Annotated in this window: 61 protein-coding genes and 1 tRNA gene (1 of these 62 cut by a window edge); 50 read left to right on the top strand and 12 right to left on the bottom strand. The window is 67.5% G+C overall.

From position 1 onward, the window contains the following. Positions 1 to 10 precede the first annotated feature (10 nt). Complete coding sequence (locus tag J2X58_RS09820; RefSeq protein ID WP_310047847.1) at positions 11 to 529, top strand: hypothetical protein; 519 nt, start codon at positions 11 to 13, stop codon at positions 527 to 529. Then, the gene (locus tag J2X58_RS09815) at positions 526 to 1581 is read left to right on the top strand and encodes a hypothetical protein (protein WP_310047846.1); all 1056 of its coding nucleotides are present in this window, start codon (positions 526 to 528) and stop codon (positions 1579 to 1581) included. The genes J2X58_RS09820 and J2X58_RS09815 overlap by 4 nt, the downstream gene beginning before the upstream one ends. A gap of 40 nt (positions 1582 to 1621) precedes the next feature. Here J2X58_RS09815 and J2X58_RS09810 read toward each other — a convergent pair whose 3' ends face one another. From J2X58_RS09810 to ftsY, 7 genes are all read right to left on the bottom strand, one after another. Continuing rightward, positions 1622 to 2875, bottom strand: a complete 1254-nt coding sequence (locus tag J2X58_RS09810; protein WP_310047843.1) for a DUF5677 domain-containing protein — start codon at positions 2873 to 2875, stop codon at positions 1622 to 1624. A gap of 78 nt (positions 2876 to 2953) precedes the next feature. Continuing rightward, entirely contained in the window at positions 2954 to 3592 is a 639-nt protein-coding gene (locus J2X58_RS09805; protein ID WP_310047842.1) for a hypothetical protein, read from the bottom strand. 104 nt (positions 3593 to 3696) lie between these two features. Beyond that, a tRNA-Phe gene (locus J2X58_RS09800) sits at positions 3697 to 3772 on the bottom strand. A 66-nt stretch (positions 3773 to 3838) separates the two neighbouring features. Then, positions 3839 to 4117, bottom strand: coding sequence for an oxidative damage protection protein (locus tag J2X58_RS09795; RefSeq protein WP_310047840.1), 279 nt, complete (start codon positions 4115 to 4117; stop codon positions 3839 to 3841). Continuing rightward, positions 4114 to 5160, bottom strand: a complete 1047-nt coding sequence (gene mutY / locus J2X58_RS09790) for an A/G-specific adenine glycosylase (RefSeq protein WP_310047838.1) — start codon at positions 5158 to 5160, stop codon at positions 4114 to 4116. The genes J2X58_RS09795 and mutY overlap by 4 nt, the downstream gene beginning before the upstream one ends. After that, positions 5157 to 6191, bottom strand: a complete 1035-nt coding sequence (locus J2X58_RS09785) for an AsmA family protein (protein WP_310047837.1) — start codon at positions 6189 to 6191, stop codon at positions 5157 to 5159. The genes mutY and J2X58_RS09785 overlap by 4 nt, the downstream gene beginning before the upstream one ends. 12 nt (positions 6192 to 6203) lie before the next feature. After that, entirely contained in the window at positions 6204 to 7355 is a 1152-nt protein-coding gene (gene ftsY / locus J2X58_RS09780) for a signal recognition particle-docking protein FtsY (protein ID WP_090176779.1), read from the bottom strand. Between the two features lie 64 nt (positions 7356 to 7419). Here ftsY and rsmD point away from each other — a divergent pair, with 64 nt between their 5' ends. The 8 genes from rsmD to J2X58_RS09740 all read left to right on the top strand — a co-directional run bounded on the left by rsmD (position 7420) and on the right by J2X58_RS09740 (position 13512). Next, entirely contained in the window at positions 7420 to 7992 is a 573-nt protein-coding gene (gene rsmD / locus J2X58_RS09775; RefSeq protein WP_310047836.1) for a 16S rRNA (guanine(966)-N(2))-methyltransferase RsmD, read from the top strand. Positions 7993 to 8019: 27 nt separating this feature from the next. Next, the gene (coaD, locus tag J2X58_RS09770; RefSeq protein WP_090052050.1) at positions 8020 to 8523 is read left to right on the top strand and encodes a pantetheine-phosphate adenylyltransferase; all 504 of its coding nucleotides are present in this window, start codon (positions 8020 to 8022) and stop codon (positions 8521 to 8523) included. Positions 8524 to 8540: 17 nt separating this feature from the next. Further along, the gene (locus tag J2X58_RS09765) at positions 8541 to 9044 is read left to right on the top strand and encodes a hypothetical protein (RefSeq protein ID WP_090052052.1); all 504 of its coding nucleotides are present in this window, start codon (positions 8541 to 8543) and stop codon (positions 9042 to 9044) included. A 97-nt stretch (positions 9045 to 9141) separates the two neighbouring features. Then, complete coding sequence (locus tag J2X58_RS09760; protein WP_310047835.1) at positions 9142 to 9399, top strand: YfhL family 4Fe-4S dicluster ferredoxin; 258 nt, start codon at positions 9142 to 9144, stop codon at positions 9397 to 9399. Positions 9400 to 9452: 53 nt separating this feature from the next. Continuing rightward, complete coding sequence (ggt, locus tag J2X58_RS09755) at positions 9453 to 11153, top strand: gamma-glutamyltransferase (RefSeq protein ID WP_310047834.1); 1701 nt, start codon at positions 9453 to 9455, stop codon at positions 11151 to 11153. Positions 11154 to 11163: 10 nt separating this feature from the next. Beyond that, positions 11164 to 12027 carry an MBL fold metallo-hydrolase gene (locus J2X58_RS09750; RefSeq protein WP_310047833.1) on the top strand — a complete coding sequence of 288 codons (864 nt, stop codon included), beginning with the start codon at positions 11164 to 11166 and terminating at the stop codon, positions 12025 to 12027. A 10-nt stretch (positions 12028 to 12037) separates the two neighbouring features. After that, positions 12038 to 13090, top strand: a complete 1053-nt coding sequence (locus J2X58_RS09745; protein WP_310047831.1) for a TMEM43 family protein — start codon at positions 12038 to 12040, stop codon at positions 13088 to 13090. Positions 13091 to 13101: 11 nt separating this feature from the next. Continuing rightward, positions 13102 to 13512, top strand: coding sequence for an MAPEG family protein (locus J2X58_RS09740; RefSeq protein ID WP_310047830.1), 411 nt, complete (start codon positions 13102 to 13104; stop codon positions 13510 to 13512). A gap of 4 nt (positions 13513 to 13516) precedes the next feature. Here the strand turns inward: J2X58_RS09740 and J2X58_RS09735 are convergent, their stop codons facing one another. The 5 genes from J2X58_RS09735 to J2X58_RS09715 form a co-directional block, all read right to left on the bottom strand. Continuing rightward, positions 13517 to 14791, bottom strand: a complete 1275-nt coding sequence (locus tag J2X58_RS09735) for an HDOD domain-containing protein (RefSeq protein WP_310047829.1) — start codon at positions 14789 to 14791, stop codon at positions 13517 to 13519. Positions 14792 to 14845: 54 nt separating this feature from the next. Continuing rightward, the gene (locus J2X58_RS09730) at positions 14846 to 15289 is read right to left on the bottom strand and encodes a flagellar protein FlgN (RefSeq protein ID WP_090052059.1); all 444 of its coding nucleotides are present in this window, start codon (positions 15287 to 15289) and stop codon (positions 14846 to 14848) included. Further along, positions 15286 to 15594 (bottom strand): flagellar biosynthesis anti-sigma factor FlgM, encoded by a 309-nt coding sequence (gene flgM / locus J2X58_RS09725; protein WP_090052061.1) that lies wholly within the window; start codon positions 15592 to 15594, stop codon positions 15286 to 15288. Before flgM ends, J2X58_RS09730 begins: the two co-directional genes overlap by 4 nt. A 106-nt stretch (positions 15595 to 15700) precedes the next feature. Further along, the gene (gene flgA / locus J2X58_RS09720; protein WP_310047828.1) at positions 15701 to 16393 is read right to left on the bottom strand and encodes a flagellar basal body P-ring formation chaperone FlgA; all 693 of its coding nucleotides are present in this window, start codon (positions 16391 to 16393) and stop codon (positions 15701 to 15703) included. Beyond that, a complete protein-coding gene (locus tag J2X58_RS09715) occupies positions 16390 to 17697 on the bottom strand; it encodes a methyl-accepting chemotaxis protein (protein WP_310047826.1) in 1308 nt (435 codons plus the stop codon). Before J2X58_RS09715 ends, flgA begins: the two co-directional genes overlap by 4 nt. 153 nt (positions 17698 to 17850) lie before the next feature. Between J2X58_RS09715 and J2X58_RS09710 the strand changes: the two genes are divergently transcribed. The 40 genes from J2X58_RS09710 to J2X58_RS09515 form a co-directional block, all read left to right on the top strand. Continuing rightward, a complete protein-coding gene (locus J2X58_RS09710) occupies positions 17851 to 18768 on the top strand; it encodes a chemotaxis protein (RefSeq protein ID WP_090052064.1) in 918 nt (305 codons plus the stop codon). Positions 18769 to 18952: 184 nt separating this feature from the next. Then, positions 18953 to 19372: a flagellar basal body rod protein FlgB gene (gene flgB, locus J2X58_RS09705; protein WP_310047824.1), complete on the top strand. Its 420-nt coding sequence runs from the start codon at positions 18953 to 18955 to the stop codon at positions 19370 to 19372. Next, entirely contained in the window at positions 19369 to 19782 is a 414-nt protein-coding gene (gene flgC, locus J2X58_RS09700; protein WP_090052067.1) for a flagellar basal body rod protein FlgC, read from the top strand. Before flgB ends, flgC begins: the two co-directional genes overlap by 4 nt. A 10-nt stretch (positions 19783 to 19792) precedes the next feature. Further along, complete coding sequence (locus tag J2X58_RS09695) at positions 19793 to 20437, top strand: flagellar hook capping FlgD N-terminal domain-containing protein (protein ID WP_090052069.1); 645 nt, start codon at positions 19793 to 19795, stop codon at positions 20435 to 20437. Between the two features lie 19 nt (positions 20438 to 20456). Beyond that, a complete protein-coding gene (gene flgE / locus J2X58_RS09690) occupies positions 20457 to 21683 on the top strand; it encodes a flagellar hook protein FlgE (protein ID WP_090176756.1) in 1227 nt (408 codons plus the stop codon). A 57-nt stretch (positions 21684 to 21740) separates the two neighbouring features. Continuing rightward, positions 21741 to 22481 (top strand): flagellar basal-body rod protein FlgF, encoded by a 741-nt coding sequence (gene flgF / locus J2X58_RS09685; RefSeq protein ID WP_310047822.1) that lies wholly within the window; start codon positions 21741 to 21743, stop codon positions 22479 to 22481. A 63-nt stretch (positions 22482 to 22544) separates the two neighbouring features. Then, a complete protein-coding gene (gene flgG, locus J2X58_RS09680) occupies positions 22545 to 23330 on the top strand; it encodes a flagellar basal-body rod protein FlgG (protein WP_310047821.1) in 786 nt (261 codons plus the stop codon). 8 nt (positions 23331 to 23338) lie between these two features. After that, complete coding sequence (gene flgH / locus J2X58_RS09675; protein WP_310047820.1) at positions 23339 to 24019, top strand: flagellar basal body L-ring protein FlgH; 681 nt, start codon at positions 23339 to 23341, stop codon at positions 24017 to 24019. Between the two features lie 8 nt (positions 24020 to 24027). Continuing rightward, positions 24028 to 25143 (top strand): flagellar basal body P-ring protein FlgI, encoded by a 1116-nt coding sequence (locus tag J2X58_RS09670; RefSeq protein ID WP_090055540.1) that lies wholly within the window; start codon positions 24028 to 24030, stop codon positions 25141 to 25143. Position 25144: 1 nt separating this feature from the next. Then, entirely contained in the window at positions 25145 to 26140 is a 996-nt protein-coding gene (gene flgJ, locus J2X58_RS09665) for a flagellar assembly peptidoglycan hydrolase FlgJ (RefSeq protein ID WP_310047819.1), read from the top strand. A gap of 27 nt (positions 26141 to 26167) precedes the next feature. Then, entirely contained in the window at positions 26168 to 28042 is a 1875-nt protein-coding gene (gene flgK, locus J2X58_RS09660; protein ID WP_310047817.1) for a flagellar hook-associated protein FlgK, read from the top strand. Positions 28043 to 28044: 2 nt separating this feature from the next. Continuing rightward, positions 28045 to 29241, top strand: coding sequence for a flagellar hook-associated protein FlgL (flgL, locus tag J2X58_RS09655; RefSeq protein ID WP_310047815.1), 1197 nt, complete (start codon positions 28045 to 28047; stop codon positions 29239 to 29241). Between the two features lie 342 nt (positions 29242 to 29583). After that, the gene (locus tag J2X58_RS09650; protein WP_310047813.1) at positions 29584 to 30918 is read left to right on the top strand and encodes a flagellin; all 1335 of its coding nucleotides are present in this window, start codon (positions 29584 to 29586) and stop codon (positions 30916 to 30918) included. A 142-nt stretch (positions 30919 to 31060) separates the two neighbouring features. Next, positions 31061 to 32428 carry a flagellar filament capping protein FliD gene (gene fliD, locus J2X58_RS09645; RefSeq protein WP_310047812.1) on the top strand — a complete coding sequence of 456 codons (1368 nt, stop codon included), beginning with the start codon at positions 31061 to 31063 and terminating at the stop codon, positions 32426 to 32428. 24 nt (positions 32429 to 32452) lie between these two features. Next, positions 32453 to 32869: a flagellar export chaperone FliS gene (fliS, locus tag J2X58_RS09640; RefSeq protein WP_310047810.1), complete on the top strand. Its 417-nt coding sequence runs from the start codon at positions 32453 to 32455 to the stop codon at positions 32867 to 32869. Then, a complete protein-coding gene (locus J2X58_RS09635; protein WP_090052088.1) occupies positions 32866 to 33159 on the top strand; it encodes a flagellar protein FliT in 294 nt (97 codons plus the stop codon). Before fliS ends, J2X58_RS09635 begins: the two co-directional genes overlap by 4 nt. Before the next feature lie 29 nt (positions 33160 to 33188). After that, positions 33189 to 33770 (top strand): PilZ domain-containing protein, encoded by a 582-nt coding sequence (locus J2X58_RS09630; RefSeq protein WP_310047808.1) that lies wholly within the window; start codon positions 33189 to 33191, stop codon positions 33768 to 33770. 287 nt (positions 33771 to 34057) lie between these two features. Continuing rightward, the gene (locus J2X58_RS09625) at positions 34058 to 35476 is read left to right on the top strand and encodes a sigma-54 dependent transcriptional regulator (protein WP_310047807.1); all 1419 of its coding nucleotides are present in this window, start codon (positions 34058 to 34060) and stop codon (positions 35474 to 35476) included. Positions 35477 to 35544: 68 nt separating this feature from the next. Next, complete coding sequence (fliE, locus tag J2X58_RS09620; protein WP_090176733.1) at positions 35545 to 35874, top strand: flagellar hook-basal body complex protein FliE; 330 nt, start codon at positions 35545 to 35547, stop codon at positions 35872 to 35874. 37 nt (positions 35875 to 35911) lie between these two features. Next, entirely contained in the window at positions 35912 to 37621 is a 1710-nt protein-coding gene (gene fliF / locus J2X58_RS09615) for a flagellar basal-body MS-ring/collar protein FliF (RefSeq protein WP_090052095.1), read from the top strand. A 13-nt stretch (positions 37622 to 37634) separates the two neighbouring features. Continuing rightward, positions 37635 to 38624, top strand: coding sequence for a flagellar motor switch protein FliG (gene fliG, locus J2X58_RS09610; protein WP_254779213.1), 990 nt, complete (start codon positions 37635 to 37637; stop codon positions 38622 to 38624). Beyond that, positions 38624 to 39283 (top strand): flagellar assembly protein FliH, encoded by a 660-nt coding sequence (locus J2X58_RS09605; RefSeq protein ID WP_310047805.1) that lies wholly within the window; start codon positions 38624 to 38626, stop codon positions 39281 to 39283. The genes fliG and J2X58_RS09605 overlap by 1 nt, the downstream gene beginning before the upstream one ends. Beyond that, entirely contained in the window at positions 39280 to 40641 is a 1362-nt protein-coding gene (fliI, locus tag J2X58_RS09600; protein WP_090052101.1) for a flagellar protein export ATPase FliI, read from the top strand. Before J2X58_RS09605 ends, fliI begins: the two co-directional genes overlap by 4 nt. Then, positions 40641 to 41075, top strand: a complete 435-nt coding sequence (gene fliJ / locus J2X58_RS09595) for a flagellar export protein FliJ (protein WP_090052102.1) — start codon at positions 40641 to 40643, stop codon at positions 41073 to 41075. The genes fliI and fliJ overlap by 1 nt, the downstream gene beginning before the upstream one ends. A gap of 42 nt (positions 41076 to 41117) precedes the next feature. Further along, on the top strand, positions 41118 to 42212 hold the full coding sequence (locus J2X58_RS09590; RefSeq protein ID WP_310047802.1) for a flagellar hook-length control protein FliK: 1095 nt from the start codon (positions 41118 to 41120) through the stop codon (positions 42210 to 42212). Between the two features lie 398 nt (positions 42213 to 42610). Further along, positions 42611 to 43102 (top strand): flagellar basal body-associated FliL family protein, encoded by a 492-nt coding sequence (locus J2X58_RS09585; protein WP_090052106.1) that lies wholly within the window; start codon positions 42611 to 42613, stop codon positions 43100 to 43102. A gap of 16 nt (positions 43103 to 43118) precedes the next feature. Next, complete coding sequence (gene fliM / locus J2X58_RS09580) at positions 43119 to 44135, top strand: flagellar motor switch protein FliM (RefSeq protein WP_090052108.1); 1017 nt, start codon at positions 43119 to 43121, stop codon at positions 44133 to 44135. 338 nt (positions 44136 to 44473) lie between these two features. Beyond that, positions 44474 to 44809 (top strand): flagellar motor switch protein FliN, encoded by a 336-nt coding sequence (gene fliN / locus J2X58_RS09575; protein WP_090052109.1) that lies wholly within the window; start codon positions 44474 to 44476, stop codon positions 44807 to 44809. A 5-nt stretch (positions 44810 to 44814) separates the two neighbouring features. Then, the gene (fliO, locus tag J2X58_RS09570) at positions 44815 to 45228 is read left to right on the top strand and encodes a flagellar biosynthetic protein FliO (protein ID WP_254778967.1); all 414 of its coding nucleotides are present in this window, start codon (positions 44815 to 44817) and stop codon (positions 45226 to 45228) included. Next, complete coding sequence (gene fliP / locus J2X58_RS09565; RefSeq protein WP_310047801.1) at positions 45225 to 45974, top strand: flagellar type III secretion system pore protein FliP; 750 nt, start codon at positions 45225 to 45227, stop codon at positions 45972 to 45974. The genes fliO and fliP overlap by 4 nt, the downstream gene beginning before the upstream one ends. Continuing rightward, on the top strand, positions 45971 to 46240 hold the full coding sequence (fliQ, locus tag J2X58_RS09560) for a flagellar biosynthesis protein FliQ (RefSeq protein ID WP_089974172.1): 270 nt from the start codon (positions 45971 to 45973) through the stop codon (positions 46238 to 46240). Before fliP ends, fliQ begins: the two co-directional genes overlap by 4 nt. Next, on the top strand, positions 46240 to 47016 hold the full coding sequence (gene fliR, locus J2X58_RS09555; protein ID WP_255364489.1) for a flagellar biosynthetic protein FliR: 777 nt from the start codon (positions 46240 to 46242) through the stop codon (positions 47014 to 47016). Before fliQ ends, fliR begins: the two co-directional genes overlap by 1 nt. After that, positions 47013 to 48155 (top strand): flagellar biosynthesis protein FlhB, encoded by a 1143-nt coding sequence (flhB, locus tag J2X58_RS09550; RefSeq protein ID WP_310047799.1) that lies wholly within the window; start codon positions 47013 to 47015, stop codon positions 48153 to 48155. Before fliR ends, flhB begins: the two co-directional genes overlap by 4 nt. 2 nt (positions 48156 to 48157) lie before the next feature. Continuing rightward, complete coding sequence (gene flhA, locus J2X58_RS09545; protein WP_310047796.1) at positions 48158 to 50266, top strand: flagellar biosynthesis protein FlhA; 2109 nt, start codon at positions 48158 to 48160, stop codon at positions 50264 to 50266. 94 nt (positions 50267 to 50360) lie between these two features. Then, positions 50361 to 51698 carry a flagellar biosynthesis protein FlhF gene (gene flhF / locus J2X58_RS09540; protein WP_310047794.1) on the top strand — a complete coding sequence of 446 codons (1338 nt, stop codon included), beginning with the start codon at positions 50361 to 50363 and terminating at the stop codon, positions 51696 to 51698. Between the two features lie 64 nt (positions 51699 to 51762). After that, positions 51763 to 52638 (top strand): P-loop NTPase, encoded by an 876-nt coding sequence (locus J2X58_RS09535; protein ID WP_090052117.1) that lies wholly within the window; start codon positions 51763 to 51765, stop codon positions 52636 to 52638. Further along, positions 52635 to 53366 carry an RNA polymerase sigma factor FliA gene (locus J2X58_RS09530; RefSeq protein WP_090052119.1) on the top strand — a complete coding sequence of 244 codons (732 nt, stop codon included), beginning with the start codon at positions 52635 to 52637 and terminating at the stop codon, positions 53364 to 53366. Before J2X58_RS09535 ends, J2X58_RS09530 begins: the two co-directional genes overlap by 4 nt. A 60-nt stretch (positions 53367 to 53426) precedes the next feature. After that, positions 53427 to 53828 carry a chemotaxis response regulator CheY gene (gene cheY / locus J2X58_RS09525; protein ID WP_090052120.1) on the top strand — a complete coding sequence of 134 codons (402 nt, stop codon included), beginning with the start codon at positions 53427 to 53429 and terminating at the stop codon, positions 53826 to 53828. A gap of 8 nt (positions 53829 to 53836) precedes the next feature. After that, complete coding sequence (locus J2X58_RS09520; RefSeq protein WP_255364488.1) at positions 53837 to 54478, top strand: protein phosphatase CheZ; 642 nt, start codon at positions 53837 to 53839, stop codon at positions 54476 to 54478. A gap of 8 nt (positions 54479 to 54486) precedes the next feature. Continuing rightward, on the top strand, positions 54487 to 55121 hold the start of the coding sequence (locus J2X58_RS09515; RefSeq protein ID WP_310047789.1) for a chemotaxis protein CheA. It continues 1408 nt past the right edge of the window; 635 of the gene's 2043 nt are visible here — the first part of the coding sequence; the start codon lies at positions 54487 to 54489; its stop codon lies beyond the right edge, outside the window.

Here is a 55121-nt window from a genome sequence, read left to right as displayed (position 1 = left end):
GTGCAACGGGATGACGACCATGCCTGCTGTCTTGCTCAACCGAGTCTGGCATGCGACCTCGGCCGACCGGTGGGCGGCCATCAGGCAATCCGGGGCGATTCTTCCGGACCCGCCTATCCCGGATTCCGCCCGATGGCACACCAGTGCGGGCGCTCCCGGCTTCCCGTTCGTGCGCAGCCTGGGCGCCGTCAGTCTGTTCGATCTTCGGGTCTTTGAAGCCACCAGCTACGACGCTCGCTACCCTGCCTCTCGGTGGCGCAACTTCATCCCTCCGAACGACGACGGCCGCTACGGCGTCTGGCTGGCCATCGATTGGGTCGCGTTGGGCCCTCAGTTCATCTCTGCTTCCGCGCTCTTGGAGCGCTGGTCTGCCGAGGGAGAGCAGCGCCGGCCCATCATGCCCATGCTCGAGGCCGCCCATCTTGGGCCGCTAGGAATCGAGCACATCTGCGCGGTGTGGCAGTGCCAGGCTGGGCCGGATAACCAGCCCATTTGGCATCAGGTGCCCCCATGCGAGGACAGGTCATGAAACAAATGCTGGGAAAAAGAATTCACGAGCGCCAAGTGGCAGCGCCCCTGGGGCCCATCATTGCCACGCTCCACGAGCGTCTCTTGGCTTCAGCGGTCGCTCCAGAGTTTGCCGAGGAGACGCGGCGTGCGCGGTCGGGGACACGGTGGGAGCGAGCCACGGCGACGATCAAGCTCATCGACCTGTTGCGCATGGCACGCAAGCTGAGCGCAGCGGCGCGCGTCTTTGGTGTCGCCCAGCAATGCTATGCCGTTGCGGAGGAGGTTGAAGACGAAGAGCTATCAGGCATCGCCACCGCCATGCATGCCATCGAACAGCGGGAGAAACTTGGCGAGGATGAATACTGGCCATTGGGCCAAGGTCCCGTCGACTACCAGCGCCTGGTGAAGGCCTATGACGCGTGCCAAGACCGGATCTTTGTGCGAACGTTTACTGACTTGGGTGCGCCGGACCTCGGCCGCATGTTCGAGGCGGACCACGCGCGGTTTGAGCGATTGTCTGAGCGCGGACGACGGGAGTTTTTCCATCGTGATGACACCTTCGAAGTTGTGGCCGATTGTTTGGCCCACTACCTCGGGGAAGCAGAGCGGGCGGCCAGGGCGCAAGCGTTTACCGCGGCCGTCGCGATGATGGGGGCGGCCATTGAAAGCTTGTTGCTGCTGCGTTGCCTGATGAGCCCTGACATTGCGCGTCGACATGTATCAGGTAAAACGCGTCGGTCCGACATCCTGGCTCGGCACCTGACCGATTTGAACGACGCGTGCGATAAAGCCGGGTGGCTGCGTGCTATCGATACGCCATACACCACAATCCTGCCGAGCCAGCTGGTGGCGCTGGTGCGCGATTGGCGCAATGTGCTGCACCCGGGGCGTCAAGCGCGAGACTCGCCCTGGGTCTTGATGGACCAAGAAGAATACGACTTGGCCCATGCCGTGTTTGTTGCTACGCGCGCCTTGCTGCTTTCGCCGCGCGAGGAAAAGCGTCTACGCGCAGCTTCTAGCGTCTTCGATGCACCAGACGAACGAGCGTGTGCCGATGAGGGTGACAGCTAAAGACATCACCGCCGATTCGATAGCTCAAATCAGTGGCCTTCTAGCGGTCATCACCGTCCTCGATGCGATTAAGCGCGTCTTCGTCGCGCCGTAATTGATCGCATGCTTTCAATGCAGCTTTGATCGTGCGATCGCGGAGCCGTTGCGCGATTTTCGTCACCATAATGCAGTCGAAGGTCAGCTCATTGTGGGTGAAAAACGCGATGGCCAAGGTCAGGCTCTCGGCCACCCTTGCACCGGGCAGTTCCAGTCCGGCATTGCTGGCGCCGATGAGCAGACCATCCCGTCCCATCAGGCCAAGGCGCCAGTCAAACGATCGAGCGGTAGGGTGTACGTTGTAGCTGGCAAATTTGTACTCTTCGGCCAACGCAGCCCGACCGGCCGCTGCGGCGAGATCTGCAAATCCCAGCGCATTCGTGCTCCCATCTGCCTTGGGCACCAAGCCATTGCCCCAGCCGTAAGGTTTTTTGAACGACGGGCCGTACAGGGCAATGGCTGCGTTGTAGGCATCAAGCAACTCAGCAGATTCGGCTGGACCCAAGGGCTTCGCAGCCGCATCGAGCGGATTTTGCGGAACATGCCGACTGGCGTTTTGCTCTTGCCAGGCGTCAACGGCTTGATGGGCTAAATAGCGTTCGGCAAGGGGTAATCCGAATTCGTTCATCAAGACCAGCAAAACGCTGGCCTCGTGGAGCGTGCGCCATCGCGCCAGCGCACCATCCGCGTAACCTTGGTCCAGGAGGGTGACGCATTCGGAGGCCACTTGAAGAATCCGTGCAAACAGGTGCGCACAGACATGAGTGAGGGCGGTTGGCTCGGCGTTAGCGGCCTCGGTGACCGCCTGACCATGTTCCCGTCCCACGGTGAGCAGCATGCTCAACCCGTCAAACATTTCGATCCAACGGTTCGAGAGGTTGCGCACAAACCGACGCCGATCCTTCGTTTGATGCCGTCGTTCTTGGGGCCACCGACGCCACAAGTCGTCGTAAAGGGGCTCGGCGCCCGCCTCCGCGGCATCTTGGATGATCTCGGGCAGGCCTTCGATCACCCGATTCATTTGCACTTCCATAGCGGCCATTTCGGCGTCGCTGAAGGTGAGGTCAACGGTGCGGTCTGGGCCTTCATCTTCGAAATGAAGAGGACCTGGCGTGTCCGATCGCACGTGCGCCAGAAGCGCATCGCGCAAGTCGGGACGCTCGCCCAATCCAACAGCTCGAAGTTTATGGTCAACCGCATTGGCCAAGATGCGGTGTATCGCTTCGTCGAGCAGTGAGTGCATGGTTTCTTCAAGCATGCGGGGCCGTCCTTGCTTCTATAACCTTCAAAGTAGTGGATTGTGCTGCCGCGCCGCGCTCAATTACATGTAATAGAGCTACAAGGGTGGTTGATTGGGAGGTAAGAGGCGTTCATCACCGCCAGGCGGAAAAGCGCGGCCGCTGAAGGTCTGGTCGATGCCTTCCGCAGACTGCTCTGCTTTTTCGTGGAGGAGCGCGCGACTGAACTGGTCGGCAAATGCCTCTAGGCTCAACCACATCGATGCGTTCTCGTCGGTCACGTCGAGCGTCAGGGCGCTGAGGAAGTCGATGGGCCGTCCGTAAGGGGCCTTCACCACGAACGGCCATTCATCCGCAGCCTGGGCGAGCGCGACGAAGCGGCCAAAGGTGTCAGTCGGCAGTTTCTTGCGTCGGCCGCCGCGCAAGATGGGCTCGTCGAACCCCAGTGCTTCCTCGGCCACTCGCTTGCGTTGCTCGGTAGGGGAGGAGGGCGCTTGGTCGATGGTGTGCTTGAGCCACTCGCGCAACGGCCCGACGGCGTAGCGCACCATGCGATCGCCCAATTGCACATACGGAGGCGGAGCGCCCCGTGAGCGCCGCTCTTCCAGCCAGCGGGGAGTGCACTCGAGTAGCAAACAGACCTGGGCTTGCGTGAGCAATTTGCTCGCAGGCAAGGTCTCGATCGCCATCAACAGAGGATCTTCGAGAAACGCAGCAGCCGATGAAGTCGGGGTCATGCACGCATGCTAGCGCGTCGCAACATGCGCGCGCACGCGTGGCTACGCGGCGGCTACACAAAAGAAAAAGCCCGCCTTGAGGGCGGGCTAAGTCACTGAATAAATGGTGGCTCGGGACGGAATCGAACCGCCGACACGGGGATTTTCAATCCCCTGCTCTACCAACTGAGCTACCGAGCCACGAGTGCCTGCAACGAGCGTTGCGGCGTGTGGAGCCGCGTATTAAATCGGGTGTGGGCGTCGGCGTCAAGCGTCTCGTTCGGGCGGGACGTATCCGGCCGGCTGGACGACGTCGCCGCCGAAGAAGTACTTCTCCATTTCGCCGCTCAGGAACGTGCGGGTCTTCGGGTCGAGCGGGGAGAGGCGCATCTCGTTGATGAGCATGGTCTGGTGGCTGAGCCACTGGGCCCAGGCTTCCTTCGAGACGTTCTCGTAGATGCGCTTGCCGAGGTCGCCGGGCCAGGGGGCGAAATCGAGGCCTTCGGCGTCGCGGCCGAGTTTCACGCAATGGACCGTGCGCGTCATGGGGTGATCTCCGGAAGATGGTCGAGCAAGGTGCGGACGGGCGCCGGGAGGCCGAGCGAGGCGATGTCGTCGCGGTCGCACCAGCGGCGGTCGTCGCGTCCGGCCACGGCGGCGAGCGGGGCCGCATGGTCGAACAGGATGGGCGATACGTCCAGCCGGTAGTGGCTGAACACGTGGGTGAAGGCCGGGAGGGGGTTCGCGTCGCCGACCGTGGCGAAGCCCGCCGCCACCTGCGGAGCGGCTTCCGCGTCCGCGGCTTCGGGCAGGCTCCACAGGCCGGACCAGACGCCCTGGGGTCCGCGCTTTTCGAGCAGGACGCGTCCGCTGCGATCGCGCAGCAGGAGCATCGCGAGCGCGCGCGTCGGCACCTTCTTGCCCGGCTTCGCGGTGGGCAGCACGGCGGTCAGGCCGTCGCGATGCGCGACGCACGTCGCCGCCTGCGGACAGAGCGGGCAGAGCGGCTTGCCGCGCACGCAGACGGTGGCACCGAGGTCCATGATCGCCTGCGTGTAGTCGGCGGTGCGCTCGGGCGGCGTGTGTTCGTCCGCGTGCTTCCAGAGCTGTTTCTCGATGGCGCTTTCGCCGGGAAAGCCGACGATGCCGTGATAGCGCGCGAGCACGCGCTTGACGTTGCCGTCGAGGATCGGGAAACGCAGTCCGTATGCCTGCGCCAGGATCGCGCCGGCCGTCGAGCGGCCGATACCCGGCAGCGCCATCAGTGCGTCGAGGTCGCGCGGCAGTTCGCCGCCGTGGCGCTCGACGCACAACTGCGCCGCCCGATGCAGGAAGCGTGCGCGGCGGTAATAGCCGAGGCCCGACCACAGCGCGAGCACCGTGTCTTCGTCGGCGCTCGCGAGCGAGGCCAGCGTCGGCAGCCTATCGACGAATCGCTGGAAGTAGCCGATCACGGTGACCACCTGCGTCTGCTGCAGCATGATCTCCGACAGCCACACGCGATAGGCGTCGCGCGGATGCTGCCACGGAAGATCCTTGCGCCCGTGGTGGTCGTACCAGCGCAGGAGTTCGCGCGCGAAGGGCTTCATGGCGTGGCGGTGGTGCCGGCCGGCACGGGCACGTTGGGTGTGGCGCGGATGCGCAGGCCCGTCGCCTGCACGCCGCCGACGTCGAGCGTCTTCGCTTCGACGGTACCGAGCAACGGCGGGAGCGTCGGCCGACCGCCGGCACGGATGCCGCCCCACCATTCGCCGAGCGCGAGCGGAGGAATGCGCAGGTCCGTGTGGTCGTTTTCACCGTCGAGCTTCAGCGCGATGTAGAGCGGGTCGCGCTGGTTGGCCGGTGTCACGTTGAGCACGATGTCGTAGGGCGCACCCGCTTCGCGCGTGACACGTCCGGCGAGCGATGCGCCGACATCGGCCGCTCCGCGCCAGGTCGCCTCTCCGTGCAGCGTCGCGTCGAAGTGCGATGCGCTGGCGACGTTGACCTTGGCATCGCCGAGCGTCAGCACGCCGCGGCTCAGCGTCGGCGTGGTTTCGAGGTCCAGCGAGTACGGCGTGGTATCGGCCGTATGCGCGGCGAAGGCCAGGGTGAATGGCCGGCCGTTCGCGAGGCGCCCGGCGTCGATGTCGACATCGGACAGCAGCAGCTGGTTACCGCGCGTGAGCGTGCCGCGCGATACGCGGAAGCCGGCGTCGATCGTCGGCAGGATGGCGCCGGCGGTCGACGGGCGCGGGGGCAGGGTGTCCAGGTAATCCGAAATGGCGTCGACATCGATGCGGGCGCCCTCGATCTCCAGACGGGAAATGCGGGCGTCGCCGCCGAGCAGCGTATGCCACGGCAGGACCAGCTTGCCGCGCGACGCGACGATGAGCGGCGCGCCAGCGCCATTCGCGCGCACGATCATGCCCTCGAGTTCCAGCGCGGGCTTCGGCCAGAGCGTGGGGCTGGCCGGGCTGGCCAGCGTCAGCTCGAGGCCGGCGGCACGCGCGCGTGACTGCAGCATCGCCGTGAAGCGGTCCGGCTGCAGCACGACATAGGTGGCGATGAAGGCGGCGAGCACCAGCGCGAGCACGAGGCCGCCCGCGGCGATCAGGCCGATCCGCAGCCGCCTGTTCATCGGCACGCCGGGTCAGCCGCCAAGCGTGGCCGGGAGCAGGCCGTCGACGAAGGCTTCCGCGTCGAAGACGCGCAGGTCGGTGGCGGTTTCGCCAAGGCCGACGTAGCGGATGGGCAGGCCGAACTCGCGCGCCAGCGCGAACATGACGCCGCCCTTCGCGGTGCCGTCGAGCTTGGTGACGACGAGGCCGGTCACGCCCGCCGTGTCGCGGAACTGACGCAGCTGGCTGATCGCGTTCTGGCCGGTGGTGCCGTCGATGACCATCAGCACCTCGTGCGGCGCGCTGGCGTCGAGTTTTTTCATCACCCGGCCGATCTTGCCCAGTTCGTCCATGAGGCCGCCCTGCGTGTGCAGGCGGCCGGCGGTGTCCGCGATCAGCACCTGCGCGCCGCGCGAGCGCGCCGCTTGCAGGGCGTCGAAGATCACGCTGGCCGAATCGGCGTCCTGGCCCTGCGAGACCACGGGCACCTTGTTGCGCTCGCCCCAGGTCTTCAGCTGCTCGACGGCGGCGGCGCGGAACGTGTCGCCGGCGGCGAGCATCACGCTGCGGCCCTCGTCGGAGTAGCGCCGGGCGAGCTTGCCGATGGTCGTGGTCTTGCCGACGCCGTTGATGCCCACCGTAAGGATCACGAAAGGCGAGGGCGAACTGACGTCGAGCGGGCGCTCGACGGGCTTGAGCAAGGCCACGAGGGCCTCGCGCAGGGCCTTCAGCAGCGCGCCCGCATCGGCGAACTCGCGCTTGTGCATGCGCTTGCGCAGGTCCTCGACGAGGCGCGTGCTGGCATCGACGCCGACGTCGGCCGTGATCAGCGCGGTTTCCAGTTCGTCGAGCAGGTCGTCGTCGAGCTTCGGATGACGGACGAACAGCGACGTGAGGCTCTTCGCGAACCCGCTGCCGGAGAGACGCTCGCGCCAGCTGCGCTTGACCGGCTGTTCCGGTGCGGCGACGGCCTCGCGGGCCGCGTCCACGACGGCGGATTCCTCGGCCTCGGCCTCGACCTCGGGCGCCTGCGGCTCCGGCGCGGCGGTCTCGATCAGCGATTCGGCGATGGCCGGGCCGGGTTCGGCGGAGGCCGGGTCGGCGGATCGATCGACGAGCGCCTCGGGCGCCGGCGATTCGGTCGGCGTGGGTTCCGCGGGCTTCTTCTTCCAGAACTTGAGCATTGCGCGAGGGATTCAAAGACAATGGGCGAATGCTATCACCCCCGCCCTCACTGGCCGCTGAGCGATGAGCGCTCCCGGCCGCATCCGCGTCATCGGCGGATCCCTTCGCAACTCGCGGATCGAGGTGCCCGATCTGCCGGGTCTGCGGCCCACGACGGATCGCGTCCGCGAAACCCTGTTCAACTGGCTGCTGCCCGTGGTGGAAGGGGCGCGTTGCCTCGATCTGTTCGCCGGCACGGGGGCGCTCGGCATCGAGGCGCTGTCGCGCGGCGCGGCCGGCGTCACGTTCGTGGAGCGCGAGCCGCGCCTCGTGGCGGCGCTGAAGGCCAACCTCGTCCGCCTGAAGGCGACGGGCGGCGAGGTCGCCGGCGACGATGCGGCCCGCTGGCTGCGCGGCGCCGCGCAGCCGTTCGACCTCGTCTTCCTCGATCCCCCGTTCGCGCTCGATCTGTGGGCCGATACGGCCCGGGCGCTGGAGGATGGCGGCTGGCTGTCGCCGCGCGCGTGGATCTACGTCGAAGCCCCGCGCGGCGCGGCCTTCGCCCTGCCCGACACCTGGCTGCCACACCGGCAGGGAACGGCAGGGGAGGTGGCCTACACCCTCTATCGCCGCACACCGGCCGATCCGTTAAGCTAGCCCGCGTTTTCCCTGACCCGTCCCTTCATGACCCTCTCGCCGGCCAATCCGCGACTTGCCGTCTACCCCGGCACGTTCGATCCCATCACGAACGGGCACGCCGACCTCGTGTCGCGCGCGGCGCCGCTGTTCGACCGGATCGTGGTCGCGGTGGCCGAGAGCCGCAGCAAGGGTCCGGGCTTCAGCCTCGGCGAGCGCATCGCGCTGGCGAGGCTGGCGCTGGCCGACCTGCCGAACGTGGAAGTGCGCGGTTTCGACTGCCTGCTCGCCGACTTCGTCACGGAGATCGGCGCGGGCGTGATCCTTCGCGGCCTGCGCGCCGTGTCGGATTTCGAATACGAATTCCAGCTCGCCAGCATGAACCGTCACCTGATCCCCCAGGCCGAGACGCTGTTCCTGACCCCGGCCGAGCAATACAGCTTCATCTCCTCCTCGCTCGTGCGTGAAATCGGTCGCCTGGGTGGCGATATCTCCGGCTTCGTGCATCCGGCGGTGCAGCAGGCCATGCGTCAGCGTTGGCGCAACTCTTGAAAACAAAGGTGATCATCATGCGTAAGTTCGTCCTCGCCGCGTCCGTGGCCCTGACCGCCGCCCTGGCCCTCACGGCCTGCAACAAGTCGGAAGACGCCGATCAGGCTGCCACGCAGCAGGAAGCCGCCGTCGCGAAGCCGACCAACCCGACCGACACGAAGGCCTGGAGCCAGTACTTCGGCCAGATCGTGCGCAAGAACATGCAGGGCATGACGGCCGACCGTCCGTTCCCGTATTTCGTGCCGGCCGGCGACGACCAGGCCGGTCAGGACGGCCGCGCCCGTCAGCTCGAGAACGTGCAGGGCACCGTCGCCCGCGGCGTCACCCCGGGCAACATGCTCGTGTTCGGTGGCCCGGAGTCGGCCAAGACGGCCGATCTGATCGTCGAGGCGTTCAAGGGCGCCAACGCCGGCTCGTTCAAGAACGTGATCGTGCTGTTCATCGGCGACCAGGCCGACCAGCAGCGCGTGGCCGACGCGCTGGCACCGAGCGGCGCGACGTTCCGTTTCGTCGCGATGTAATCGGGCCGGATTCACGGCCGCGAAGGAGGGCGCCGCTTGCGGCGCCCTTTTTCATGCCGGCCAGCAGGGAAGGCCGTACCGCGCTAAAATGTCGGCCATGTCCCTGATGATCCTCGACACCTGCGTCAACTGCGACGTCTGCGAGCCCGTGTGCCCGAACAAGGCCATCTCGCTGGGCGAGCAGTATTACGTGATCGATCCCAACCTCTGCACCGAGTGCGTCGGCCACTTCGACAACCCTCAGTGCGTGGAAGTCTGCCCGGTCGAGTGCATTCCGCACGATCCCGATCACGTCGAGACGAACGAGCAGCTCATGCTCAAGTACAAGCACCTGATGGCCCGCGCGGCGTCCTGAGGCGGCATGGGTTAATCTCGGGGGTTGAAGATATTTCCCGGAGATCCATCCCCATGGTTCATGCCCCGTCGTGGCGCGTCGTCGCCGCGAGCCTGTTCCTCGTCGCCGGCGCCGGACATGCCGCCGCCCAGGATGCGCCTTCCGCGGCGCGCGGTCCCGGCCATGCCGCCATCGCCAGCGCGAATTTCCTCGCGACCAATGCCGGCTTCGAAGTGCTGGCCAAGGGCGGCAACGCGTTCGATGCCGCGATCGCGGTCTCGTCGACCCTCGCGGTCGTCGAACAGCAGAGTTCCGGCATCGGCGGTGGCTTCATGGCGCTGCTGCACAGGGCGTCCGACAAGCGCGACGTCTTCATCGACGCGCGCGAGACGGCGCCGAAAGCCGTCGACATGAAGGTGTATGTCGGCAAGGACGGCAAGCCGAACCGCGACGTGTCGACCAACGGACCGCTGTCGGCCGGCATTCCCGGTGAGCCTGCCGGCCTCGCGTGGATGGCGGAGCACTACGGCAAGCTGCCGCTGTCGGTGTCGCTCGCGCCCGCGATCCGCATCGCGAAGGAAGGCTTCCAGCCCGACAAGCGTTTCCTCGGTGCGATCGACGACCGCAAGGACACGCTGGCGCGTTATCCCGCCTCCGCCGCCCTTTATCTGCCGGATGGCAAGGTGCCGGCGCAGGGCTGGACGCTGCGCCAGCCGGACCTCGCGAAGACGCTCGAGCGCATCGCCGCGAAGGGCGCGGACGGCTTCTACAAGGGCGAAACCGCGAAGCTGCTGGTGTCCGCCTCGCGCGAGGCCGGTGGCAACTGGACGGCCGCGGACCTGGAAGCCTACAAGGTGAAGGAGCGCGAGCCGCTCACGGTCGACTACAAGGGCTACCGCATCGTCACCGCGCCGCCGCCGTCGTCGGGTGGCGTCGCCATCGCGGAAATCCTCAACATCCTCTCGGGTTTCGACCTCACGAAGATGGACCTCGCGCATTCGACGCACCTCACCATCGAAGCGATGCGGCGCGCGTTCCGCGATCACAACGAATACCTGGGCGACCCGGACTTCGTGAAGATGCCGCTCGACATGCTGCTGTCGCGTCATTACGCCGACGGGCTGCGCGCCACCATCTCGCCGGACAAGGCCACGCCGTCCGACCTGCTGCCGACGTCCATGGCGCCGGAGCCGGGCATGCACACCACCCATTTCTCGGTGATCGATGCCGACGGCAACATGGTCGCGTCGACGCTGACCGTGAACCTCGAGTTCGGTTCGGCGTTCGTGGCGAAGGGCACGGGCGTGGTGCTGAACGACGAGATGGACGACTTCGCGCTCGTGCCGGGCCAGCCGAACGCGTTCGGTCTGCGTGGCGCGCTCGCGAACGCGCCCGAGCCGGGCAAGCGGATGCTGTCGTCGATGTCCCCGAGCTTCGTGCTGGGCGCGAACCGCACGGCCGTCATCGGCTCGCCCGGCGGTTCGACGATCATCACGCAGGTGCTCGAAGGGATCCTCGCATTCGTGGACGGCAAGAGCGCCTCCGAGATCACGGCGCAGAAGCGCTACCACCACCAGTACCTGCCGGACCGCGTCGATGTGGAAGACGGCGTGTTCGACGCAGCGACCACGAAGACGCTGCTCGACATGGGACACGTGCTGCGCAACCGCTCGCCCTGGGGCTTCATGAACGTGGTCACGTGGGATCACCGGACGAACACGCTGGACGCCGCGAGCGATCCGCGCCGTCCGTCTGGCCTGGGCAAGGTGCAATAAGGTCGTCGCGATGAAACTCTGGTCCTTGATCGGCAATTCGCAGCAGCTGGACGGCGGCGCCATGTTCGGCAACGCGCCGCGCGCGATGTGGTCCCGCTGGATCGCGCCGGACGAACACAATCGCATCCCGCTGGCCTGCCGCTGTCTTCTGGCGACCGGTCTCGACGGGCGCAACGTGCTGTTCGAAACCGGCATCGGCGCCTTCTTCGAACCCGCGATGCGCGAGCGCTACGGCGTGGTGGAGGATCGGCACGTGTTGCTCGATTCGCTCGCCGAAGCGGGCCTGTCGCACGAGGACATCGACGCCGTGGTGCTTTCGCATCTGCACTTCGATCACGCCGGCGGACTGCTCGCGCCATGGGCGGAGGGCGAGGCGCCGCGGCTGCTGTTTCCCAACGCGCGCTTCCTGGTGGGTGCGGAACACTGGGCGCGTGCGCGCGATCCGCACCCGCGCGACCGGGCCTCGTTCATCCCGGACATCATCCGCCTGCTCGAGGAGAGCGGACGGCTGGAACGGGTCGAGGCCGGTGTCCCGTCGTCGCTGGGCGATGCCGTGCGCTTCGAATTTTCGGAAGGGCATACGCCCGGACTGATGCTCGCCGAGGTGGGTGGCGTGGTCTTCTGCGCCGATCTCATTCCGGGTCGTGCGTGGGTACACCTGCCGGTGACGATGGGGTACGACCGCTGGCCGGAGAAACTCATCGACGAGAAAAAGACATTCCTTGACGACAAGATGGCCCGGGGCGTGAGGCTGTTTTTCACGCACGATCATGGCTGCGCGCTCGCGGCGGTGGAAAAGGATGCTAAAGGCCGCTACTCGGCGGTCGATACGCTGGATAGGCTGGACGGGCTAGAGGCCCGCGCCGGCGCATGACGGGGGCAGGATGACGTCGACGTACAAGGTGAAGCATGGCGGCATGGCCTGGGGCACGCGCCTCGCGGGCGCCGTGCTGTTGCTCGCGGGGCTGGGCCTCATCGCGTGGAACGAGCGCCGGGTGATGGATTACGCCGCCGCGATCCAGCGGCATGGTGCGCCGGTGCTCGATCTCGGTGCCGCCGGCCGACCGGCCGCCGGACAGTACGGCTCGCAGACGCGCGTCAGCGGCATGCCGCAGATCGTCGATGCGCCGCGAGATCCGGAATTCAACGTGCGCGCGGATTCCCCGATCCTGATCCGCCACGTCGAAATGTTCCAGTGGCGCGAGATCACCGTCGGCGGTGCCACGCATTACGAGCTGGACTGGGTCGATCGTCCGATCGATGCCTCGACGTTCGCCCGGCCGGCCGGCCACGTGAACCCGGGCGCTTTCCCCATCCAGGGCAGGCAGTTCGAGGCAGGCGAAGTGAAGCTCGGCAATTTCAGACTGTCGGAGAAGATTCTCCGCGCATTCCCTGGCCGTACCACCGTGGCGCCGGACGAAAGGAAATTGCCCGCCAATCTGGCCGCGACGTTCCAGCGCGTGGACGATGCGCTGGTCACCAGCGCCAAACCCGCGCATCCGCGACTGGGCGACCTGCGCGTCAGCTGGGAGGCCGTTCCCCTGCAGTCGATGACCGTGCTCGCCCGGATCGACGGCGACACGCTGATCCCCGCGCCCGCGAAGGAGGGCGACGCCGGATTCGACGTGCAGGTCGGCGAACGCAGCCTGCTGGAGGTGGTGCCGGCGCTTCCCGAGCCACCGCAGGCCGTGCTTCCGCTGCGCGTCATCGCCTTCTTGCTTTCGAGCACTGGCGCGCTGCTGCTCGCGCTCACCGGCCGGATGCGACGCGACGCGTTGTTCGCCCTGGGTATCGGTGCTGTCGTCGTGTCGGCGGTCGCAGGCGTGATGTGGCTCGCCGGCGACGCCATGGCCGCCAGCGTCTGGCTGCTTTTCGCGGTACTCGGCGCAGGCCTCGCCATCTGGCGGGTGCAACAACGCACCGCGCAGGTTCACTGAGGGAGTCGTCCATGCGTATCACCGGACTGTATGCGGCATTGCTGGTGCTCATCACGCTGGGCCTGGCGGTTCGCGTCATGCTCCTGCGCAAGCGAACCAGCATCGGCCTTGGCGACGGCGGCGACCGAACGGTGGCATGCGCGGTCCGCAGTCATGGCAATGCCATCGAGTACATCCCGCTGGCGCTGATCCTGCTGCTGATCCTCGAACTCAACCAGACCGTGCCGTTGCTGCTGCACGTCTTCGGTATCGCGCTCATCGTCGCGCGACTGCTGCACGCGTTCGGTCTGTCGCGCTCACCCGGGATCTCGGCGGGCCGCGCCATGGGCGCGGCCTTGACCCTGTTGACCATGGCGGTGATGGCATTGCTGCTCGTCTGGCAATACCTGGTGATCCACGTGATCACCGCGTCCGGGGTCTGACCGCTCAGGCTTCCGCCGTCTGCGTGCCGTCCGCGAACGCGTAGACGTGGTCGGCCCAGCTGGCCGCCTCGACGTACACCGTGGCCATCTTGGCCACGTGTTCCTCGTCAAGCGTCGAGCCGTTCTCCAGCTCGCCCTGTTCCCAATGGCGGATCTGATCGAGGATCGCGGCGAAGGGCCCGGTGCCGTCCAGGAGCGCTTCGCGGATCTCGATCGCCAGCGGCAGGTGTTCGAGCACGTAGGACATCGAGGCGTTCATCAGCGTGTCGAGCAGCGAGAACAGGCCGGCGGTGAACGCCATTTCCTGGAGCTCGGGCTTGATGGCACGCGCGAGCTTTTCGCACATGTGCGCGCGGATGAGGGCGAGGCGGAGCAGTTCGGGCGGACGTTCGTCCATGCCCGAGACGGCCATGGTGAAGATCCAGTTGCGCATGCGGTTGACGCCGAAGAACACGGCCGCCTGTTCCACGGACTTGAGCTGGCGAGGCAGGGCGAAATACGCGGAGTTGACGCAGCCGAGCAGCTTGTAGCTGAGGATCGCGTCGTCGCGGATGATCTTGCCCAGCTCGACGGGGCCGTTGTCGGGATCCTGCAGCGCTCCCATGAGGCGCAGTACGCCCAGCTTGCTCGGCGTGAGGCGCGGCATGTCCACGCGTTCCGGACGCAGCAGGTATTTGCCCTGGAATCCGTCGACGTCCTGGTCGGCGTAGTCGACGAAGGTCTCGTGCGTGTCGATGCCGGTCACGATCACCTTCACGCCGAACGCGTGGACGTAATCCATGTGCGCGCGGGCCGCGATGGGATGGCGGTGATCCACCGCGATCTTCGCGAACTGGACGATGCGCAGCAGCGCGTCGACGCCGGCGCGGTGTTCGGGATCGGCGGGAAGGTTGAAGTCCTCGAGCATGAACAGGCAGCCATGCCCCTTCAGCTCGCGCAGCTTCGCCAGCAGCTGTTCGTCGAGACCGACGTCGGCGCTGATGCTGGCGCCGAGCCGCGCGTTGTGGCGGAGGATGTCCGCGTGCTCCATGAGCAGGTCGCGGGACATGTGCAGGAACGCGCGGTTGTCGCGGACCAGGCGCTTGAGGCTGCCGTCGGCGATGGCGCTCAGCGTGGCCTGGGTATGCGCGAGCGAGGCGGCGTCGATGTCGGTGCCGACCGGGCGCGGAAAGAGCAGTTCGTAGGCGAACAGCGACTGCTTCTTGTCGAGGATGGGAATGCGGACGATCGGAAGGATGCCGTCGTCGTTCACCGCTGTCGGCTGGGGAGTTGCTGCCATTGCTTCCTTCTTGCGCCGTCTTGGGTGAGCTTGATTGTCGCTGTTCTGTCGGGATCAGACCTGTGCAAGCGTCGCGGAACGGAGGTTTATCTTCGCCTCTCCGTTGCGGCCGTAGGTCGATCCGCCGGGCGAGTCGCCCGAGATCAGGGCCAGTGCCTGGCGCACGTGGCCGATCCGCTGGCCGACGATGCGGCCGTTGGTTTCGTTCAGCTGCCTGCATTCGCGAAGGCGCTCGAACACGACGACCCAGCGCGCGTCGGCGAGGCTGTCGAGACTGGCCGCCTCGCTGAGCTGGCGGCGCTCGACATCGAGCGATTCGATGCGGTCGAGCAGCTCGCCCTTCGCGCGGGTCGCGGCGTCGAGCGCCTGCGGATCCGTGGCGTCGAGCGCGAGGCGTTCTTCGATGAGGCAGGCGTGCAGGGCGTCGATGTCACGCGCCAGGTCGCCCATCACGGCGACCAGCGCGGCATCGAAATCGGCGCCGTGCGCTGCGCTCATGCCTTGCCGCTACCCATCTGGCCTTCCAGCGCGAGAAACTTGCTGGCGATGGCCTGGGCGTCGGGCTTGTACGTGCCGTCGGCGAGGCGGGCGCGGATTTCGTCCACGCGCTTCGTGTCGATGCCTTCGCCGCGGCTGGCGGCGTCGAGCGCCTTGGCCGAATCGGTGATGCTGACGCTGTCGTCGGTCGGACGAACCGTGGCGGCGCCCTGCGCCGAACCGGCGGAACCGGTCGCGGGATTCTGGGTACGCAGCTGCACCTGCGGCTGGGGAGCCTGGATGCCGGGTTTGATCGTCGTCGTCATGGGTGTTTCCCTCGGAGCTTGTGTTCCGTCAGACCCTTTAACGGCAGCCTGTCGGCGAACTTTAACCGGCCCGGGGCCGGGGAATGTGACCGTGTCGCTGTTTCGTTCAGGGCAGTACCGCGACCACGCCGGGTCCGCTGACCACGGCGTCGAGCACCTTGCCCGACGACGCGTTGCGGACCTTGAGTCGTGCGCCCGCGTCGCCGGCGCCCATGGCCACGCCCTCGGCGCGGATGGTGACGCCGTCGACGGTGGCTTCCATGCTCACCGCGTCGCCGATACGGACGGCCTGGCGGCCGGCCAGCATGCCGGGGGTCAGGACGGTGCCCGCGTTCAGCGGCCGGGCAAGTGCGCGGCCGCCGATCTGGTCGAGGCTGGCGATGTAGCCATAGGCGAGGCTGGCGACGTCGCGCTCCTCGCTATGCACGTCGGCCGCGCCCGGACCGTCGCCCCGCGCCAGCGGGCGGCTGGTGACCAGCACGTTCGCGAACATCTGCACCTTGACCGGCACGCGGACGGTCCAGCCGCCGGGCACCGGGCAGCGCACGACGACGCTGGCACGCGCGCCCAGCGGGCGGTTGCCAGGCAGCGACGCCTGCAAGGGGGCGGCGCAATCCGCCAGGCGCAGGCGGCTGTCGAGAGGACCGGCTTCCGCGGTCATGCGGGCACCGGGAAGATTGCGGTTCGCCTGCAGCCAGTCCACCGCCAGCGCGCGCACGGCGTCCAGCGGCTGCGTGGCCGCCGCGGGAAGCGGGCAGGCGAGCAGCGCGACGGCGGCGGCGAGGAGGCGATGGATCACGCCGCGCGCTCCGCGAGCGAGGCGGAGAGGCCCTGGGCGATGGCGTCGAGTTCGCGCGTCAGGCCCGGAAGCATGTGGCTGGCGTCGGCGTGACGCCCTTCGCCGAGCGTGATCGCGTACTGCGATGCGAGGACGGAGAAGCGCTCGCCGGCGGCACGGACGCCATCGGCCGAGCCGTCCGGGCGCAGCGCGCGCAGCTGGTCGATGCAGCGCATCAGCGGCGTGGTATCGAGCCAGCGACGATCGAGGCCCGACGGATCGCGCGAGGCGAGCTCGAGCGCATAGCGCAGGCCCTGGCTCGCTTCGCGGATCATCTGGCTGAGGCTTGCGGCGTCGAGATTGCCTTCCGTTTCCAGGCGGGCGAGGCCGAGCCGGTGCGCGAGCACCGCGGCGCGCGCGGCGGCGTCGGCCTGACGGCGTGCCTCGTTGGTGACGCGGCCCAGCGAGGCCTGCGTCGACTGGATGGTGGCGACGCGGCCCGTGAGGGCGGACATGCCCTCGCGGGCGGCGTCGAGGCTGCCGCGGGCGCCGCGGACCGCGTCGTCGACGCGACCCAGCGAGGCCTGCATGCCCGCGATGCCCGCCTGGGACTGGTCGAGGCGGCGGAGGCTGGTCTGGACCGCGTCGTCCAGGTGACCGGCGAATTCGCCGACCGCCTGCGTGACCTGGTCGATCTCCGCGGTGGCCTGCGTGGTCTTCTCGGCCAGCTGCTTGACCTCGTCGGCCACGACAGCGAACCCGCGGCCGGCCTCGCCGGCGCGGGCCGCCTCGATCGCGGCGTTCAGCGCGACGAGGTTGGTCTGGTGCGCGATGTCCTGCACCGTGGCCGTCAGCTTGCGGATGGCCGTGAAGTATTCGGAGAACTGCGCGTGATTGCGGCTCATGCCCGACAGGGCGCTGCGCAGGAGGCGCAGCTGGCCGTCGAGTTCGGCCGAGGTCGCCTGGCCCTGGCCGCCGGCGTCGGCCATGCCGGCCACGCCCGCGTGGGCCTGGTCGATGGCCGTCGAAATCCTGGCGCCGGCTTCCGTCAAACGACCGGCGGTATCGCGGGCGCCCTCGACGGCCGCGCCGAGTTCCTGCAGCGTCGCGCCGAGCGCCTGCGCGTTCGTCAGGACCATCCCCTGCTGCTCGATCGCCTGGATCGTGGTCGCGGCAACCGTGCGCGGCTCCGCGGGCTTGAGCAGCGCGCCGAGCGCGCTGGCGGCCGCCGGGTACTGGGCGGACAGCGCACGGACGCGCGCGGCGTCGCCGCTGGCGGCCGCGTGGGCGATGAGACGGACGTGCTGGCTCCAGAGGAGGGTCATGGCTTCGCTTTCGCTTGTTTTAGTGGTCGCCCCAATAGATCGTCAGGGGGCGTGACATCTTGAGCCATGCAATCCACATGCCACGGCCCGGCTACAGAAACGCGCCGGCTGGCCGATACGGTTCGCGACACCATCCGCAGACGCCGCGCAGCCATGGCCCGACCGCTCCTCGACACCGTCGAAACCTTCACCCGCCTGGCCGGGCACAACCGCGTGGCGATGCTGCTGTTCCGCCTGGGCGACGGCCAGGCCTTCGGCATCAACGTCTTCAAGGTGCGCGAAGTGCTGCGCCGGCCGCGGCTGGAGCGCATGCCGAGCATGCACGCGCTGGTCGCGGGCAGCTTCGACTACCGCGGGAACACCATTCCCGTGATCGACCTCGCGGCCGCCATGGGGTACCCCCCGCTCGCCGCGGTGGACACGGCGCACCTGATCGTGACCGAGTTCAATCGCTCGGTGCAGGGCTTTCTGGTGTCCGACGTGGACCGCATCGTGCACGTCGACGGCGCCAACATGACGGCGCCGCCCGCCGCGCTGGGCTACGGCGCCCGCGTCAACGCCGTCACGCGGCTCGATGGCGACCTACTCGCCGTGGTGGACGTGGAGCAGGTGCTGGCGAGCGTCGACCCCCAGGCGGTCGAGCTCTCGGACCGCATCCAGCAGGCCGCCGTGGTCCAGCACGCGCGCAATCGCCGGGTGCTGGTGGTCGACGATTCCCTCGTGGCACGCACGCAGCTGGTCGACCTGTTCCGCAAGATGGACCTCGAGTGCGTGGTGGCGAAGGACGGCCGTGAAGGCCTGGACGTGCTCGGCACCCTGGCCATGGGTCCGGTCGACGAGCGCGTGGCGCTGGTCGTGTCCGACATCGAAATGCCCCTGATGGACGGCTACGCCCTCACGCGCGCCATCCGCGACGACGCGCAGCTGCGTCATCTGAAGGTCCTGCTGCACAGCTCCCTGAGCGGGGTGTTCAACGAGGCGATGGTCGACCGCGTCGGCGCCGACCGCTTCATCGCCAAGTTCCAGCCCGACATCCTGGCGACGACCGTCCTCGAACTGCTCCCGGCCTGATCGCCGGGCGACGGATCACCGTCGTCACAGCGCGTACGGCGCGTCGGAATTCCGGCGCCAGTCGGTTCGACCCCGCTCCCCGATCCCGGAAAACGGCGCCACGGCGCCGTTTTTCGTGGCCGTCGCATGCATGGCACGCGACTTGCTCCTGCCTCTTCGCCAAGGTCACGAGGGGGCAGGACCCATGCTCGACAAACCCGATTCGCTGTTCGGCGTCCACGCGCAGGCCCTGGGCCTGTGGCAGCGCCGTGCCGAGGTGATCTCCTCGAACCTCGCCAACGCCGATACGCCGGGCTTCCTGGCCCGCGACCTCGACTTCCGCAAGGTGATGGCCGCCGCGACCGGCGCCGTGGAGGGCAATGCCTTGCCCATGACCGCGACCTCGTCGGGGCACATCGGCGGCAATCCCGCGATGGCCCTCGCCGACGCCGACCGCATGGCCTACCGGGTCGAAACCCAGCCCACCATGGACGGCAACACCGTCGACACGCAGGTCGAGCAGGCGCAGTTCGCGGCCAACGCGATCCACTACCAGGCCTCGCTCGGCTTCATCAACGGCCAGATCCACACCATGCGTCTTGCGATCACGGGGAGCAGCTCATGAGCCTGATCAAGATTTTCGACGTCGCCGGCTCCGGCATGGCCGCGCAGTCCGCGCGCCTGAACACCACCGCCAGCAACATGGCCAACGCCGACAGCGTCGCCAGCAGCGAGGCGGCCGCCTACCACGCGAAGCAGCCGCTGTTCTCCGCGGTGCAGCAGCAGGTCAACGGCCAGATGGAGAACGCGGGCGTGCGCACGATGGGGGTGACGGAAAGCCAGGCGCCCATCCAGTCGCGCTTCGAGCCCTCCAATCCGCTCGCGGACGAAAGTGGCTACGTCTATTCGAGCAACGTCAACCCGGTCGACGAGCTGGTCAACATGATCTCCGCGTCGCGCTCCTACCAGAACAACGTCGAAGTCATGAACAGCGCCAAGCAGCTCATGCAGAAGACGCTCGACCTCGGCAAGTAAGGACCAACCCATGGCAGTCGATTCCATCGGTAGTGGCAGCGCGGCGGCCTCGTCGTCCAGCCAGCTCCAGCAGCAGACCCTGAGCCAGTCGGATTTCCTCAAGCTCATCGTCACCCAGATGACCAACCAGGACCCCACCAAGCCGATGGACGCCACCCAGACGGTGGCCCAGCTGGCGCAGTTCTCGCAGGTGGCCGCGACGCAGCAGCTCCAGCAGTCGTTCGACTCGCTGGCGAGCAACCTCAGCGGCGACCAGTTCGTGCGCGCGGCGTCGCTCGTCGGCACCGAGGTGCTGGTGCCGTCGAAGGCGGCGAAGCTGACGGATGGCACGCTCGGCGGCGCCGTCAACGTCGGCAACTCGGGCACGTACGTCAACGTGCAGATCAAGGACCAGGCGGGCAACGTCGTCCGCACGATGTCGCTCGGTCAGCCGGACGCCGGCCTGGTCAAGTTCACCTGGGACGGCAAGTCCGACGACGGCACGCAGCTCGCCGACGGCGTCTACCAGCTTTCCGCGACTTCCGGCGGAACCGCGATCGACACGTTCGTTCGCGGCAAGGTGGAAGGCGTCGGTGCTTCGGGCACCGACGGCACGTACCTGCAGGTGGCCGGCTACGGCGGCGCCCTGCTCAGTCAGATCGCGCAAATCCTGTAAGTACAGCGAGGAATCCACCATGCCTTTCGATATCGCCCTTAGCGGCATCAACGCGGCGTCCGCCGACCTCGAGGTCACCGCGAACAACATCGCCAACGTCAACACCGTCGGCTTCAAGGGCTCGCGCGCCGAGTTCTCGCAGGTCTACTCGGTGGCGGGACAGAACCTCTCGGCCAACGCGGCCGGCAGCGGCGTCCGCCTGACGAACATCGCCCAGCAGTTCAGCGACGGCAACAACACCCAGACCGGCAACTCGTACGATTTCGCGCTCAGCGGCGCGGGCTTCTTCACGATCCGCGACGGTTCCGGCTACTCGTACACGCGAGCGGGCAACTTCCATCCGGACGACAAGGGCAACATCGTCACGGCCACGGGCCAGTACGTGCAGGCGTATCCGCCGACCGCATCCGGCGGCTTCGACATGAGCTCGCTCACCGACCTGAAGATCACGACCGGCACGAGCCCCGCGAAGGCCAGCTCGACCGTCTCGCTGACCGCGAACCTGTCGTCGAGCGCCACGGCGCCGACCGGCGGCGCGTTCGATCCGACGAACGACAAGACCTACAACTACCTCTCCACGTTCCAGGCCTACGACTCGCTCGGCGCGTCGCACACCACCAACGTGTACTACGTGAAGGACGCGACCAACCCGAACACGTGGAACGCGTACATGACCGTCGACGGCACGCAGGTCGGCGGCGCGCAGCCCATCGCGTTCACCAGCGGCGGCGCGATCACCACGCCGGTCGGCGGCAAGCTCAACTTCGGCGCGGCGTCCCCGAATCCGGGCGCGGCCCCGATCGACCTGACGATCGACGTGAACAAGGTCACGCAGTTCGGCGATACCTTCGCCACGACCGCCGCGCCGACCGACGGTTACGCCGCCGGCAAGTTCTCGAAGATCGATGTAGCCAAGGACGGCACCGTCTCGGCCATCTATTCGAACGGCGTGACCACGCCGCTGGGCCAGGTCGCCATCGCGACGTTCGCCAACAACCAGGGCTTGCGCCAGCTCAACGACACCAACTGGGTGCCGTCCTCGGAGTCGGGCCAGCCGATCCGTGGCGTGGCGAACTCGGGCGACGTCGGCACGGTGGTCGCAGGCTCGCTGGAGTCGTCCAACACCGCCGACCTCACGGCCCAGCTGGTCAACATGATCAAGGCGCAGCGCAACTACCAGGCGAACGCGCAGGTCATCTCGACCGACGACAAGCTGACCCAGACGATCATCAACATCCGCAACTAAGCGTGACGGCGGTACGCGGCGCAGGCCGCGTACCGCCCATCGAACAGGGATCCCGCCATGGACCGCTCCGTATATGTCGCGATGACCGGCGCCACGCAGATCATGCGGGCGCAGGCCGAAGTGGCGCACAACCTCGCCAACGCCAACACCACCGGATTCAAGGCGGAGCTGTCCGCGTTCCAGAGCGTGCCGGTGCAGGGCGATGGCCTGCAGACGCGCATCAACGGCGTGGCGCAGGGCACGGGCTGGGACACCACGCAGGGCACCCAGACGCAGACCGGCAACGACCTCGACGTATCCGTGCAGGGCAACGGCTGGATCGCCGTGCAGACGCCGAACGGCACCGAAGGCTACACGCGCGCCGGCAACCTGCGCATCGACGACCAGGGCCTCCTGACCGACGCGCGCGGCAACGCGGTGCTCGGCGGCGGCGGCCCCATCACCATCCCGCAGGCCTCCAGCGTGAAGATCGGCTCGGACGGAACGATCTCGATCGTGCCGCTGGGCGAATCGCCCGCGACGGTCGCCACGACCGACCGGATCAAGCTCGTCAACCCGGGCAACGATCAGCTGAGCCTCGGATCGGACGGGCTGATGCACATGAAGGACGGCAGCCAGGCCCAGGCCGATGCCGACGTGAAAGTGGTCTCCGGCGCCATCGAAGCCAGCAACGTGAACCCTTCCGACGTGCTCGTGAAGATGATTTCGCTCTCCCGCGAGTTCGAAATGCAGGTCCGCTCGATCAAGACGGCCGACGAAAACGCCCAGTCGGCATCGAAATTGCTACAGGTGGGGTAACCACCGCCGCCGCGACGGAAACCCGTCGCCGGCACGTCAAGCGCGCACGCGCAGGAGTCAACGATGTTCACGTCCCTCTGGATCGCCAAGACCGGCCTCGATGCGCAGCAGACGCGCATGGACGTCGTCTCGAACAACCTGGCCAACACGAACACCACCGCGTTCAAGCGCTCGCGCGCGGAATTCGAAGACCTCGCCTACCAGAACCGCGGCCAGGCCGGCGCGCAGACGACGGAACAGACGCAGTCGCCGACGGGCCTCATGATCGGCACCGGCGTGCGCGTGGTCGGCACGCAGAAGATGTTCGAGCAGGGCGGCGTGCAGCAGTCGGACAACCCCCTCGACGTCCGCATCGACGGCCGTGGCTTCCTGCAGGTGACGATGCCGGACGGCACCGTCGGCTACACGCGCGACGGCGGCCTCAAGCGCGACCAGGACGGCCAGATCGTCACCAACGACGGCTATCCGATCGAGCCGGCGATCACCATTCCCGCCAACGCGTCGACGATCAGCATCGGCAAGGATGGCACCGTCAGCGTGACGACGGCCGGCAGCGCGGCCTCGCAGCAGATCGGCACCATCCAGCTGGCCGACTTCGTCAACCCCGCGGGTCTCGAGCCGCGCGGCGACAACCTCTATCTCGAAACCGCCGCCAGCGGCGCCCCGCAGACGGGCACGGCCGGCCTCAATGGCCTGGGCACGATCCAGCAGCACTCCCTCGAAACGTCGAACGTCAACGTGGTCGAGGAGATGGTGAACATGATCGAGACGCAGCGCGCCTACGAGATGAACTCGAAAGCGATCTCCGCCGCGGACCAGATGCTCCAGTTCATCTCCAACAAGACCTGAGACACGTCATGAACCGCTTCATCGCCCGCCTCCTCGCCGCCGCGCTGCCGCTCGCCACGCTCGCGGGCTGTGCGATCGTGCCGCCCACGCCGAAGCCGATGTATACGGCGACGCTTCCCGAAGAGCCCGCCGCGCAGCCGCGCGCCACCGGGTCCATCTATGCCGATCAGCAGTCGATGGAGCTGTTCGCCGACCCGCGCGCGCATCGCATCGGCGACATCCTGACGATCGCGCTGGTCGAGTCGACGCAGGCCAGCAAGAAGGCCGCGACCAGCACCAGCAAGAAGAACGGCAACAACATCGCATCGCCCACGATTCTCGGGCAGGGCCTGCGCATCGGTGGCAAGAGCGCCGACAGCGCCCTGTCCAGCAACAACGCGTTCGACGGCGACGGCGCGTCGAGCCAGAGCAACCAGCTGACCGGCGAGATCACCGTGACGGTGGCGCAGCGCCTGTCCAACGGTGCCCTCGTCGTGCGCGGCGAGAAGTGGCTCACGATCAACCAGGGCGAGGAGCTCGTGCGCATCTCGGGCATCGTCCGTCCGCAGGACATCGGCAACGACAACATCGTCGCGTCGAGCCGCGTCGCCGACGCCCGTATCGAATACGTGGGCAAGGGCACGCTCGCCGATTCGAACACGCGCGGCTGGCTGTCGCGCTTCTTCGACTCCAAGTGGATGCCGTTCTGATGAGCGCCATGCATCGCTTCCGCGCCATCGTTCGCACCGCCGCGGCCGTGCTCGCGCTCGGCGCCATCGTGCCGGCGCACGCCGACCGCATCCGCGATCTCGTGCAGGTTGGCGGCGTCCGCAGCAACCAGCTGATCGGCTACGGCCTCGTGGTCGGCCTCGACGGCAGCGGCGACCAGACCAGCCAGGCACCCTTCACGACGCAGAGCCTGGAGAACATGCTCCAGCAGTTCGGCGTCAACGTGCCGGCCAACGTCCGCCCGCAGCTGAAGAACGCCGCGGCCGTGACCATCACGGCGGAACTACCGCCGTTCGCCAAGCCGGGCCAGCGCATCGACGTCACCGTGGCCTCGATCGGCAACGCCAAGAGCATCCGCGGTGGCGAACTGCTCATGTCGCCCCTCAAGGGCGCCGATGGACAGGTCTACGCCATCGCCCAGGGCAGCGTCGTCGTCGGCGGTGTCAGCGCGCAGGGCAAGAGCGGCTCCAGCGTCCAGGTGAACATTTCCGCCAGCGGCCGCATTCCCGGTGGCGCGAGCATCGAGCGCAGCGTCGCCACGTCGTTCGACAAGGGCGGCGACCTCATGCTGAATCTCAACACGGCCGACTTCACCACCGCGGCGCGCATCGCGCAGGCCGTGAACCAGAACTTCGGCGCCGGAACGGCGAACGCCCTGGACTCCGGCTCGGTCGCGGTGCGCGCGCCGATGGACCCGTCGCAGCGCGTGTCCTGGCTGTCGACGATCCAGGCTCTGGAGGTCACGCCCGGCGACGCGCCGGCGCGCATCATCGTCAATTCGCGCACCGGAACGGTGGTCATCGGTTCCGACGTCAAGGTCGGGGCGGCCGCGGTCGCCCACGGCGCGATCCAGGTCACGATCAGCGAGCAGCCGCAGGTCAGCCAGCCGGCGCCGTTCAGCCGCGGCCAGACGGCGGTGGTCCCGAGCAGCCAGGTCGCCGTGAGCGAAGAGGGCGGCCACATGTTCAAGTTCGGCCCGGGCACCAGCCTCGACGCCATCGTGCGCGCGGTCAACCAGGTCGGGGCGTCGCCGAGCGACCTCATCTCCATCCTGCAGGCGCTCAAGGAATCCGGTGCCCTGCACGCCGAACTCGTGGTGATCTGACATGGCGGTCACGGTCGACAACCAGAGGCTCGGTACCTACACGGACATGTCCGCGTTCGCCGGCCTGCGCTCGGCCGCGCAGACGGATTCGAAGACGGCCCTTCCGGTCGTCGCGAAGCAATTCGAATCGATCTTCACCCAGATGATGCTGAAGTCCATGCGCGACGCGAGCGCGGCCATGGGCGACGACATCATGGGCTCGCAGGCCGGCACGGCCTACCGCGACATGTTCGACCACCAGCTCTCGTTGACGTTGTCACAGGGCAAGGGCATCGGCATTGCCGACATGCTCATCCGTCAGCTCGGCGGCGCCGCGCCGTCGTCCGGCGGGTCCGCCGACCTCTTCGCCGGCGTCACCGGCGACGCCAGCACGGCGGCCGCGGTGTCGTCGCCGTCGGACCAGGAAAGCGGCCTGATGGACTCGCTCGAGCGCATGATCGGTCGCGCCGGGCGCGCCGTCGGCGAGGGCGCCAACGCGGTCGCCAACGCGGTGGGCAAGATGACCAGCCCCGAGGATTTCGTCCAGAAGCTCGCGCCGCACGCGATCGAGGCGGCGAAGAAGCTCGGCGTCTCCGTGCGCGCGCTCCTCGCGCAGGCGGCGCTCGAGACCGGCTGGGGCAAGCACATGCCCGCCCAGGGCGGCACCACCAGCTTCAACATGTTCGGCATCAAGGCGGGCAGCAGCTGGGACGGCAAGCGCGTCAACGTGCCGACGCTGGAGTACGAAGACGGCGTGGCGGTGCGCAGGAAGGACAGCTTCCGCGCGTACGACTCGCCGTCCGAATCCTTCCAGGATTACGCCGACATGGTTTCGAGCAGTCCCCGCTATGCGGCGGCCGTGGGGCGCGGCGACGATGTGGCCGGTTTCGCGCACGCGCTCGTCAAGGGCGGCTACGCGACCGATCCCAGCTACGCCAAGAAGCTCACCGATATCGCCAACGGTCCTGTCATGAAGCAGGCGCTCGCGGCGCTGGAACGCTTCGCCGAAGACCTCTGACGGAACGCAAGGTAAAGGATAACGACGATGGCCGATCTGCTCTCCACCGGAATTTCGGGCCTGCTTGCCTCGCAAGTCGGCCTGTCGACCGTCGGACACAACATCAGCAACGTCAACACCGCGGGTTACACGCGGCAGACGACGACCTTCAACGCGCGGGCCCCGCAGTTCAGCGGCGGCTACTACATCGGACAGGGCGCCGACGCGACCAGCGTCCAGCGCGCGTACAGCCAGTTCCTGACGCAAGCCGTCTGGTCGGCCAGTTCCGGGCAGAGCAGGGCGGTGCAGTACGCCGGTTTCACGGCCGCGGCGAACAATGCCGTCAGCGGTTCGGCCAACCTGCAGACGGCGCTCGATGGCTTCTTCGGCGCGGTCAGCGACGTCGCGAACGCGCCCATCGACACGGCGAGCCGCCAGGCCCTGATCGGCAAGGCGAACACGCTGGTGGCCACGTTCCGCTCGCTGTCGTCGCAGTTCCAGCAGATCGACAAGCAGACCAACCAGCAGATCAGCACGTCCGTCGACTCCATCAACAGCCTCGCCAAGAGCATCGCGGACCTCAACGGCCAGATCCAGCGCGCGTCCGTCGGCGGCGCGGCGCCGAACGACCTTCTCGACGCACGCGATCAGGCGATTTCGCAGCTCTCGCAGATCGTCGGCGTCAACGTCAGCGATGCCGGCAACAACATGGTCACCGTCTCGGTAGGTAACGGCTTGCCGCTCGTGAACGGCACGGCGTCCACCCAGCTCTCCACCGCCAACAACCCGTACGACGCGTCCCGCCTCGAAGTAGTCGGCCCGAGCGGTTCGATCATCAGCAGCCAGCTCGGTTCCGGATCGCTGGGCGCGACGTTCGATTTCCGCACGAACGTGCTGGATCCAGCGAGGAACCAGCTCGGGCGCGCGGCGATCGCGATGACGGACGCGTTCAACAAGCAGCACGCGCAGGGCATCGACCTGAATGGCGACGCCGGCGGCAAGTTCTTCGACATCGCCGATCCGGCGGTGCTCAACAACAGCAACAACAAGGGCAACGCGCAGGTCACGGCCACCGTCACCGACGTGGGCAAGCTCGGCGCCTCCGACTACATCGTGCGCTACGACGGTGCCAAGTGGGTGGTATCGACCACCGCGGGCGTCACGGTGCCTTCCACGGGTACCGGCGCGGCCGGCGACCCGATCCTCATCGATGGCCTCGCGATTACGGTGCCCTCCGGTACCCCTCAGGCCGGCGACAGCGTGCAGATCCAGCCCACGCGTAACGCGGCCTCCACGATCAGCGTGGTCGTGTCCGATACCAACAAGATCGCGGCCTCCGGTCCCCTGGCCGCGACCAAGGCATCGACCAATACGGGCAAGGGCGTCCCCGGCAAGCTGACGGTGACGGACGTCGCCGATCCGAACTTCAGGACGCCCGTCGATATCGTCTTCGAATCGCCCACCACCTACCGGGTCAACGGCGGCCCGCTGCAGAACTACACGGACGGCGACACGATCACCGGAAACGGCTGGACGCTAAAGCTGTCGGGTGTTCCTGCCGCTAACGACACGTTCTCCGTGAAGCCGGCGGGTTCGGCCAGCGGCGACAACGGGAACGCGCTCGCGCTGGCGGACGTCGCCAACAAGGGCGTGCTGGACAACGGCGTCACGACGGTGGGCAAGTCCTACAGCCAGCTGATCGCCCAGGTGGGCACGGCGGGCGCGCAGGCCAACACCGCGCTAGACGCGCAACAGAGCATCCTCGACCAGGCCATGGCATCGCAGCAGAGCCTTTCCGGCGTCAACCTGGACGAAGAGGCCTCCAACCTGCTTCGTTTCCAGCAGGCGTACGCGGCGTCGGCGCAGGTGATCAACGCGGCCAACACCATTTTCGATTCCCTCCTGAGCGCGGTACGAGGCTGACGATGCGCATTTCCACGTCCTGGGGCCAGCAGCAGGCGGTCAACACGATGCTCGATCGCCAGTACCAGCTGTCGCAGACGCAGCTGGCGCTCGGCAACGGCAAGGCCATCCAGTCGCCCTCCGACAACCCCGCCGCCGCCGCGCGCGCGGTGGACACCAGTTCCGCCGCCGCGCAGAACGACCAGTACACGCGCAACATCCAGTCCGCGACGTCGCGCCTGTCGACCGAGGAGCAGGCACTGAACTCCGCGGGCGACATCCTCGATCGCATCCGCTCGATCACGCTCGAAGGCATGAACGGCACGCAGACCAACGAGTCGCGTCAGTCCATCGCCACCGAGCTGCGGCAGACGCTCAAGCAACTCGTGGCGCTCGCCAATACCCGCGACGGGCAGGGCGAGTACATTTTCGCCGGCAGCCGGACCAGCACGCAGCCCTTCACGATCGACGACCTCAGCGTCAGCTACGGCGGCGACCAGAACCAGCGCATGGTCGCCGCGGCGGCGGGCATGCAGGTGGCGACGGGTGACAGCGGTTCGGACGTCTTCATGCAGATCCGCGGCGGCAACGGCACCTTCATCACGTCGGCGGGCGCGGCCAACACGGGTACCGCGGTGGTGGGCGCGACGTCGGTGACTGACGCCTCCGCGTGGGATGGCGGCAAGTATTCGATCACCTTCACGTCGCCGACCACGTACGAAGTACGCGATGCGACCGATCCGACGCTGCCACCCATCTCCACCGGCACCTATACCGGGGAAACCGGCACCATCAACTTCAAGGGTACGCAGCTCAACCTCACGGGCACGCCCGCGACGGGCGATACGTTCGCGGTCGCGCCGTCGTCGTCGCAGGACGTCTTCTCGACGGTGGCCGGCATCATCGCCGCGTTCGAGACGCCGGGCGGTGGCGCCCCGATGAACAACCAGATCAACGCGCAGCTGCAGAACCTGGATCAGGCCGCGACGAGTTTTCTCGACACGCGCACGAAGATCGGCGCGCGCATGAACACGCTCGATCAGCAGACGCAGATCGGCGCGGACGTCAGCCTGCAGTATGCCAGCACGCTGTCGAACCTCACCGAGCTCGACTACGCCAGTGCGTCGAGCAAGTTCGCGCAGCAGCAGACGGCACTCAACGCCGCGCAGCAGGCCTTCGTGAAGATGCAGGGCCTCACGCTGTTCAATTACCTCAAATAAGAACGTCGAGACGCACGGCGACGTGCTTGGGGCGGCCTTAGGGCCGCCTTTTTTTATGGGCGCCGGGTAGGCCTCGACCTTGCCGTATTGCGGCATTGCATTCCTTGAAAAAAGGCCTAAACCCCTCGCCGGGTGTGCCGATAAATAACCCTGACAGCGGCCGGCACGGGCTTTCGGGGCGGGCGCTGATCGAAAAGTGGTTGACAGGTAGAAAAAGTCCTCAAGTTTCTCCCCGGCGTGCCGTAAACCTCTCTGAGGCGGAAGGCTTTCCTAACGGAACCCCGCCGGACTACGCCGCACATCAATCCGGCATTTCGGTTCCGCTTACCAAGGATCAATCCCATGGCTCTGACCATCAACACCAACATCATGTCGCTGAATGCTCAGCGTAACCTGAGCACCTCGCAGACGAAGCTGTCCTCCGCGATCGCGCGCCTGTCGTCGGGCAACCGCATCAACAGCGCGAAGGACGACGCCGCCGGCCTCGCGATCTCGACCCGCTTCACCACGCAGATCAACGGTCTGAACCGCGCCGTCCAGAACGCCAACGACGGTATCTCGCTGTCGCAGACGACCGAGTCGGCCCTCGACGAGGTCACGAACAACCTGCAGCGCATCCGCGAGCTGGCCGTGCAGTCGACCAACGCCTCCAACTCGCCGAGCGACCGCGAAGCGCTGGACGCCGAAGTGCAGCAGCGTCTGTCGGAAGTGACGCGTATCGCCACGCAGACGAACTTCAACGGCATGAAGGTGCTGGACGGTTCCGCCAAGGAACTCAGCTTCCAGGTCGGTGCCAACGTCGGTGAAGTCATCACCGTCGGCCTCGACAAGGGCATGAAGGCGAACCAGGTCGGCCAGCTGGCCACCGATTCCATCGACCTGAGTGGCAAGCTCGGCACGACCGTGACGACCGCCCAGACCACCGACTGGACCACCGCGAACGCAAGCACCAAGGGCGTCGTCACGTACGGCAGCAAGTCGGTCGACTGGGGTGACTACACGGGCGCGACGCAGGCCGACGCCATCACCTTCTTGAAGAATCAGCTGGGCAGCGACTTTACCGTCGCCGCCAACGCCACGACGGCGACGTCGATCGACGTTACGGATAACTCCGTGGGCAAGACGCTCGACGCGGGCGACCTGACCTTCTCGATCGGTGGCGGTACGTCGTTCGACATCACCGGTACGTTCAAGAACGCGCAGGACGTAGCCGACGCCATCAATAGCCACTCCAGCGAGGGCGTAACGGCATACGTGGGCACGGACGGCAAGCTGAACGTCGCCTCGGCCAAGTCGATCGCCGTTTCGGGCACCGAGCAAGCCAACCTGGGCTTCGCCGCCACCAGCGCGGTTGGCACCACGAAGACCCTTGCCGACTCCAGCATCAAGACGGTCGACGGCGCCAACGACACGATCAACCGCATCGATGCCGCCCTCCAGTCGATCTCGAGCCTCCGCTCGGACCTCGGCGCGGTGCAGAACCGCTTCGAGTCCACGATCTCGAACCTGCAGAACATCTCGCAGAACCTGACGGCTTCGAAGTCGGCCATTACCGACGCCGACTTCGCCCAGGAAACGGCGAACATGTCCTCGGCTCAGATCCTGCAGCAGGCCGGCGTCTCGGTCCTCGCCCAGGCGAACCAGAGCCAGCAGATCGTCCAGAAGCTCCTCCAGTAACAGGGAAGGGCTCACCGGGCCCGGGGAGGTTCTCCCGGGCTTGGCAGGGTAATTGCTTAGTTGTCACGGCTGGCTCTCGAAAGGGGGCCAGCCGTCGACAAATTGGCGCCCAGGGCAGTGAGGCGTCTTCCAGGAGAGCTTCATGGCCACCAGTCCCGTCAACATCGGTTCCAGCTCGATCGACGTCGCGTCGATCGTCACGAACCTCGTCGCGAACAAGCGCAAGGCGCAGGACGCGAAATACGCCGCGGACTCGCAGGCGAACACCACCCAGATTTCGGCCGTCGGGAATTTCTCCTCGTCGCTGACGAGCCTGCAGAGCGCCATCAAGGCGCTGACCGACGGCACGGCGTTCAAGACGCAGAAAGTCAGCGTGGGCGACAGCAAGGCGCTCACCGCTACGGTCGACTCGACCGCGCAGCCCAATACCTACAAGATCAAGGTTGACCAGCTGGCGACCTCGCAGAAGATCATGTCGCCGGCGTTCGAGGGCAGCAAGGCCGCGATCGGCACGGGCAACATCACGATCGCGATCGGCGACAAGTCGATGAGTCTCGATGTCGCTTCCGGCGCCAATACCCTCGAGAACGTGCGCGACGCCATCAACAAGGCGAAGGACAATCCTGGCGTCACCGCGAGCATCGTCACTGGTGCGGATGGCGCGCATCTGGTGCTGACGTCCGTCTCGACGGGCGCCGCAAACGCCTTTACGGTCACCACCAGCGGGGGCGACGGCAACCTGGCGCAGCTGGATTTCGATCCCGCCACGGGAACGCCGCAAACGGCCGCCCAGGATGCCGTTTTCTACGTCGACGACGTCAAGGCCACGAGTGCGTCCAACACGGCGACGTCCGCGATCGATGGCGTCACGTTGACGCTGACGGGCACGACCAGCGCAGATGCCCCGACCACGCTTGTCATTACCAATGATCCCAGCGCCGTGACGACTGGTCTGAATTCACTCGTCACAGCCTATAACTCGTTCATCGCGACCTACAAACAGCTCACGAAGTACGACCAGACCAACCAGCAGGTCGGTGCCCTGATCGGTGACGCCACGGTCAACTCGATCAAGAGCCAGGTCGCGACGCTGCTGGGCTCGCAGTTCGCGGGCAATTCGTCGGGGCCGCGTTCGCTGAGCGACCTGGGCGTGGCCTTCCAGACCGACGGCACGCTCAAGCTCGACACCAACAAGCTCACGAAGGTGATGGCGAACAACCCCAAGGAGGCGCAGAACCTCCTGAGCGGCGACAACGGCATCGCACCGAAGCTGGACAAGCTGATCGCGGGATGGACGGCTTCGAACGGCATTCTCACCCAGCGCACGGCCAACCTGCAGAACAAGGCCAAGGACATCAAGGAGGCGATGGACGCCTTCGACGTGCAGATGGACGACTACTCGAAGCGCCTGACCAAACAGTACAGCGCGCTCGACGCGATGATGACCAAGCTGGCCGGGACCAGCAGCTACCTCCAGCAGCAGTTCGACGCGCTGACGACCAGCAAGTAACGCACGACTCCAGGACACGCAGACATGGCACTCGGATATTCCCAGGGCGCAGGCGCCTACCAGCAGATCCGCACGCAGGGCGGCCTCGAAACCGCCGATCCGCACGGTCTCGTCACCATGCTCATGGACGGTGCGCTCGAGCGCATTCGCCTCGCGCAGGCGTGCATCGCCACGGGCAACGTCGCCTCCAAGGGCGAGGCGATCTCCAAGGCGATCGAGATCGTCGGCGCGCTCCAGGCGGGCCTGAACCACGAGGTGGAGACGCCGCTGGTCGGTCAGCTGGATGGCCTGTACGACTACCTGAGCCGTCGTCTCCTGCACGCCAACCTGCACAATGACACCGAGGCCCTCGACGAGGTCACCCGCCTGCTTGGGCAGGTACGCGACAGCTGGGTCGCGATTCCCGTCGCGGCGCGCCAGGTGGCCGGAGCCGGCGCATGACCGACGTCTGGTGCGACCTGCCGCGGGCCCTGGCTCTGACCGAGTCGATGCACGCCGCGGCCAGCGATTCGCGCTGGGACGACCTGGTCGAGCTCGAGGCCGAGCGCGACCCGGTGCTCCGCACCGGAACCATGCGGCCGGCGCCCGAAACGCTGGAGTCGCTCAAGTCGATCATGCTCCTCGACGGCCTGATCAAGGACCTCGTCGCCGTGGCCCGCGACGAAGCGGCGATCGCCTGGGAAGCGTCGCGTCGCGTCCGTCGCGCCGTGGCCGCGTATAGTTCGTTCTGACCGCAATCTCTCGGCAGGGGGCAGGGCGCATGAGTGACGACGGCTGGAAGGCTTTTTCCGATCGGGTGGCCTGGGATGCCGCCTTCCACGCGACCGTCGAAAGCGTCGCGAGGCCCGACGGGGCGGCCCTCGCCCTGATCAACGACCGGAACGCCAGCGTGCTGGTCGCGGTGTCGGCGCTGATGGACCGCCGCAGCGACACCGCCGAGGACGACAGCCCACTCACTCAGGAAGTGGCCCGGCTGGACGCGAAGCTCAACGTTCTGATGGAGATCGTGAACCGGCTGCTGCTCCCGCAGGCGGGCCTGCCGTCGCGTCTCAACCTGCGCTTCAACGCCATCGGCGCGGTCATGCCCTGGGCTGGCCTTCCGCCGGTCGGCCAGCCGGTCCTGCTCAAGATCCATTTCGACGTCTGCCGGGCGCTGCCGCTCGAGCTGCCGGGCGTGCGCACCGCCGGGCCAACGGACGGCAAGGGGTTCATCGTCTTCGAAGGGCTGACGGAGGCCGTCCGCGACGGCATCGAGCGCCTGGTTTTCCGCCAGCATCGCCGGCAGGTGGCCGAAGCGCGTGCACATTCCCGGCCAGTCGAAAGCTCTTCCGAAGGCATGTGACCTTTTACGTCACGTGACGTAGAAACGTCGCGTGGCGCCCCGCGTCACATTCGTGACGCCTGTCGTCACGCTTGACGCTTCGGACCTTCACGGCGGGCTCCACTCACGGACGGTAGGGACCGGCCGCGACGCCTTTCCGCCGCACCGCGACGTAAATTTCCGCCTTCGCGCGGCGGAATTCCGCCGTTGGCACGCTCCTTGATTGATACCTTGCAACGAAGCCGACGGGATTCCATCGCGGAACCCGCCAGGCACTTCGATCACACGCATGAAGCGAGGTATCCCAGGTGAAGTCTTCCCACTTTCTTGTCGTCGAATCCGACGCCACGCGCGCCGAAACCATCGTCTCGGCGCTGGCCTTCCTGGGCTACCGTCCCGTCGTCGCCGGCCGCATGCCGGCCGGTGAAGTCGCCGAGAGCTGGCGGGGGGTCTATGTCGGCACGGTCGAAGACGAGAACGAGCTGGAAGCGCACCTCGCGTCGCTCGGTCGCGGCGGCCGCAACGTTCCCATGCTGGTCGCGGCCGACTCACCGCTGGCCACCTCGCTGATCGCGGACGACACCCGCAGCAGCAACGTCGAACTGATCGACATGCCGCTGCGCTACGAGCGCCTGTCGGAAGCGCTGCGCAGCCTCCAGTCCCGGATCGAGCCGCCGGCGTCCAGCCGCCGCTTCGTTGGCCAGTCGGGCCCGATGCAGCGCGTGAACGCGCTGATCCGCCAGGTCGCGCCGTTCGATTCCAGTGTGCTCGTGCTGGGCGAATCGGGTAGCGGCAAGGAACTCGTCGCGCGCACCATCCACGATTGCTCCCCGCGTCGCGACAAGCCGTTCGTCGCGATCAACTGCGGCGCGATCCCGGCCGAACTGCTCGAGAGCGAACTCTTCGGCCATGAGAAGGGTGCGTTCACCGGCGCCATCAGCACCCGCAAGGGACGCTTCGAGATGGCCGAGGGCGGCACGCTGTTCCTCGACGAGATCGGCGACATGAGCCTGCCGATGCAGGTGAAGCTGCTGCGTGTGCTGCAGGAACGTGTCTTCGAGCGCGTGGGTGGCAACCGTCCGCAGCGCTGCGACGTGCGCATCATCGCCGCCACGCACCGCGACCTCGAAGGGGCCATCGAGCGCGGCAGCTTCCGCGAGGATCTCTTCTACCGCCTGAGCGTCTTCCCGCTCGAGATGCCGCCGCTGCGCCAGCGCCTCGAAGACCTTCCCGCCCTCGTGTCCGAATTCAACCACCGCCTCGTCCAGCGCGGCCTGTCCTCGGTGCGTTTCTCGCCGAGCGCCGTGGGCGCGCTGTGCCGTTATTCGTGGCCGGGCAACGTCCGCGAGCTGTCCAACCTCGTGGAGCGCATGGCGATCCTGATGCCGCACGGCGAAGTCCGCGCCGCCGACCTGCCGGAAAAATACCGCGGCGCGCTGCCGGTGGAAGAGGTCTCCGGCGCCGCACTGATCGCCATGATGGAGGCCGAGCCGGAAGTCACGGAGTCCTTCGCCTTCATCGGCGAGGGCGATCCCTCGGTCCTTCCCCAGGGCGGTCTCGACCTGAAGGATCACCTCGCCGGCATCGAGATCGGTCTCATTCGTCAGGCCCTGAACTCCGCCAATGGTGTCGTGGCCCACGCCGCGAAGCTGCTGCGCGTCCAGCGCACGACGCTGGTCGAGAAGCTGCGCAAGTACGGCCTGTCCGAGACCGTGCAGGCGGGCTGATGCCGCGTCGGTTGGCACAGGTCGTGCATCGGGTGTCGTAAACCCGATGCAAGCGTTGGAAAACCGTCATGACCACGATCGACGTCAACAGCCTCCTGCTCCAGATGCGCCGCATCAGCGCGCAGACCGAGATGCCCGCGATCCGGGGCGTCGGCGAAACGGCGGCGGCCGAGAAGGGTGCCTTCGGCGACCTCCTGAAGCAGTCGATCGAAGGCGTCTCGCAGCAGCAGGGCAAGGCGAAGGACATGGCGATGGCGTTCGAGCGCGGCGATCCCGGCATCGATCTCGCGCAGGTGATGATCCAGGGCCAGAAAGCCGACCTCTCGTTCCGCGCCCTCACCGAGGTGCGCAACAAGATGGTCGATGCGTACAAAGAAATCATGAACATGTCGATCTGATCGACGTTGATCCCACCGACAGGATTCGACCCGAACCATGGCAGACAACGGCGTAGCCACCACGGATAGCAACACGGCGTCACGCATGGATTCGCTGAAGTCTCTGGCGCAGACGCCGGCGGCCCGCCAGCTCTTCATGCTGGCCGGCATCGCCGGCGCCGTCGCGATCGGCATCGCCGCGGTGATGTGGTCCCGCGCTCCGAACTACGGTCTGCTCTACGGCGGCCTCGAGCAGAAGGACGCCGCCGCCGTCACGCAGGCGTTGCAGGCGGGCAATACCCCGTACACCCTGAGCACCGACGGCAGCTCCATCTTCGTGCCCGCGGCCGACGTCGCTGGCGTCCGCTTGAAGCTAGCGGGGCAGGGCCTCCCGCAGGGCAGCGCGGCCAGCGCCGTGCCGCAGACGGATTCGCCGTTCGGCATGAGCGACATGGCCGAGCGCTCCCGCTACCAGTCGCTGCTGGAAAACGATCTTTCGAACACCATCGCGGGCCTGCAGTCCGTGCGTGCGGCGCGCGTCCACCTCGCGCTGCCCAAGCCGTCGGCGTTCATCCGCGACAACAAGCCCGCCAGCGCGTCCGTCGTCGTGACGCTGTATCCCGGTCGCCAGCTCGACCAGGGCCAGGTCGCCGCGATCGTCCATCTGGTCGCGGCCAGCGTTCCTGACCTCGACACCCGCCAGGTGTCGGTCATCGACCAGGCCGGCAATCTGCTCACCGTCAGCGATCCCGACAGCGCCTCGGCGATCGGCGATAGCCGGCTGCGCCTGTCGAACCGTATCGAAGCGACGTACACCCAGCGCGTCGAAGACCTCCTGACGCCACTGGTCGGCGCGGGCAAGGTGCGTGCGCAGGTGTTCGCGGATCTCGATTTCTCGCAGACCGAAAAGGCGAGCGAAACGTTCAACCACGACAATCCCGCCCTGCGCAGCGAGCAGACCAGCAGCGACACGCGCACGGAGCCGGCGAACAACGGCGGCGTGCCGGGCGCGCTCAGCAACCAGCCGCCGAACACCGGCGCCAACGCCACGGCGGCGAATCCCGCCGCCGGTGGCAAGGCGGGCGCGCAGACGGCCAGCACGCAGGCCACGCAGACGCCCACGCAGCAGACGCAGAACGCGACACGCAACTACGAGCTGGACCGCACCGTCAGCCATGTCACCGATCCGGCCGGCAAGGTCGCGCGTCTTTCCGTCGCGGTGGTGGTGGACAACAAGCAGGTGCCCGACAAGGACGGCAAGACGAAGAGCGTGCCGTTCACGCCGGAAGAGCTCACGCGCCTGACCGAGCTGACCAAGAACGCCGTGGGTTTCAGCGCGGCGCGCGGCGACAGCGTCAGCGTGATCAACGAGGCCTTCCACGGCAACGTGGCCGAAGAGGCGCCCCAGAGCACGCCGTTCTGGGAACGCCCGGGCATGCTCGACCTGATCAAACAGGGCCTCGGCGTGATGATCGCGCTGATCGTCGGCTTCTTCGTGCTGCGCCCCATCCTCAAGGGCCTGCTGAAGCCGGCGCCGCTGGCCATGAACAATGTCGCGCTCGCCGGTCCCATGCCCACCGTGTCGGTCATGGTCGACGACGACGACATGACGCCCGATCGCGTCAGCACGGGCTCCCAGGCGCAGCTCGGTTCGCCCGCGTTGCTGGCCTATGAACAGAAGGTGGGCCTCGCCAAGCGCATGGCCGCCGAGAATCCGAAGCAGGTGGCGCAAGTGGTGAAGAGCTGGGTGTCCGACGATGGCGGCTGAGCAGAAGGAAGCCCTGACGGGCGCGCAGCGCGCCGCGATCCTGCTCCTCACGCTCGGTGAGGAAGACGCGGCATCGATCCTGAAGCACCTCGGCGCACGCGACGTGCAGGCCGTGGGGACGGCGATGGCCGCGCTGAAGAACGTGAGCAAGGAGCAGGTGGATCAGGTCCTGACGCGCCTCCAGGAGGACGTCGGCCAGCACACCTCCATCGGTGTCGGCACCGAGGAATACATCCGTCGCATCCTGGTCAACGCGCTGGGCGAGAACAAGGCCGGTGGCCTCATCGACCGCATCCTCCTCGGCCGCAGCAGCAAGGGCCTGGAGTCGCTGAAGTGGATGGAGAGCCGCGCGATCGCCGAAATGATCGGGCAGGAACATCCGCAGATCATCGCGCTCGTCATGGCGCACCTCGAGTCCGACCAGGCCGCCGAAGTCATCGGTTACCTGCCGGCGCGCACGCGCAGCGACGTCGTCATGCGCATCGCGACGCTCGACGGCGTGCAGCCGCACGCGCTGAACGAGCTCGACGAGATCATGGAGCGCCAGTTCTCGGGCAATTCCAACAAGCTGAAATCCGCGAGCGTGGGTGGCCTCAAGGCCGCCGCCGACATTCTCAACGCGATGGAAACCTCGCGGGAGGCGGAACTGATGGCATCGATCCGCGGCATCGATTCGGGCCTGGGCGAGCGCATCGAGGAGCTGATGTTCGTCTTCGACGATCTCGCCGATCTCGACGACCGCAGCATGCAGACGCTGTTGCGCGAAGTGCCGTCGGCACGGCTGATCACCGCGCTCAAGGGCGCGGAGGCCGCCATCCGCGAGAAGATCTTCTCGAACATGTCCAAGCGTGCCGCCGACATGCTGCGTGACGACCTCGAGGTCAAGGGTCCGGTGCGTCTGTCCGAAGTGGACGCGGCGCAGAAAGAAGTGCTGGCCACCGCGCGGCGTCTCGCCGACGCCGGCCAGATCAATCTCGCCGGCGGCGGGGAAGAATTCGTCTGATGAGCCTGACCTCGATCCTCGCCCGCGAGAGCGTCGCACAGTTCGAGCGCTGGGAGCTCCCGGTCGTCGGCGGCGTCGATTCGCCCGATCCCGCGGGGCAGGACGACGAGGGGCCGCATCGACCCACCGTCGCCGAGATCGAGGCGATCGAACGGCAGGCTCGCGAAGAAGGCTTCAACGCCGGCCTCGCGGAGGGTCGCGCGATGGCGAAGCGTGAGCTCGCCGAGCAGGTCGCGCGCTTCGACGCGCTGGTCGCTGCGGTCCAGCGTCCCTTCGCCGACCTCGACGACGAGGTGGCGGCCGACCTCGCGCAGCTCGCGACGGTGATCGCCGAACGCGTCCTCGGCTACGAGATCGCGACGCGACCGGAGACGATCGTGGACGTGGTGCGCCAGGCGGTCGACGCGCTGCCGGCGGCGACCCGACACCTGAAGATCCACCTGCATCCCGCCGACGCGGCGCTGGTTCGCGAGCATCGTTCGTCGCTCGACCACGAAGGGACCGTCGTCGACGACGCCGCGCTCGCGCGTGGAGATGTCCGTCTCGAAAGCGAACACTCGCGCCTCGACGGTCGCGTTCGCACGCGCATGGCGGCCGTCATCGACAGCGTGTTGCAGGGGCAGCCCGAACTCCACGACGACGAGGCCGACGCTCCGTGAACGCCGAGCAGCACGTCGCGTCGCGCAACGCGCGCTGGCGCGAGACGCTCGCCGCCCAGCGCGCCGGCGCGGAACACGTCCGGCCGATGCAGGCCGAGGGCAAGCTGCGCCGCGTGGTGGGCCTCACGCTCGAGGCCGTCGGCTGCGAAGCCCCGGTGGGCGCGCGGTGCATGGTCGCTGGCGCCGACGGCAAGCAGCTCGAAACCGAGGTCGTCGGTTTCTCCGACGGCCGGCTCCTGCTCATGCCCACGGGTGAAATGCACGGCGTCCTGCCGAACGCCAGGGTGACGCCGGTCGCGGCCGTCTCGGGCATCCCGGTGGGCGATTCGCTGCTGGGACGCGTCATCGGTCCGGATGGCGCGCCGCTGGACGGACAGGGGCCGCTCCACGCGCGCGAGCGCGTCCCGCTGCGCCGCGATCCGATCAACCCGATGCTGCGCCAGCCGATCGATACGCCGCTGGACACCGGCGTCCGCGCCATCAACTCGCTGCTGACCGTCGGTCGCGGCCAGCGCATCGGCCTGTTCGCCGGCTCCGGCGTGGGTAAATCCACGCTCATGGGCATGATGACCCGCTTCACCGACGCGGACGTCGTGGTCGTCGGGCTGATCGGCGAACGCGGCCGCGAAGTGAAGGAATTCGTCGATCACACGCTGGGCGAGGAAGGTCGCCGCCGCGCGGTCGTCATCGCCGCGCCGGCCGACGCGCCGCCGCTGTCCCGTCTGCGCGGGGCGCAGGTGGCGACCGCCGTGGCGGAACATTTCCGCGACCAGGGCAAGCGCGTGCTGCTGCTGATGGACTCCCTGACGCGTTACGCGCAGGCGCAGCGCGAGATCGCGCTCGCGATCGGCGAGCCGCCCGCGACCAAGGGCTATCCGCCGTCCGTGTTCGCCATGCTGCCGGCGCTCGTCGAGCGTGCCGGCAACGATGCCGAGGGCCGCGGCTCCATCACCGCGTTCTACACGGTGCTCACCGAGGGCGACGATTATCGCCACGATCCGATCGCCGACTCCGCGCGCGCGATCCTCGATGGCCACATCGTGCTTTCGCGTGACATGGCCGAGGCCGGGCACTATCCGGCGATCGACATCGAGGCCTCCATCAGCCGCGTCATGCCGGCGGTGGTGTCGAAGGAGCACATGCGCTCCGCGCAGCGCTTCCGCCAGGTCTATTCGGCCTACCGCCAGCAGCGCGACCTCATCGCCGTGGGCGCGTACCAGAAGGGCAGCGATCCCCGCACCGACGAGGCCATCGCGCTGTATCCGCGTCTCTCGGCGTTCCTGCAGCAGGAGACCGACGTGCCCGTGAATCTCGACGAGGCCGAGGCCGGTCTCGCCGAAACGACGCAGGCCGGCTGATGCCTTCCCGCGCCGACCGTCTGCAACCCGTCGTCGATCTCGCCGCCGAGCGCGCGGAGAAGGCGACGCTCGCGCTCGCCACCCACCAGCGCGCCGTGGCGGAGGCCGAGCACCAGTTGTCGGAACTGCGCCGCTATCGCAACGAGTATGCGGGCATGCCGGACGGCATCGGGGTCACGGCGCTGCTCAACCGTCAGCAGTTCCTGCAGAAGATCGACATGGCCATCGTCCAGCAGATGAGCGAAGTGGAACGGCGCGGCAAGGCGCTCGAGCGCGCGCGCGACGACTGGGCGACGGCGCGCGGTCGCGCGAAGGCGCTGGATTCCGTCACCACGAAATACCGGGACCAGGAGCGCAAGCAGCAGGATCGCCGCGAGCAGGAGCAGGCCGACGAGCGCTCACAGTATCGCCGCGCGCCGCGCGACGACGGCTGACGCGCCTGGCCCATCACCGAACGAAATGCACGGATCAACCCCATGAACAACGCCACGCTCGCCCTTCAGACCGCGCACGCTGCCGCTTCGTCCCCGGCGCCCACGGGCCCGCGCGTGCAGGACGATGCGGCACCGTCGAAGCGGTTCGACGCCGCCCTCGACGCCGCTCACGCGGACGCGCGCCAGACGCAGCATCCGTCGACGGCGACGGGCACCGACAAAGCGGCTCCTCCGTCGAAGGCGCCGCCCGCGAAGGACGCCGCCGTCGACGAAAAGGCGGCTGACAAGAAGGACGACGCCGCGGTCACCGGCGATCCGTCGATCGCCGCGACGATGCTTTCGCTCATCGGCGTGCCCGTGAAGGTCACGGAGGCCGCGACGAGCGTCCTGGGCGCCGTGAAGGACGCGACCGCAGGCCCCGTGGGCGGTGCCCTGGGTGCGACGGCTGCCCTTGCGGCGCTGTTGCCCGGCGACGCGGCGAAGCCGCAGAACGCCGAGGCCAGCCTTCTGGCGACGGCGGCCGACGCGGGCGGTGCGCTCGCGGCGGCTGCCGTGGCGCCGGCGGCGACGGCATCGCCTTTCGACGCGCTGATGGCCGCCCAGGCGAGCGGTGCCGCCATCGGGAAGGACGATCCCGGTTCGGCGATCGACATGGCGAACGGAAGCCCGATGCCGCTCGTGCATGGCCAGCCGATGGCGCATGGCGCCGCGCCCGTCGTGCAGATGCAGGCCACCCAGGCGGCCACATCGCCGCAGTTCGCGCAGGAACTGGGCGACCAGATCGCGTGGATGGGCTCGGGCCAGGTGAAGGAGGCGCGGATCAAGCTGCATCCCGAAGAGCTCGGCAGCATGGACGTGCGCGTCAACATGGATGGCGGCAAGGTCAACGTCGCGATCATCGCGCAGCACCCGGCGGCGGTTCACGCCGTCCAGCAGACGCTGTCGCATCTCGACACCATGCTCGCGCACCACGGGCTCTCCCTCGGCCAGGCCGACGTCGGGCAGCGCCAGACGGGGCAGGGCGCCGACGGACAGAATGGCGCGACGGGGCAGGGCGGCGATATCGACGGCGCCGCTCCCGACGTCGTCACCACGACGCGCATCTCGCCGCGTGGCCTGGTCGACGAGGTGGCATGACCAGAGCACCGGGCCCGCCCGGACGCTGTAGGAGCGGCCCCGGCCGCGACATCTTTTCGCGAAGAGCGGCAGGGCCTGTGGCGTTCGGCGAAGAGCCGTCGCGGCCAGGTCGGCTCCCACAGGGTAACGGCTGGGTTGGAGCGGCCCTGGCCGCGACATTTTTTCGCGAAGAGCAACAGGGCCTGTGGCGTTCGGCGAGGAGCCGTCGCGGCCGGGTCCGTTCCAGCGGGGCGTCAAAGTTTCGACTTGTGCCGGTATTCCGACTGACGCAAACCACGTCACACCCCGGTAAATTGGGCCTTTTCCGTTGCGTCGCCACTGGCACGCCGATTGCACACTAGTACCGGGGCCCGCGAGGGCCGATACATCCGACGAATTCGCACCAGAGGTTTCCAAGCATGGCCGCAGCAGCTCCCACCGACGCCGAAGGCGCACCGAAAAAGAAAAAGAAGGGCCTCGTGCTCATCGTCGGCGCGCTTGTCGTCCTTGCCGCGGGCGGCGCCGGTGCGTGGTTCATGCTGAAGGGCGGCCACAAAGGCGCCGAGAGCGCAGCCGAGGTCGCGAAGTCGAAGCCGGCGGTCTACCTCCAGCTCGATCCGGCGTTCGTCGTCAATTTCCAGGACGAGAACGCGCTGCGTTTCCTCCAGGTGGGCGTCAACGTGATGTCGCACGACCCGGAAGCGATCGCCGCGGCGAAAGAGGCGGACCCCGAGATCCGCAACGCCCTGCTCATGCTGTTCTCGGCACAGGACGTGAAGTCGCTGTCCGACGTGAAGGGCAAGCAGAAGCTGCAGGCGTCGGCGCTCGCGGAGATCCAGCGCGTGCTCAAGGCGAAGATCGGGCGTCCCGGCGTGGACGCGGTCTATTTCACCAGCTTCATCATGCAGTGACGGGGACTCCGCGGCCATGAGCGACATCCTCACCCAGGAAGAAATCGACGCCCTGCTCGCGGGCGTGGAAGGTGGCGCGGTCGAGACCGAGGTCGAACTCCCGCCGCCTGGCGGCATCCAGGACTACGACTTCACCCAGCAGGACCGCATCGTTCGCGGCCGCCTGCCGACGCTGGAGATGGTCAATGACCGCTTCGCCCGCTATTTCCGCGCCAATCTGTTCAACGTGCTGCGGAAATCGTGCGAGGTGTCGGTCCTCGGCGTGAAGATGACCAAGTTCAACGAGTACGTCCATTCGCTGGCCGTGCCGAGCAACCTCAACCTCATCCGCATCAAACCGCTGCGCGGCACCGCGCTGATGGTGTTCGAGCCGCGCCTCGTCTTCACGGTGATCGACAACTTCTTCGGCGGCGACGGTCGTTACCACGCCCGCATCGAAGGACGCGACTTCACGCCGACCGAGAACCGCGTCATCCAGATCGTGCTGCAGGAGGCCTTCACCGCGATGGCCGAGGCCTGGGCACCGGTGCTGAAGATGCAGTTCGAGTTCCTGAACTCCGAGATCAACCCGCAGTTCGCGAACATCGTCAGCCCGACGGAGACGGTGGTCGTCTCGCGCTTCCATATCGAGCTCGACGGTGGCGGCGGCGAAGTGCACCTGACGCTACCGTATTCCATGGTGGAGCCCATCCGCGAGCTCCTCGACGCGGGCGTGCAGAGCGACCGCGCCGAACGCGACGATCGCTGGATCCAGAACCTGCACGAGGAAATCCTCGACGCCGAGGTCGAGATCACGTCGCTGCTGGCCGAGGCGCGCCTGACCATCGGCGACTTCCTGCACCTGCGCAAGGGCGACGTGATTCCGATCAGTCTGCCGGAGACGGCGACCGTCTTCGCCGAAGACGTGCCCATCTTCCGTGGCCGCATGGCGAACTCGGGCGGCAACAAGGCGGTGCAGTTCGACTCGCTGCTGCGTCGGAACGCGCCGCGCCCCGCCGTGGCCCCCGCCCAGCCGGTGACCGAGCCGGTCTGACGCGCCGTGGCCGGCCGTCGGCCGGCATCGCCGATACGATCGGCTCCACCCTTCGGTAGCTGCTGGCCGGACCCGGCTACCGAAGGGGTGGGAGCCGATCGTATCGGCGATCGACGTACGGCAGCGCGACCCCGTCAATGGCCCGTCTTGGTGACTAACTGCCGTCGAGCGTCAGCTTTCTGACTGTCGCGTTGCGTCACATCCCGACTGCGACACCGCCCGCATTTCCCGAACCGCGTCGCGACGCCGTTTTCACCATCCTTCCCGTCGACCAGACCCGTGGCACGCCGCTTGCTTCACATGGCCTGCACCCGGCAACGTCTCTCACTGGAACGGACATGAACGAACCCACCACCCTCGACGCAATCGACTCCAGCGACGCCTCGCTGGCCTCGTCCATCGGCCTCGGCAACGAGGTGAACCTCGACGTCATCCTCGACGTGCCGGTCACCATGGCGATGGAAGTCGGCCGCACCAAGCTCAGCATCCGCAACCTGCTCCAGCTCAACCAGGGTTCGGTCGTCGAACTCGACCGCGCCGCCGGCGAACCGCTCGACGTGTTCGTCAACGGCACCCTCGTCGCCCATGGCGAGGTCGTCGTCATCAACGAGAAATTCGGCATCCGGCTGACCGATGTGATCAGCCCGGCCGAGCGCGTCCGCAAGCTGCGGTGATCCACGTGCGCCGTACCGTCGCCGCCCTCGCGGGCGGCTTCCTGCCCTGCGCCCTGGTGGCGGCTCCGGCTGCCGCCCCGGCGGTCGACACCGGCGCGGAACTGTTCCGCGTGCTGATCAGCCTGCTCGGCGTCGTGGCGCTCATCTTCTTCGTCGGCTGGCTCAGCCGCCGTGCCCAGGCGCGCGTGCGTCCGGGCGGACGCAAGATCCGCGTCATCGAATCGATGCCGGTCGGCATCAAGGAAAAGGTCATGCTGCTCGAAGTCGGCGGTACGCAATTGCTGGTCGGCGCCTCGCCGACGGGTGGGTTGCGCACGCTGCACGTGCTCGAGACGCCGGTCGAGGTCGACACCCCGGCGGGCCCGACGCCTCCGATCCGCGGGTTCCGCGACGTCCTGGCCCAGTGGAAGCGCCCATGAAGCGCTGGCCCTGGCTCGTCCTCCTTCTTCTCCTTCTGGCCCCGTTTCCGGCGTTCGCCGCCGATCCCCCGGGCATCCAGCTGCTGAACGTGCAGCCGGGCGCCAACGGCGGCCAGACATGGTCGCTGTCGATCCAGCTGCTGGCGCTGATGACGGCGCTCACCGCGCTGCCGGCGATCCTGCTGATGATGACGTCGTTCACGCGCATCATCATCGTGCTCGGCTTCCTGCGCCAGGCGCTCGGCACCAACAGCACGCCGCCGAACCAGGTCATCCTGGGCCTGTCGCTGTTCCTCACGCTTTTCGTCATGACGCCCGTGATCAACAAGGCGTACGACGCGGGCATCAAGCCGTACATGGACGGCCAGATGAGCGTGCAGCAGGCGCTGCCGCTGGCGGCCGCGCCGTTCCGCCATTTCATGCTCGAACAGACGCGCGAGCCCGATCTGCAGCTCTTCACGAAGCTGGCCGGCGAACAGCCGTATGCCGACAAGGACGCGGTGCCGTACCGCGTCGCGCTCCCGGCGTTCGTCACCAGCGAGCTGAAGACGGCGTTCCAGATGGGCTTCCTGCTGTTCATCCCGTTCCTCATCATCGATCTGGTCGTCGCCTCCGTGCTGATGTCGATGGGCATGATGATGGTGTCGCCGATGATCATCTCGCTGCCCTTCAAGATCATGCTCTTCGTGCTGGTCGACGGCTGGACGCTGCTGCTGGGCACGCTGGCGGGGAGTTTCTTCCAATGACGCCGGAATCCGTCATCGGCTTCGGCCAGCAGGCCCTGCACATCGCGATGCTCATCGGCGCGCCGCTGCTCCTCACGGCGCTCGCAGTCGGCCTGCTGATCGGCATGATCCAGGCGGCGACGCAGATCAACGAGCAGACGCTGAGCTTCATCCCGAAGCTCATCTCGATGGCGCTGGTCATGATCATCGCCGGCCCGTGGATGCTGCGCACGCTGGTGCAGTTCACCCGCACGCTCATCGAGAACCTCCCCCAGGCGGTCCGCTGATGCCGATCGACTTCGGCCAGCTCGAGGGATGGGTCGGCGGCGCCTGCTGGGCGCTCGCGCGCATCTCGGGCCTGCTGCTCGTCGCCCCCGTGCTCGGCGCGACGACGATCCCGATGCGCGTTCGCCTGGGGCTGGCGCTGGTCCTGACCATGGTGCTCGCGCCGCTGGCGCCGCTCGACGTCCGTCCGATCTCGGCACAGGGCATCGCGACGCTGGCGCAGCAGGTGCTGGTCGGCGCCGCGCTGGGTTTCATCCTCAGGCTGATCTTCGAGGCCGTGTCGTTCGCCGGCCAGCTGGTGTCGCAGGCGATGAGCCTCGGCTTCGCCGAGACGATCAACCCGGGTCTGGGCGGCACGGTGTCGGTGCTCAGCCAGTTCTACATGATGCTGGTGACGCTGCTGTTCCTTGTCATGAACGGCCATCTGCAGCTCATCTCCCTGCTGGCCGACAGCTTCCGCACGCTTCCCGTGGGCGAGCAGGGCATCGGAGCGAACGGCATCTGGGGCGTGCTGGACTTCGCGACGCACCTGTTCTCCGGCGCCGTGCGCGTGGCCTTGCCCGCGCTGACGGCCACGCTCGTGGTCAACCTCGGCTTCGGCGCGATCAGCCGTTCGGCGCCGTCCATGAACCTGTTCGCGGTGGGCTTCCCGATCACCATCTGCCTCGGCCTGCTGGCCGTCTGGCTCGCCCTGCGCGCGCTCCCGGGCGCGTTCGATTCGCTGCAGACGGACGCGTGGGACACCATGCGCCAGCTCATCGGGAGGCCTTCCCCGTGAGCGAGAGCGAAAAGGACGACCGCACCGAAGCCCCTAGTGAAAAACGCCTTCGCGAAGCGCGCGAGAAGGGCGATCTGCCGCGTTCGCGCGATCTGTCGACCGCGATCGTCGTCCTCTCGGGCGTCGCCACGCTGATCGCCTCGCGCGACCAGATGTCGGTCCACGCCGCGAACATCATGCGCGTGGGCCTGAACTACGGCCGCGACGACCTGTTCGCCACGAACGGCCTGTACCGGGCGCTGATGACCGCCGCGCTGGAGGGCCTCAAGCTGCTCGGACCCGTCTTCGCCGTGACCATGGTCGCCGCGGTCGCGGCGCCGGCGGTGATGGGCGGGCTGAATTTTTCCACCAAGGCGCTGGCCCCGAAATTCGATCGCCTCGACCCGATCAAGGGCTTCGGCCGGCTCGTGTCCGTCAACGGTCTGGTCGAGCTGGGCAAATCGGTGCTCAAGCTCATCCTGATCGGCGGCGCCCTAGCGTGGTTCCTGCTGCGCTCCACGCACGACATGTACAGCGTCGGCACCGGCCCGGTCGCGGACGGGATCGCCAAGGCGTTCGGCATCTTCGGGCACGCCTCGCTCGTCTTCGGCTGCGCGCTCGGCGCCATCGCACTGGTGGACGCTCCCTGGCAGAAGTTCAGCTTCACCAAGAAGATGAAGATGACGAAGCAGGAAGTGAAGGACGAGCACAAGGAGAACGAGGGCAGTCCCGAGCTGAAGTCAAAAATCCGCCAGATGCAGCACCAGATGGCGCGTCGCCGGATGATGGAAGACGTGCCGACGGCCGACGTGATCGTGACCAATCCGACCCACTTCGCTGTCGCCCTGAAATACGACGAAAACCGCATGGGAGCGCCGCGCGTGGTGGCCAAGGGCATGGACGTCATCGCCCAGCAGATCCGCGATATCGGTGGTGGCGCGAAGGTTCCCGTGGTCGAAGCCCCTCCGTTGGCACGCGCCTTGTATCACACGACGGAAATCGGACGCGAAATCCCCGCGGGGCTGTACGTCGCGGTGGCCCAGATACTGGCCTACGTGTTCCGGCTGAAGCAGGCGATCGCCATGGGCGACCTGCCGCCCGACCTGCCCCGGCAGGAGATCGACCCGGACCTCCTGGGTCCCTACAGAATGGATAACTGACGATGGCAGCTTCCCCCAGCTTCATGGGCACGTTCCGCCAGATTGGCCGCCGCGGCATCGCGGCGCCGGTGGCGATGCTGATCATGCTCGGCATGATGATGCTGCCCCTGCCGCCGTTCATGCTCGACCTGCTGTTCACCTTCAACATCGCGCTGTCGCTGGTGATCCTGCTGGCCACGATGTACGTGATGCGGCCGCTGGAGCTGGCGTCGTTCCCCACCGTGGTGCTGTTCGCCACGCTGCTTCGCCTGGCGCTGAACATCGCGTCGACGCGCGTCGTCCTGCTCCACGGCCACAACGGCCCGGGAGCGGCGGGCAAGGTGATCGAGGCGTTCGGCGAATTCGTCATCGGCGGCAACTTCGCCGTGGGTTTCGTCGTCTTCGCCATCCTGACGATCATCAACTTCGTGGTCGTCACCAAGGGTGCCACCCGCGTGTCCGAAGTGACGGCGCGCTTCACCCTCGACGCGATGCCCGGCAAGCAGATGGCGATCGACGCCGACCTCAACGCCGGTCTGCTGACGCAGGAGCAGGCGCGCGAGCGCCGGCAGGAGGTCCGCGAGGAAGCCGACTTCTACGGCTCGATGGACGGTGCCTCCAAGTTCGTCCGCGGCGACGCGACGGCCGGCATCCTGATCCTCGCGATCAACATCATCGGCGGCTTCTTCATCGGCATGCTCCAGCACGGCCTCTCGGCCGGCGAGGCGGCGCGCACCTATACGCTGCTGACCATCGGCGACGGCCTGGTGGCGCAGGTGCCGGGCCTGATGCTCTCGATCGCCACCGCCGTGATCGTCACCCGCGTGTCGAAGTCCCAGGAAATGGGCAAACACGTCATGGGGCAGCTGTTCGGCCAGCCGAAGGCGCTGGGCGTCGCGGCGGTCGTGCTCGGCACGATGGGCCTGATCCCGGGCATGCCGAACATCCCGTTCCTGATCCTCGCCGGCGTGGCCGGCTTCGGCGCGTGGAAGTTGCACCGCAAGCAGCTCGACGCGGCCGCGGGCATCGTGTCCGGCGCGGGCACGCCGGGTACCGAGCTGGCGCTCGAGTCGGCGCCGCCGGCCGAGCGTCTCGAACTGTCGTGGGAGGACGTGGCGCAGGTCGACACGATCGGCCTGGAGGTCGGCTACCGCCTGATCCCGCTCGTGGACAAGGCGCAGGGCGGCGAGCTCATGGCGCGGATCAAGTCCGTGCGTCGCAAGCTTTCGCAGGAACTCGGCTTCCTCGTGCCGTCGGTGCACATCCGCGACAACCTCGACCTCGTGCCCCACGGCTATCGCATCTCGCTGATGGGCGTGCCGATGGGCGAAGCCGAGATCCACACCGAGCGCATGCTGGCGATCGATCCGGGCCGCGTGCACGGCACGATCAACGGCATCGCCACGCGCGATCCGGCCTTCGGCCTCGACGCCGTCTGGATCGAGCCGGGCCTGCGCGAGCACGCGCAGACGCTGGGCTACACGGTGGTCGATCCCGCCACCGTCATCGCGACGCACCTCTCGCACATCCTGCAGAACCACGCGCACGAGCTCATCGGCCACCAGGACGTCCAGCAGCTCCTCGACCGCCTCGCGCAGCAGACCCCGAAGCTCGTGGAAGACCTGGTGCCCAAGCGCCTGTCGCTCGGCGCGGTGGTCAAGGTGCTGCAGAACCTGCTCGCCGAGCGCGTGCCCATCCGCAACTTCCGCGGCATCGTGGAATCGCTCGCCGAGCATGCGGGCCAGAGCCAGGATCCGGGCGTCCTCGCCGCCGCGGTGCGCGTCACCCTCGGCCGCCAGATCGTGCAGGAGATCGCGGGTCTCGGCACGGAAGTGCCTGTCATTACTTTGGCGCCGGATCTCGAACAGATCCTGCTGCAGTCGCTCCAGGGTGGCGGTCCCGCCGGCGCCGCGGTCGAGCCGGGTCTGGCGGACCGCCTCCAGCAGTCGGTCGCGGAGGCCTCGCGGCGGCAGGAAGCGGCCGGGGAACCGGCGGTGCTCCTGGTGTCGCCGGCGTTGCGTCCATGGCTTTCGCGCTTCACGCGTCATGTGGCCCAAAACCTGCATGTACTCGCCTACAACGAGGTTCCGGACAACCGGCGCGTCAAGCTGGTGACGGCCCTCGGGCGATAGGACTTGAGACGTCGCGCGGAGAACGCGGGGCGCAAGCGGAAGAAACTGATGGCGTCCCCGCGACGGGCGCCAGGACGAAGACAGGATCGAAGGCATGAAAATCAAACGATTCGTTGCTCCCGACATGCGCCAGGCCATGCGCCAGGTCCGTGACGAACAGGGTCCCGACGCGGTGATCCTGTCGACGCGTCGGATGGACGACGGTATCGAGATCATCGCCGCCCTCGATTACGACGAGGCCCTGGTCCGCGAGGCCGGTTTCGGCATCGACGCGCCGGCGCCGAAGCGCGAAGAGGCGCCGATCCGCGCCCAGCGCGACGAAGCCGAGCGCGCCGCGCGCATCGACCAGGCCCGCGCCGCGACCGCCGCCGCCGTGGAACGCGCCGCGAAGGCGGGCCTCGCCGGGACGGGCAACGCGCCGCAGCGTCAGTCCAGCGCCGCGCTCGCCGCGAGCGTCGCCGACGTGGTCCGCGCGGCCACGGTCGCCCCGGCCAACGATGCCGCCGTCAACGGCGTGCGCGCCGAGATCAACAACCTGCGCGAGATGCTCGAAGTGCAGCTCTCGACGCTCGCCTGGAATCAGATGGACCGCGACCAGCCGCTGCGCGCCCGCGTGCTGCGCGAGATGACCCGTCTGGGCATCGACGGCGACGTCGCCCGCTCGCTCAGCGCCGAACTGCCGCCGGGCATGACGGCCGAGCAGGCGCGGTATCTGCCGCTCGGTATCCTGTCCCGTCACATTCGCACGTCGGGTCGCAACTTCGACACCGTCGGTGGCGGCGTCACCGCGCTGGTCGGCACCACTGGCGTCGGCAAGACGACGACCATCGCCAAGCTCGCCGCGCGCGCGGTGCTTCGCCACGGCGCGTCGAACGTCGCCCTGATCAGCGCCGACCAGTACCGCATCGGCGCCGGCGCCCAGCTTGAGCATTACGGCCGGTTGCTCGGCGTGCGCGTGTTCAACGCCCACGACGCCACCAGCCTGCGCAACGTGCTGTTGCAGCTGCGCGGCCGTCATACCGTGCTGGTCGACACCGCGGGCCTCGCCGGCAACGATCCCAAGCTGCAACAGCAGTTCGAGACGCTGCGCGCGACCTCCGACGTCCGCGTCTGCCTGGTGCTCGCCGCCAACGCGCAGGCGCAGGCGATCGACAACGCCATCCGCGCCTATGCGCCGCTGGCGCCGCAGAGCGCGATCCTCACCAAGCTCGACGAAGCGCCGCTGATCGGCGGCGCCCTCTCGGCGGTGATCCGCCACGGCATGCCGCTGGACTACACCACGGATGGTCAGCGCGTGCCCGAAGACATCGCCACGGCCGACGCGCGCAAGCTCGTCTGCCTGGCCGCACAGCTCCTCAAGCAGCGCAACGACGAACCCGACGACGCCGTCCTGGCCGAACGGTTCGGCCTCTCACCCCCGGCGATGGCCTGACCGGCCGCGCCGCGCCCGCCCGACTCCCTGCGTGACTCCGTCCCATTCCTGCAGTGATCTTTCTATGAACACACACGTCGATACGACCCAGGCCGCCGGCCTCAACTGGCTCGCCGACCGCCGGCCCACCCGCAGCATCGCGATCGCGGGCGGCAAGGGCGGCGTGGGCAAGACCACGGTGGCCGTGAACCTCGGCATGGCCCTGGCCATGGGCGGGCGCGACGTGCTGTTGCTGGACGCCGACCTCGCGATGGCGAACATCGACGTGCTCCTCGGCCTCCAGCCCACGCGGCACCTCGGGCACATGCTCGAAGGCGAATGCGCCATCGAGGACCTGGTGCTCCCGGCCGCGCACGGCCTGAAGGTCATCCCGGCCACGTCCGGCGCCCGTCGCATGGCCCAGCTGCCGAACATCGAGCACGCCGCGGTCATCCGCGCGTTCGACGAGTACACGTTGCCCCCCGAATACCTGATCGTCGACACGGCCGCCGGCATCTCCGACAGCGTGTCGATGTTCGCCGCGGCGTCCGACGAGGTGGTGGTGGTGGTCTGCGACGAGCCTGCCTCGCTGACCGACGCCTATGCCCTGATCAAGGTCATGAGCCGCGAGTTCGCGGTCAACCGCTTCCGCATCGTGGCGAACATGGTCCGGCACGCCCAGGAAGGCCGCCAGCTGTTCGAGAAGCTGTCCCGGGTCACCAACCGCTTCCTCGACGTGTCGCTCGATTTCATGGGGATGGTGCCGCACGACGAGTACCTGCGCCAGGCCATCCGCCGCCAGGCGGCGGTCGTCGACGCCTGGCCGAGCAGCCGCTCCGCGGTCGGATTCAAGAATCTGGCCAGGTCGGTCGATACATGGGGTGAACCCGAGCCCCGCGCGCAGGGCCGTATCGGTTTCTTCGCCGAACGGTCCCACCTGGGGGGAGGGCTGCCACTGTGAGTGTCGCGACCGAATACCTGGAGATCACGCGGATTCCGCCTGACCAACTGGTGAGGACTCACGCGCCGCTGGTGCGCCGCATCGCCTATCACCTGATGGGCAGGCTGCCGCCAAGCGTGGATGCTAACGACCTCATGCAGGCCGGGATGATCGGACTGCTCGAGGCCGCGAGGAATTATTCGCCGACTCGCGCGGCCAGCTTCGAAACCTATGCGGGCATCCGCATACGTGGCGCCATGCTGGACGAACTGCGCAAGACGGACTGGACCCCGCGCTCCGTCCACCGGAAGTTGCGCGAGGTGGCGGAGGTGACGAGGCAGATCGAAAACGAGACGGGCGCGGATGCCGAAGACGCGGAAGTGATGAAGCGGCTGGGCATCGACGCCATGGAATACAACCAGATCCTGGCCGACGCGGCGAGCGCGCGGTTGCTGAGCCTGACGGCGCCCGAAGGCGACGAGGGCGCGGCGATCGACGTCGCGGACCCGGACGCCACGGGCCCGGAAGGATTGTTCGAGCAGGAAGGCCTGCGCGACGCGCTGGCGCAGTCCATCGACGGACTGCCCGAGCGCGAGAAGCTGGTCATGTCGCTGTACTACGATGAAGAACTCAACCTGAAGGAAATCGGTGCGGTGCTGGGGGTGAGCGAATCGCGGGTGTGCCAGATCCATGGCCAGGCCCTGATCCGCCTCCGTGCTCGCATGTCGGGTTGGAAAGACAAGCATTGACGGCATCCCGGTGCCGTCGCCGGTAAGAAGCACGCGCGGTCAGCAAGGCGGAGACGAGTTTTGGACAAGAACATGAAGATCCTCGTGGTGGACGATTTCTCCACCATGCGACGCATCGTCAGGAACCTGCTGGTGGAGCTCGGCTTCACCAACACCCTGATCCAGGAAGCCGAAGACGGCAACGCGGCCCTCGCAATGCTGCGCTCGCAATCCTTCGACCTCGTGGTCACCGACTGGAACATGCCCAACATGACGGGCATCGAGCTCCTGCGCGCCATCCGCGCGGACGCCGCGCTCAAGGCGTTGCCGGTGCTGATGGTCACCGCCGAGAACAATCGCGACCAGATCATCGCCGCCGCGCAGAGCGGCGTGAACGGCTACGTCGTGAAGCCGTTCACGGCCGTCACGCTGAAGGAAAAACTCGACAAGATCTTCGAGCGGCTCGCCGCGGCCGCCGGCTAAGGATGACCATGAACACGATGCTTTCCAGCGGCCGCGACGTCGCCCCCGAACTGCGCGAACTCTTCGAGGCCGACGACAGCGTGGCCTTCGAGCACGCGCTCGACAACCTCCTGCGCACGCGCGAGCAGCACATCTTCCTCGCGCTCGGTCACCTCGCGCGCGACCTGCACGAGTCGGCACGCCGCCTTGCCGCCGATATCTCCACCGACGGCGTCCCGGGCAACATGAGCGACGCGCGCAAGCATCTGCGCGACGTCCTCGAGATGAGCTCGCAGGCGGCCCACCGCACGCTCGACTTCAGCGAGAAGCTGCGCCCCCAGGCGCAGGCGCTGGCCCGCCAGGCCGACGAGGTGCTCGTGCTCGACCAGGCCGATCCGGCGTTCGCCAGCAACGCGACGGCACTGGCCGTGCGCGTGGGCGACTTCGCGCAGAGTTGCGACATCGGGTTCGGCGAAATGGTCGAAGCCCAGTCCTGGCAGGACCTCTCCGGCCAGCGCGTGGCGCAGGTCGAGGCGTTCATGGCGAAGGTCGAATCCTCGCTCGTGGAGCTGGTGCGGCTCACGGGGTCGCTCGCGGGCGGCGCGGCACCGGCGGCCGACAAGGTCAGCCAGGACGAAGTGGACCGCCTGCTCAGCGAATTCGGGTTCTGAGCGCGCTTATGAGCGTGGAGCTGGACAACGAGCTTCTCAACGTCTTCCTCATCGAGGCGCGGGAACTGCTCGAGAGCCTGGGCGAACAGCTGGTGGACCTCGAGTCCACGCCCGGCGACGTCGAACTGCTGAACGCGGTGTTCCGCGCATTCCATACCGTCAAGGGTGGCGCGGGCTTCCTCGGCCTCAATCCGATGGTCGAGCTGTGCCATCGCGCGGAAGATCTCCTCAACGAGGCCCGCAACGGCGCGATCGTGCTCGATGCGGGCTTCATGGACGCGCTGCTGGAATCGCTCGACCTGCTCAACGACATGATGCGCGCCGCCGACGGTGGCGTGCCGATCGAAGCCGCGCCTCGTTCGCTGCTCGATCGCCTGCTCATTCCCGGCCGCGCGGCGACGGCGGCACCGGTGGCGCTCGCGGCACCCGTGGCGGTCGCCGCCAGCGCACCCGCGCGCGCGCACGATCCGATCGAAGACGAATTCGAGGCGATGCTCGACGCCGCCCGCAGCGATCGGGCGCCCACGCCGGCACCGTCCGGCACCATTTCCGACGACGAGTTCGAAGCGCTGCTCGACTCGCTTTACGGCACGGCTGCGCCGGGCTCCGAGCCCGTCGGCGTCGTTCCGGCACCGGTGGTTGA

The sequence above is a fragment of the Luteibacter sp. 3190 genome (assembly GCF_031456385.1).
Taxonomy (GTDB): domain Bacteria; phylum Pseudomonadota; class Gammaproteobacteria; order Xanthomonadales; family Rhodanobacteraceae; genus Luteibacter.
The sequence above is the reverse complement of the archived record's forward strand: the minus strand, read 5'-3'. Positions and strand labels throughout refer to the sequence as shown.

What these genes read in the sequence shown, in the direction of transcription:
- flgJ (WP_310047819.1), top strand. Translation starts at nt 25,145, where the DNA reads ATGGCGGTCACGGTCGACAACCAGAGGCTCGGTACCTACACGGACATG.
- J2X58_RS09745 (WP_310047831.1), top strand. Translation starts at nt 12,038, where the DNA reads ATGACGTCGACGTACAAGGTGAAGCATGGCGGCATGGCCTGGGGCACG.
- J2X58_RS09730 (WP_090052059.1), bottom strand. Translation starts at nt 15,289, where the DNA reads ATGAGCGCAGCGCACGGCGCCGATTTCGATGCCGCGCTGGTCGCCGTG.
- J2X58_RS09630 (WP_310047808.1), top strand. Translation starts at nt 33,189, where the DNA reads ATGAGTGACGACGGCTGGAAGGCTTTTTCCGATCGGGTGGCCTGGGAT.
- J2X58_RS09715 (WP_310047826.1), bottom strand. Translation starts at nt 17,697, where the DNA reads ATGACCCTCCTCTGGAGCCAGCACGTCCGTCTCATCGCCCACGCGGCC.
- J2X58_RS09785 (WP_310047837.1), bottom strand. Translation starts at nt 6,191, where the DNA reads ATGAACAGGCGGCTGCGGATCGGCCTGATCGCCGCGGGCGGCCTCGTG.
- ggt (WP_310047834.1), top strand. Translation starts at nt 9,453, where the DNA reads ATGGTTCATGCCCCGTCGTGGCGCGTCGTCGCCGCGAGCCTGTTCCTC.
- flgL (WP_310047815.1), top strand. Translation starts at nt 28,045, where the DNA reads ATGCGCATTTCCACGTCCTGGGGCCAGCAGCAGGCGGTCAACACGATG.
- J2X58_RS09765 (WP_090052052.1), top strand. Translation starts at nt 8,541, where the DNA reads ATGCGTAAGTTCGTCCTCGCCGCGTCCGTGGCCCTGACCGCCGCCCTG.
- J2X58_RS09520 (WP_255364488.1), top strand. Translation starts at nt 53,837, where the DNA reads ATGAACACGATGCTTTCCAGCGGCCGCGACGTCGCCCCCGAACTGCGC.
- fliM (WP_090052108.1), top strand. Translation starts at nt 43,119, where the DNA reads ATGAGCGACATCCTCACCCAGGAAGAAATCGACGCCCTGCTCGCGGGC.
- flgE (WP_090176756.1), top strand. Translation starts at nt 20,457, where the DNA reads ATGCCTTTCGATATCGCCCTTAGCGGCATCAACGCGGCGTCCGCCGAC.
- J2X58_RS09735 (WP_310047829.1), bottom strand. Translation starts at nt 14,791, where the DNA reads ATGGCAGCAACTCCCCAGCCGACAGCGGTGAACGACGACGGCATCCTT.
- fliE (WP_090176733.1), top strand. Translation starts at nt 35,545, where the DNA reads ATGACCACGATCGACGTCAACAGCCTCCTGCTCCAGATGCGCCGCATC.
- flgG (WP_310047821.1), top strand. Translation starts at nt 22,545, where the DNA reads ATGTTCACGTCCCTCTGGATCGCCAAGACCGGCCTCGATGCGCAGCAG.
- J2X58_RS09635 (WP_090052088.1), top strand. Translation starts at nt 32,866, where the DNA reads ATGACCGACGTCTGGTGCGACCTGCCGCGGGCCCTGGCTCTGACCGAG.
- flhA (WP_310047796.1), top strand. Translation starts at nt 48,158, where the DNA reads ATGGCAGCTTCCCCCAGCTTCATGGGCACGTTCCGCCAGATTGGCCGC.
- J2X58_RS09760 (WP_310047835.1), top strand. Translation starts at nt 9,142, where the DNA reads ATGTCCCTGATGATCCTCGACACCTGCGTCAACTGCGACGTCTGCGAG.
- fliD (WP_310047812.1), top strand. Translation starts at nt 31,061, where the DNA reads ATGGCCACCAGTCCCGTCAACATCGGTTCCAGCTCGATCGACGTCGCG.
- J2X58_RS09535 (WP_090052117.1), top strand. Translation starts at nt 51,763, where the DNA reads ATGAACACACACGTCGATACGACCCAGGCCGCCGGCCTCAACTGGCTC.
- flgK (WP_310047817.1), top strand. Translation starts at nt 26,168, where the DNA reads ATGGCCGATCTGCTCTCCACCGGAATTTCGGGCCTGCTTGCCTCGCAA.
- J2X58_RS09810 (WP_310047843.1), bottom strand. Translation starts at nt 2,875, where the DNA reads ATGCTTGAAGAAACCATGCACTCACTGCTCGACGAAGCGATACACCGC.
- fliP (WP_310047801.1), top strand. Translation starts at nt 45,225, where the DNA reads ATGAAGCGCTGGCCCTGGCTCGTCCTCCTTCTTCTCCTTCTGGCCCCG.
- flgB (WP_310047824.1), top strand. Translation starts at nt 18,953, where the DNA reads ATGCTCGACAAACCCGATTCGCTGTTCGGCGTCCACGCGCAGGCCCTG.
- J2X58_RS09670 (WP_090055540.1), top strand. Translation starts at nt 24,028, where the DNA reads ATGCATCGCTTCCGCGCCATCGTTCGCACCGCCGCGGCCGTGCTCGCG.
- J2X58_RS09795 (WP_310047840.1), bottom strand. Translation starts at nt 4,117, where the DNA reads ATGACGCGCACGGTCCATTGCGTGAAACTCGGCCGCGACGCCGAAGGC.
- J2X58_RS09815 (WP_310047846.1), top strand. Translation starts at nt 526, where the DNA reads ATGAAACAAATGCTGGGAAAAAGAATTCACGAGCGCCAAGTGGCAGCG.
- J2X58_RS09590 (WP_310047802.1), top strand. Translation starts at nt 41,118, where the DNA reads ATGAACAACGCCACGCTCGCCCTTCAGACCGCGCACGCTGCCGCTTCG.
- J2X58_RS09695 (WP_090052069.1), top strand. Translation starts at nt 19,793, where the DNA reads ATGGCAGTCGATTCCATCGGTAGTGGCAGCGCGGCGGCCTCGTCGTCC.
- fliJ (WP_090052102.1), top strand. Translation starts at nt 40,641, where the DNA reads ATGCCTTCCCGCGCCGACCGTCTGCAACCCGTCGTCGATCTCGCCGCC.
- flgC (WP_090052067.1), top strand. Translation starts at nt 19,369, where the DNA reads ATGAGCCTGATCAAGATTTTCGACGTCGCCGGCTCCGGCATGGCCGCG.
- J2X58_RS09605 (WP_310047805.1), top strand. Translation starts at nt 38,624, where the DNA reads ATGAGCCTGACCTCGATCCTCGCCCGCGAGAGCGTCGCACAGTTCGAG.
- fliR (WP_255364489.1), top strand. Translation starts at nt 46,240, where the DNA reads ATGCCGATCGACTTCGGCCAGCTCGAGGGATGGGTCGGCGGCGCCTGC.
- J2X58_RS09740 (WP_310047830.1), top strand. Translation starts at nt 13,102, where the DNA reads ATGCGTATCACCGGACTGTATGCGGCATTGCTGGTGCTCATCACGCTG.
- fliN (WP_090052109.1), top strand. Translation starts at nt 44,474, where the DNA reads ATGAACGAACCCACCACCCTCGACGCAATCGACTCCAGCGACGCCTCG.
- J2X58_RS09750 (WP_310047833.1), top strand. Translation starts at nt 11,164, where the DNA reads ATGAAACTCTGGTCCTTGATCGGCAATTCGCAGCAGCTGGACGGCGGC.
- coaD (WP_090052050.1), top strand. Translation starts at nt 8,020, where the DNA reads ATGACCCTCTCGCCGGCCAATCCGCGACTTGCCGTCTACCCCGGCACG.
- flhF (WP_310047794.1), top strand. Translation starts at nt 50,361, where the DNA reads ATGAAAATCAAACGATTCGTTGCTCCCGACATGCGCCAGGCCATGCGC.
- J2X58_RS09820 (WP_310047847.1), top strand. Translation starts at nt 11, where the DNA reads ATGACGACCATGCCTGCTGTCTTGCTCAACCGAGTCTGGCATGCGACC.
- fliS (WP_310047810.1), top strand. Translation starts at nt 32,453, where the DNA reads ATGGCACTCGGATATTCCCAGGGCGCAGGCGCCTACCAGCAGATCCGC.
- J2X58_RS09585 (WP_090052106.1), top strand. Translation starts at nt 42,611, where the DNA reads ATGGCCGCAGCAGCTCCCACCGACGCCGAAGGCGCACCGAAAAAGAAA.
- mutY (WP_310047838.1), bottom strand. Translation starts at nt 5,160, where the DNA reads ATGAAGCCCTTCGCGCGCGAACTCCTGCGCTGGTACGACCACCACGGG.
- flgH (WP_310047820.1), top strand. Translation starts at nt 23,339, where the DNA reads ATGAACCGCTTCATCGCCCGCCTCCTCGCCGCCGCGCTGCCGCTCGCC.
- ftsY (WP_090176779.1), bottom strand. Translation starts at nt 7,355, where the DNA reads ATGCTCAAGTTCTGGAAGAAGAAGCCCGCGGAACCCACGCCGACCGAA.
- flgM (WP_090052061.1), bottom strand. Translation starts at nt 15,594, where the DNA reads ATGACGACGACGATCAAACCCGGCATCCAGGCTCCCCAGCCGCAGGTG.
- J2X58_RS09805 (WP_310047842.1), bottom strand. Translation starts at nt 3,592, where the DNA reads ATGACCCCGACTTCATCGGCTGCTGCGTTTCTCGAAGATCCTCTGTTG.
- rsmD (WP_310047836.1), top strand. Translation starts at nt 7,420, where the DNA reads ATGAGCGCTCCCGGCCGCATCCGCGTCATCGGCGGATCCCTTCGCAAC.
- fliQ (WP_089974172.1), top strand. Translation starts at nt 45,971, where the DNA reads ATGACGCCGGAATCCGTCATCGGCTTCGGCCAGCAGGCCCTGCACATC.
- J2X58_RS09650 (WP_310047813.1), top strand. Translation starts at nt 29,584, where the DNA reads ATGGCTCTGACCATCAACACCAACATCATGTCGCTGAATGCTCAGCGT.
- J2X58_RS09710 (WP_090052064.1), top strand. Translation starts at nt 17,851, where the DNA reads ATGGCCCGACCGCTCCTCGACACCGTCGAAACCTTCACCCGCCTGGCC.
- fliF (WP_090052095.1), top strand. Translation starts at nt 35,912, where the DNA reads ATGGCAGACAACGGCGTAGCCACCACGGATAGCAACACGGCGTCACGC.
- flgF (WP_310047822.1), top strand. Translation starts at nt 21,741, where the DNA reads ATGGACCGCTCCGTATATGTCGCGATGACCGGCGCCACGCAGATCATG.